General features: G+C 63.4%; 59 protein-coding genes (1 of these 59 running past the window's edge). 22 read left to right on the top strand and 37 right to left on the bottom strand.

Annotated elements, in window-relative coordinates:
- Both O7A05_RS28920 and O7A05_RS28915 read left to right on the top strand, forming a co-directional pair.
- On the top strand, nt 1-2,339 hold the 3' portion of the coding sequence (locus O7A05_RS28920; RefSeq protein WP_337096556.1) for a bifunctional diguanylate cyclase/phosphodiesterase. Its footprint begins 259 nt before the window's first position; only the last 2,339 of its 2,598 coding nucleotides appear in the window; its start codon lies beyond the left edge, outside the window; the stop codon is at nt 2,337-2,339.
- Nucleotides 2,340-2,548: 209 nt separating this feature from the next.
- Nucleotides 2,549-3,544 (top strand): transporter, encoded by a 996-nt coding sequence (locus O7A05_RS28915; RefSeq protein WP_337096537.1) that lies wholly within the window; start codon nt 2,549-2,551, stop codon nt 3,542-3,544.
- Between the two features lie 4 nt (nt 3,545-3,548).
- Here O7A05_RS28915 and O7A05_RS28910 read toward each other — a convergent pair whose 3' ends face one another.
- From O7A05_RS28910 to cysS, 9 genes are all read right to left on the bottom strand, one after another.
- Nucleotides 3,549-4,235: a glutathione S-transferase gene (locus O7A05_RS28910; protein WP_337096536.1), complete on the bottom strand. Its 687-nt coding sequence runs from the start codon at nt 4,233-4,235 to the stop codon at nt 3,549-3,551.
- A 55-nt stretch (nt 4,236-4,290) separates the two neighbouring features.
- Nucleotides 4,291-5,220, bottom strand: a complete 930-nt coding sequence (gene rarD / locus O7A05_RS28905) for an EamA family transporter RarD (RefSeq protein ID WP_337096535.1) — start codon at nt 5,218-5,220, stop codon at nt 4,291-4,293.
- A 304-nt stretch (nt 5,221-5,524) separates the two neighbouring features.
- Nucleotides 5,525-7,141 (bottom strand): citramalate synthase, encoded by a 1,617-nt coding sequence (gene cimA, locus O7A05_RS28900; RefSeq protein ID WP_337096534.1) that lies wholly within the window; start codon nt 7,139-7,141, stop codon nt 5,525-5,527.
- Nucleotides 7,142-7,193: 52 nt separating this feature from the next.
- Nucleotides 7,194-8,159, bottom strand: coding sequence for a prolyl aminopeptidase (gene pip, locus O7A05_RS28895; RefSeq protein WP_337096533.1), 966 nt, complete (start codon nt 8,157-8,159; stop codon nt 7,194-7,196).
- Nucleotides 8,156-8,632: a GFA family protein gene (locus O7A05_RS28890; RefSeq protein ID WP_224512493.1), complete on the bottom strand. Its 477-nt coding sequence runs from the start codon at nt 8,630-8,632 to the stop codon at nt 8,156-8,158. The genes pip and O7A05_RS28890 overlap by 4 nt, the downstream gene beginning before the upstream one ends.
- Nucleotides 8,629-9,120, bottom strand: coding sequence for a GFA family protein (locus tag O7A05_RS28885; RefSeq protein ID WP_337096531.1), 492 nt, complete (start codon nt 9,118-9,120; stop codon nt 8,629-8,631). Before O7A05_RS28885 ends, O7A05_RS28890 begins: the two co-directional genes overlap by 4 nt.
- A 21-nt stretch (nt 9,121-9,141) precedes the next feature.
- Nucleotides 9,142-9,528 carry a VOC family protein gene (locus O7A05_RS28880; RefSeq protein ID WP_337096530.1) on the bottom strand — a complete coding sequence of 129 codons (387 nt, stop codon included), beginning with the start codon at nt 9,526-9,528 and terminating at the stop codon, nt 9,142-9,144.
- The gene (locus O7A05_RS28875) at nt 9,525-9,923 is read right to left on the bottom strand and encodes an endonuclease domain-containing protein (protein ID WP_337096528.1); all 399 of its coding nucleotides are present in this window, start codon (nt 9,921-9,923) and stop codon (nt 9,525-9,527) included. The genes O7A05_RS28880 and O7A05_RS28875 overlap by 4 nt, the downstream gene beginning before the upstream one ends.
- A gap of 64 nt (nt 9,924-9,987) precedes the next feature.
- Nucleotides 9,988-11,439, bottom strand: coding sequence for a cysteine--tRNA ligase (gene cysS / locus O7A05_RS28870; protein ID WP_337096527.1), 1,452 nt, complete (start codon nt 11,437-11,439; stop codon nt 9,988-9,990).
- Between the two features lie 392 nt (nt 11,440-11,831).
- On the opposite strand from cysS, the gene O7A05_RS28865 reads away from it, so the two are divergent.
- A complete protein-coding gene (locus O7A05_RS28865) occupies nt 11,832-11,987 on the top strand; it encodes a hypothetical protein (RefSeq protein WP_224512488.1) in 156 nt (51 codons plus the stop codon).
- A 130-nt stretch (nt 11,988-12,117) separates the two neighbouring features.
- On the opposite strand, the gene O7A05_RS28860 is transcribed toward O7A05_RS28865, so the two are convergent.
- Nucleotides 12,118-12,879 (bottom strand): SOS response-associated peptidase, encoded by a 762-nt coding sequence (locus tag O7A05_RS28860; protein WP_337096525.1) that lies wholly within the window; start codon nt 12,877-12,879, stop codon nt 12,118-12,120.
- 117 nt (nt 12,880-12,996) lie between these two features.
- Between O7A05_RS28860 and O7A05_RS28855 the strand changes: the two genes are divergently transcribed.
- From O7A05_RS28855 to O7A05_RS28840, 4 genes are all read left to right on the top strand, one after another.
- Entirely contained in the window at nt 12,997-13,422 is a 426-nt protein-coding gene (locus O7A05_RS28855; protein ID WP_337096524.1) for an NUDIX hydrolase, read from the top strand.
- A 71-nt stretch (nt 13,423-13,493) separates the two neighbouring features.
- Nucleotides 13,494-13,871, top strand: a complete 378-nt coding sequence (locus O7A05_RS28850; protein ID WP_337096555.1) for a TIGR02301 family protein — start codon at nt 13,494-13,496, stop codon at nt 13,869-13,871.
- A gap of 345 nt (nt 13,872-14,216) precedes the next feature.
- Nucleotides 14,217-14,474: a hypothetical protein gene (locus O7A05_RS28845; protein WP_040984202.1), complete on the top strand. Its 258-nt coding sequence runs from the start codon at nt 14,217-14,219 to the stop codon at nt 14,472-14,474.
- A gap of 129 nt (nt 14,475-14,603) precedes the next feature.
- On the top strand, nt 14,604-15,392 hold the full coding sequence (locus O7A05_RS28840; RefSeq protein ID WP_337096518.1) for a hypothetical protein: 789 nt from the start codon (nt 14,604-14,606) through the stop codon (nt 15,390-15,392).
- 10 nt (nt 15,393-15,402) lie between these two features.
- Here the strand turns inward: O7A05_RS28840 and O7A05_RS28835 are convergent, their stop codons facing one another.
- From O7A05_RS28835 to O7A05_RS28825, 3 genes are all read right to left on the bottom strand, one after another.
- Nucleotides 15,403-16,116, bottom strand: coding sequence for a nucleotidyl transferase AbiEii/AbiGii toxin family protein (locus O7A05_RS28835; protein ID WP_337096516.1), 714 nt, complete (start codon nt 16,114-16,116; stop codon nt 15,403-15,405).
- Between the two features lie 67 nt (nt 16,117-16,183).
- The gene (locus tag O7A05_RS28830) at nt 16,184-16,408 is read right to left on the bottom strand and encodes a hypothetical protein (RefSeq protein ID WP_112095792.1); all 225 of its coding nucleotides are present in this window, start codon (nt 16,406-16,408) and stop codon (nt 16,184-16,186) included.
- 51 nt (nt 16,409-16,459) lie between these two features.
- Nucleotides 16,460-17,791 carry a dihydroorotase gene (locus tag O7A05_RS28825; RefSeq protein ID WP_337096513.1) on the bottom strand — a complete coding sequence of 444 codons (1,332 nt, stop codon included), beginning with the start codon at nt 17,789-17,791 and terminating at the stop codon, nt 16,460-16,462.
- 85 nt (nt 17,792-17,876) lie between these two features.
- Between O7A05_RS28825 and ygfZ the strand changes: the two genes are divergently transcribed.
- From ygfZ to O7A05_RS28810, 3 genes are all read left to right on the top strand, one after another.
- Nucleotides 17,877-18,740 (top strand): CAF17-like 4Fe-4S cluster assembly/insertion protein YgfZ, encoded by an 864-nt coding sequence (ygfZ, locus tag O7A05_RS28820; protein WP_337096512.1) that lies wholly within the window; start codon nt 17,877-17,879, stop codon nt 18,738-18,740.
- Entirely contained in the window at nt 18,740-19,378 is a 639-nt protein-coding gene (locus tag O7A05_RS28815) for a YfbR-like 5'-deoxynucleotidase (protein ID WP_224512480.1), read from the top strand. The genes ygfZ and O7A05_RS28815 overlap by 1 nt, the downstream gene beginning before the upstream one ends.
- Nucleotides 19,379-19,442: 64 nt before the next feature.
- Nucleotides 19,443-21,584, top strand: a complete 2,142-nt coding sequence (locus tag O7A05_RS28810; protein WP_337096510.1) for a putative bifunctional diguanylate cyclase/phosphodiesterase — start codon at nt 19,443-19,445, stop codon at nt 21,582-21,584.
- A gap of 30 nt (nt 21,585-21,614) precedes the next feature.
- Here O7A05_RS28810 and O7A05_RS28805 read toward each other — a convergent pair whose 3' ends face one another.
- Nucleotides 21,615-22,532: a fatty acid desaturase family protein gene (locus O7A05_RS28805; protein WP_337096508.1), complete on the bottom strand. Its 918-nt coding sequence runs from the start codon at nt 22,530-22,532 to the stop codon at nt 21,615-21,617.
- An 83-nt stretch (nt 22,533-22,615) separates the two neighbouring features.
- Between O7A05_RS28805 and O7A05_RS28800 the strand changes: the two genes are divergently transcribed.
- Nucleotides 22,616-23,551 carry a LysR substrate-binding domain-containing protein gene (locus tag O7A05_RS28800; RefSeq protein WP_337096507.1) on the top strand — a complete coding sequence of 312 codons (936 nt, stop codon included), beginning with the start codon at nt 22,616-22,618 and terminating at the stop codon, nt 23,549-23,551.
- 77 nt (nt 23,552-23,628) lie between these two features.
- Entirely contained in the window at nt 23,629-24,021 is a 393-nt protein-coding gene (locus O7A05_RS28795; protein WP_337096506.1) for a RidA family protein, read from the top strand.
- A gap of 34 nt (nt 24,022-24,055) precedes the next feature.
- Here O7A05_RS28795 and O7A05_RS28790 read toward each other — a convergent pair whose 3' ends face one another.
- From O7A05_RS28790 to O7A05_RS28770, 5 genes are all read right to left on the bottom strand, one after another.
- Entirely contained in the window at nt 24,056-24,328 is a 273-nt protein-coding gene (locus O7A05_RS28790) for a DUF3303 domain-containing protein (protein WP_337096505.1), read from the bottom strand.
- Between the two features lie 149 nt (nt 24,329-24,477).
- On the bottom strand, nt 24,478-25,941 hold the full coding sequence (locus tag O7A05_RS28785) for a RimK family protein (protein WP_337096502.1): 1,464 nt from the start codon (nt 25,939-25,941) through the stop codon (nt 24,478-24,480).
- A 4-nt stretch (nt 25,942-25,945) separates the two neighbouring features.
- A complete protein-coding gene (locus O7A05_RS28780; RefSeq protein WP_337096500.1) occupies nt 25,946-27,043 on the bottom strand; it encodes a GNAT family N-acetyltransferase/peptidase C39 family protein in 1,098 nt (365 codons plus the stop codon).
- A gap of 206 nt (nt 27,044-27,249) precedes the next feature.
- On the bottom strand, nt 27,250-28,041 hold the full coding sequence (locus tag O7A05_RS28775; protein WP_337096499.1) for an anti-sigma factor family protein: 792 nt from the start codon (nt 28,039-28,041) through the stop codon (nt 27,250-27,252).
- Entirely contained in the window at nt 28,038-28,556 is a 519-nt protein-coding gene (locus O7A05_RS28770; protein ID WP_337096498.1) for an RNA polymerase sigma factor, read from the bottom strand. Before O7A05_RS28770 ends, O7A05_RS28775 begins: the two co-directional genes overlap by 4 nt.
- Before the next feature lie 215 nt (nt 28,557-28,771).
- Between O7A05_RS28770 and O7A05_RS28765 the strand changes: the two genes are divergently transcribed.
- Both O7A05_RS28765 and O7A05_RS28760 read left to right on the top strand, forming a co-directional pair.
- The gene (locus O7A05_RS28765) at nt 28,772-29,023 is read left to right on the top strand and encodes a type II toxin-antitoxin system Phd/YefM family antitoxin (RefSeq protein WP_337096496.1); all 252 of its coding nucleotides are present in this window, start codon (nt 28,772-28,774) and stop codon (nt 29,021-29,023) included.
- Nucleotides 29,016-29,411 (top strand): hypothetical protein, encoded by a 396-nt coding sequence (locus O7A05_RS28760; RefSeq protein WP_337096494.1) that lies wholly within the window; start codon nt 29,016-29,018, stop codon nt 29,409-29,411. Before O7A05_RS28765 ends, O7A05_RS28760 begins: the two co-directional genes overlap by 8 nt.
- A 27-nt stretch (nt 29,412-29,438) precedes the next feature.
- Here the strand turns inward: O7A05_RS28760 and O7A05_RS28755 are convergent, their stop codons facing one another.
- Nucleotides 29,439-32,216, bottom strand: a complete 2,778-nt coding sequence (locus O7A05_RS28755) for a DUF2339 domain-containing protein (RefSeq protein ID WP_337096493.1) — start codon at nt 32,214-32,216, stop codon at nt 29,439-29,441.
- On the opposite strand from O7A05_RS28755, the gene O7A05_RS28750 reads away from it, so the two are divergent.
- Together O7A05_RS28750 and O7A05_RS28745 are read left to right on the top strand one after the other, a co-directional pair.
- Nucleotides 32,194-32,487 (top strand): hypothetical protein, encoded by a 294-nt coding sequence (locus O7A05_RS28750; protein ID WP_337096492.1) that lies wholly within the window; start codon nt 32,194-32,196, stop codon nt 32,485-32,487. The two genes, O7A05_RS28755 and O7A05_RS28750, sit on opposite strands and share 23 nt — an antisense overlap.
- Nucleotides 32,453-32,917, top strand: coding sequence for an NUDIX hydrolase (locus tag O7A05_RS28745; protein WP_337096491.1), 465 nt, complete (start codon nt 32,453-32,455; stop codon nt 32,915-32,917). The genes O7A05_RS28750 and O7A05_RS28745 overlap by 35 nt, the downstream gene beginning before the upstream one ends.
- Nucleotides 32,918-32,931: 14 nt before the next feature.
- Here O7A05_RS28745 and recO read toward each other — a convergent pair whose 3' ends face one another.
- From recO to O7A05_RS28710, 7 genes are all read right to left on the bottom strand, one after another.
- Nucleotides 32,932-33,690, bottom strand: a complete 759-nt coding sequence (gene recO / locus O7A05_RS28740; RefSeq protein WP_337096490.1) for a DNA repair protein RecO — start codon at nt 33,688-33,690, stop codon at nt 32,932-32,934.
- 85 nt (nt 33,691-33,775) lie between these two features.
- Nucleotides 33,776-34,669 (bottom strand): aminoglycoside phosphotransferase family protein, encoded by an 894-nt coding sequence (locus tag O7A05_RS28735; RefSeq protein ID WP_337096489.1) that lies wholly within the window; start codon nt 34,667-34,669, stop codon nt 33,776-33,778.
- 42 nt (nt 34,670-34,711) lie between these two features.
- On the bottom strand, nt 34,712-35,644 hold the full coding sequence (gene era, locus O7A05_RS28730; RefSeq protein WP_337096487.1) for a GTPase Era: 933 nt from the start codon (nt 35,642-35,644) through the stop codon (nt 34,712-34,714).
- Nucleotides 35,629-36,345: a ribonuclease III gene (rnc, locus tag O7A05_RS28725; RefSeq protein ID WP_337096553.1), complete on the bottom strand. Its 717-nt coding sequence runs from the start codon at nt 36,343-36,345 to the stop codon at nt 35,629-35,631. Before rnc ends, era begins: the two co-directional genes overlap by 16 nt.
- A 4-nt stretch (nt 36,346-36,349) precedes the next feature.
- Nucleotides 36,350-37,099 carry a signal peptidase I gene (gene lepB, locus O7A05_RS28720; RefSeq protein WP_337096486.1) on the bottom strand — a complete coding sequence of 250 codons (750 nt, stop codon included), beginning with the start codon at nt 37,097-37,099 and terminating at the stop codon, nt 36,350-36,352.
- Nucleotides 37,100-37,178: 79 nt separating this feature from the next.
- Nucleotides 37,179-37,592, bottom strand: a complete 414-nt coding sequence (acpS, locus tag O7A05_RS28715; RefSeq protein WP_337096484.1) for a holo-ACP synthase — start codon at nt 37,590-37,592, stop codon at nt 37,179-37,181.
- A complete protein-coding gene (locus O7A05_RS28710; protein ID WP_337096483.1) occupies nt 37,589-38,176 on the bottom strand; it encodes a DUF2062 domain-containing protein in 588 nt (195 codons plus the stop codon). Before O7A05_RS28710 ends, acpS begins: the two co-directional genes overlap by 4 nt.
- Before the next feature lie 215 nt (nt 38,177-38,391).
- Here O7A05_RS28710 and O7A05_RS28705 point away from each other — a divergent pair, with 215 nt between their 5' ends.
- Entirely contained in the window at nt 38,392-38,907 is a 516-nt protein-coding gene (locus O7A05_RS28705; RefSeq protein WP_337096482.1) for a GNAT family N-acetyltransferase, read from the top strand.
- Here O7A05_RS28705 and O7A05_RS28700 read toward each other — a convergent pair.
- The 4 genes from O7A05_RS28700 to rpoZ form a co-directional block, all read right to left on the bottom strand.
- On the bottom strand, nt 38,900-39,283 hold the full coding sequence (locus tag O7A05_RS28700) for a VOC family protein (RefSeq protein ID WP_337096481.1): 384 nt from the start codon (nt 39,281-39,283) through the stop codon (nt 38,900-38,902). The genes O7A05_RS28705 and O7A05_RS28700 overlap by 8 nt on opposite strands.
- Nucleotides 39,284-39,358: 75 nt before the next feature.
- A complete protein-coding gene (pyrE, locus tag O7A05_RS28695) occupies nt 39,359-39,937 on the bottom strand; it encodes an orotate phosphoribosyltransferase (protein WP_337096479.1) in 579 nt (192 codons plus the stop codon).
- A gap of 182 nt (nt 39,938-40,119) precedes the next feature.
- A complete protein-coding gene (locus O7A05_RS28690) occupies nt 40,120-42,354 on the bottom strand; it encodes a RelA/SpoT family protein (protein WP_337096478.1) in 2,235 nt (744 codons plus the stop codon).
- A gap of 170 nt (nt 42,355-42,524) precedes the next feature.
- Nucleotides 42,525-42,926 carry a DNA-directed RNA polymerase subunit omega gene (gene rpoZ / locus O7A05_RS28685; protein ID WP_337096477.1) on the bottom strand — a complete coding sequence of 134 codons (402 nt, stop codon included), beginning with the start codon at nt 42,924-42,926 and terminating at the stop codon, nt 42,525-42,527.
- A gap of 302 nt (nt 42,927-43,228) precedes the next feature.
- Between rpoZ and O7A05_RS28680 the strand changes: the two genes are divergently transcribed.
- Nucleotides 43,229-43,810, top strand: coding sequence for a LabA-like NYN domain-containing protein (locus O7A05_RS28680; RefSeq protein ID WP_337096475.1), 582 nt, complete (start codon nt 43,229-43,231; stop codon nt 43,808-43,810).
- Nucleotides 43,811-43,822: 12 nt separating this feature from the next.
- Complete coding sequence (locus O7A05_RS28675; RefSeq protein WP_337096473.1) at nt 43,823-44,482, top strand: uracil-DNA glycosylase; 660 nt, start codon at nt 43,823-43,825, stop codon at nt 44,480-44,482.
- Nucleotides 44,483-44,509: 27 nt separating this feature from the next.
- Here the strand turns inward: O7A05_RS28675 and O7A05_RS28670 are convergent, their stop codons facing one another.
- Nucleotides 44,510-44,983, bottom strand: a complete 474-nt coding sequence (locus tag O7A05_RS28670; RefSeq protein ID WP_337096472.1) for an Lrp/AsnC ligand binding domain-containing protein — start codon at nt 44,981-44,983, stop codon at nt 44,510-44,512.
- Between the two features lie 144 nt (nt 44,984-45,127).
- On the opposite strand from O7A05_RS28670, the gene O7A05_RS28665 reads away from it, so the two are divergent.
- Nucleotides 45,128-45,946, top strand: a complete 819-nt coding sequence (locus tag O7A05_RS28665; protein ID WP_337096470.1) for a DMT family transporter — start codon at nt 45,128-45,130, stop codon at nt 45,944-45,946.
- Nucleotides 45,947-46,095: 149 nt separating this feature from the next.
- On the opposite strand, the gene O7A05_RS28660 is transcribed toward O7A05_RS28665, so the two are convergent.
- The 3 genes from O7A05_RS28660 to dapA all read right to left on the bottom strand — a co-directional run bounded on the left by O7A05_RS28660 (nt 46,096) and on the right by dapA (nt 48,282).
- Complete coding sequence (locus O7A05_RS28660) at nt 46,096-46,806, bottom strand: glycoside hydrolase family 25 protein (RefSeq protein ID WP_337096468.1); 711 nt, start codon at nt 46,804-46,806, stop codon at nt 46,096-46,098.
- A gap of 89 nt (nt 46,807-46,895) precedes the next feature.
- Nucleotides 46,896-47,375 (bottom strand): SsrA-binding protein SmpB, encoded by a 480-nt coding sequence (smpB, locus tag O7A05_RS28655; RefSeq protein ID WP_127877696.1) that lies wholly within the window; start codon nt 47,373-47,375, stop codon nt 46,896-46,898.
- 25 nt (nt 47,376-47,400) lie between these two features.
- Nucleotides 47,401-48,282, bottom strand: coding sequence for a 4-hydroxy-tetrahydrodipicolinate synthase (gene dapA / locus O7A05_RS28650; protein WP_337096465.1), 882 nt, complete (start codon nt 48,280-48,282; stop codon nt 47,401-47,403).
- A 453-nt stretch (nt 48,283-48,735) separates the two neighbouring features.
- On the opposite strand from dapA, the gene O7A05_RS28645 reads away from it, so the two are divergent.
- Both O7A05_RS28645 and O7A05_RS28640 read left to right on the top strand, forming a co-directional pair.
- Complete coding sequence (locus tag O7A05_RS28645) at nt 48,736-50,769, top strand: lytic transglycosylase domain-containing protein (protein WP_337096463.1); 2,034 nt, start codon at nt 48,736-48,738, stop codon at nt 50,767-50,769.
- Nucleotides 50,770-51,012: 243 nt separating this feature from the next.
- Complete coding sequence (locus O7A05_RS28640; protein WP_337096462.1) at nt 51,013-51,906, top strand: alpha/beta fold hydrolase; 894 nt, start codon at nt 51,013-51,015, stop codon at nt 51,904-51,906.
- A gap of 72 nt (nt 51,907-51,978) precedes the next feature.
- Here O7A05_RS28640 and O7A05_RS28635 read toward each other — a convergent pair whose 3' ends face one another.
- Complete coding sequence (locus O7A05_RS28635) at nt 51,979-53,052, bottom strand: tyrosine-type recombinase/integrase (RefSeq protein WP_337096461.1); 1,074 nt, start codon at nt 53,050-53,052, stop codon at nt 51,979-51,981.
- A 232-nt stretch (nt 53,053-53,284) separates the two neighbouring features.
- Nucleotides 53,285-54,451 (bottom strand): porin, encoded by a 1,167-nt coding sequence (locus tag O7A05_RS28630; RefSeq protein WP_337096460.1) that lies wholly within the window; start codon nt 54,449-54,451, stop codon nt 53,285-53,287.
- Nucleotides 54,452-54,536: the final 85 nt, after the last annotated feature.

Raw genomic sequence — 54,536 nt, 5'->3', positions numbered from 1 at the left:
CTGCCAATCTCTTCAAGCAGAAATCGCAGTTGCGCAACATTGGCGGCGCGCCCGATCTCGTCATTTCGCTGATGTATCCGATGGAGGGCAACGAGAAGGCGATCGGGCTCGACTACCGCAAGAACGAGGCGCAACGCTTGGCGGCGCTTAGGGCGCGCGACCAGCGCATATCGGTGCTTGCCGGTCCGGTCGACCTCAGGCAGGGCGGGCGCGCCTTCATCGGCCGGATCCCTGTCTTCGTGCCGACAGCGGGGGGCGGCGATCGCTTCTGGGGCCTTGTCTCGGCGGCTATCGACATCGATCGGCTCTACGCCGCAAGCGGCCTCACCGACCCCGATCTCGACATAGACGTGGCGCTTGTCGGAAAGGATGCGCTTGGTGGTGGCGGCCAGCGCTTCTTCGGTGGCGCCGACATCGTCAACAACAATCCGGTGACGGCAGAAGTGCAGCTGCCATTCGGGTCCTGGCAGATATCGGCAATTCCCAAGGGCGGTTGGCCGACCGTGCCGAAGAACGAGCGGGTCTTGCAAGCGCTCATGGCGCTCGCCGCTGTGCTGGTGGTGCTGCCCATCCTCGTGGCCGGACGGCTGTTCGGAGAAAGACAGAAAAACTATGCCGAATTGAGGCGCCTGTCCGGGAGACTGGAACTGGCTCTAGAGGCTTCGGGCATCGGCGTGTGGGAGCAAGACCTCATCACCGACGAGCTGCTGTGGGACGATCGCGTCAATGAGATCTACAGCAAGCCCGCCGACGGGAAGCCGCGCGGCTATGATGACTGGGCACTGGCGATCCACCCCGAGGATATCGCGCGGGCACAGCGCGAGTTCGACCTTGCCGTGGCTGCAAAAGGTCCCTACTCGTCGCAGTATCGACTGCTTCGCCCAGACGGCACCGTCCGCCATGTGCGCGCGCGCGCAAGCTACTTCCAGGACAGCGACGGCACGCCGAAAATGGTCGGGGCCGAATGGGACGTGACCAGCGACGTTCTGCTCAACGAGAATCTGGTGCGTGAACGGCAATTGTCGGAATCGAAGAATGCCGAACTCAAGACCGCCAAGGCGCGAATCGAGCATGTGGCGCTGCACGATTCGCTAACAGGCCTGCCCAATCGCCGTTACCTCGACGAGATGCTGGCCAATTCGCCCGAGGATCGCACAGCGCTGCTGCATCTCGACCTCGACCGCTTCAAGCACATCAACGACACGCTCGGCCATGCGGCGGGCGACGCCATGCTCATGCATGCCTCGAAGGTCATCAAAGCCAACGTCCGGGCAGGCGACTTCGTGGCGCGCATCGGCGGAGACGAGTTCGTTGTGGTGTGCCAGGGGCGTAATGACAATGAACTCGCCGCGCTAGCGGACCGTATCATCGAAGAAATGCGCCAGCCCGTCGACTATAAAGGCCACCAATGCCGGTTTGGGGTCAGCATCGGCATTGCGGCGCTTAGCGGAGTCGATGCGAAGCAGTTGCTGGTCTACGCCGACCTCGCGCTCTATCGAGCCAAGAGCCGCGGTCGCAACCGTTATGAGTTCTTCAACGAAGAGCTGCAGAGCGAGATCGTCAGGACCAAGCAGACCGCGGACGAGATCCTCGGCGGGCTGGAGCGCAACGAATTCATCGCCTACTACCAACCGCAGTTCGATGCCAAGACGCTCGAGATCGTCGGCGTCGAGGCGCTGTCGCGCTGGCGCCATCCACGGCGCGGCATCCTCGCCCCCGATATCTTCCTCAAAGTGGCCGAGGAATTGAATGTGGTCTCGCTGATCGACCGCACGATCCTCGAACAAACGCTCGAGAATTTCCAGCGCTGGTCGCGCGACGGCCTCAACATCCCGCGCTTTTCCGTCAACGTCTCAGCACGAAGGCTGGAGGACAAAGACCTGATCAACGGCCTGCGCATGCTGGCGATCAAGGAGGGAACCGTTTCATTCGAGCTCGTGGAATCCATTTTCCTGGACGAAAATGACGAGCTTGTCGCCTGGAACATCGAGCACATCAAAGAGCTCGGGATCGACATCGAGATCGACGATTTCGGCACGGGCCATGCATCCGTCGTCAGCCTGCTCAAGCTGCAACCGCGCCGTCTCAAGATCGACCGGCAGCTCGTCACGCCGATAACGGGCTCGGCGGCGCAGCGGCGGCTGGTGTCGTCAATCATCGAGATCGGCAAATCGCTCGGCATCGGGGTCGTGGCGGAAGGCGTCGAGACGATGGAACATGCGCGCATCCTGAAAGAGCTTGGCTGCGACATCCTGCAAGGCTACGCATTCGGGCGCCCGATGGATGCAAAATCCTTCAGGACCTTCGCGATGTCGCGCAAATGGCTGGCTACGGCATAGGCGGACGAAGTGAGCTTCCGTTGACCGCACCGCTACCGGCTGCGCAACCCGTTCGGCAAACGAGCAAATGATAGGACAGCCCTGTCGAGAGTGACGCAGCTGCAGTCATAAGTCACCAAACTGTCACACCAGGCGGCAACCGCCATGGTAGGTTTGCCGTGGCCGCCCTCCGCGACCCCTGACCGCACCCAAGAGCCGGCGCAGCCGCCATGAACATCGCCCTCCCCGCCGAAGGCACCGATCTCTCGCCCTATTTGCCGGACGAGCACGGGTTGTTCTTCATCTACCATTTCAAGGCCGACGGTAGCCGCACCAAGGATCCGGCCGAGGCGCACTGGAGCTGGCGCAGCTACCAGATCAACGACATGCGCGCCCGCCAGGAGATCGGCGCCGAGCAGGCCTTGCCGGCGGCGGTGCGCGATGCTTTCCTGTCGCCCAGCCATGGCTGCCAGATCGATTTCGAGGACGACTTCCTCTATGGCGACCTGCCCGACCTCAGGCACGATTTCGCCGAGGCGCGCGGGCTCACGCATTTCCGTTTCGCTTTCAACGACAGGGTGCTGGTCGGCGCCCGCAAGCAGCCGCTGGAATCGGTCGACAAGGTCCGCAAGCTGGTCGAGAGCGGCACGCGAAAATTCCGCACGCCGGCCGAGCTGATCGAGGCGGTGATGGGCCAGTCGCTCGACGGCATGGCGGCCGAACTCGACAAGATGGGCGACACGCTCGACGGCATCGAGGACCGCATCGTGTGCGATGCATGGCACAATGAGCGCCAGGCGCTGGTCGACGCGCGCCGGCAACTGGTGCTGATCCACCGGCAGATGGCGACGCTCACCAGCCTCTTCCGCCATCTCGATCATTCGCATCGCAACGAACTGCCCGACCCGATCAACGACATGGCGACCCGGCTTTCGCACCGGGCTCACACTCTGCATCACGACGGCGAGCAGTTGCAGGCGCGCACACGCCTGTTGCAGGACGAGCTGATGGCCAAGCTGACCGAGCAGTCGAACCAGCTGCTCTATATCCTCTCCGTCATGACGGCGGTGCTGTTGCCGATGACCATCATCTCCGGCCTGTTCGGCATGAATGTCGGCGGGCTGCCGCTGGTCGGCACGCCGCTGGGATTCTGGGTGGTGACGGCGATCTCGGTCGTCATCGCCGGCATCATCTATATGATCGTGCGGCGGCTGGGGCGCGTGTAGCGCTTCAGGCGGTTGCCCGCAAATCCTCGACGATCGCGCCGGCGGCCTGGACTTCGGCTTCGTGGCCGGGTTCGCGCCACCTCTCGGCAAGTCCGGCCGCGTACCATTCACGCATGGCCGGCAGGTCGAGCAGCCGCCGCGGATATTTGGCCGCTTCGCCTTCGAAAGTCAGGCCATAGGACTGCGCCCTGAACGCGATGGGAGCAAAGAAGGCATCGACGGCACCAAAACGGTCGCCGGCCAGGAACGGCCCGCCGAAACGCGCAAGGCCGTCGTTCCACAAATCTCCCATGCGGAAGATGTCGTGCTTCAGCGCGCCGAACACGGGCGAAAGCTCGACGCGCACGCCGCAGCTCATCGGGCAGTCATTGCGCATCGCGGTGAAGCTCGAATGCATCTCGGCGGCGGCCGAGCGCGCCCAGGCGCGCGCCTTCGCCTCCGCCGGCCAGACGCCCTGGTGGCGTTCGGCAAGGTATTCCACGATCGAGAGCGAATCCCAGACCGCCCAGCCGTCATCGACCAGGCAGGGCACCCGGCCATTAGGCGAGAATTGTCGGTAGACGTCGAAACTCGATCCGGTCGGGAACGGCGTCAGCCGCTCCTCGAAGGGAATGTCGAGGACGCGCATCAGCAGCCATGGCCGCAGCGACCAGGACGAATAGTTCTTGTTGCCGATATGCAGAACGTACATCTGACGCCCCTTCCCGCGGTCAACGCAATTTCAGACGGAGAACCATTGCGCTTGCCTATCTTGTTGCGGGCGCCGGCGGGCGGACCTCGCGGCCCCTGAACATCGACCACGAATACATCGCCAGCGCCGTCCAGATCAGTGCGAAGGCGATGGCCTGCGTGGTGCCGAACGGTTCATCGAAGATCAGCACGGCGATCAGGAACACCATGGTCGGCGCGATATATTGCATGATGCCGATGGTGGAGAGGCGCAGCAGCCTGGCGCCGAAGGCAAACAGCAGCAACGGCACCGCGGTGACCGGACCGCAGCCGATCAGCAATGCTGTGTCGGAACCGGTGCTGGAGATGAAATGATCCTGGCCGGTGGTGATCAGGTAGACGATGTAGCAAAGCGCCGGCACCGACAGCAAAAGCACCTCGAGCAGAAAACCCTGGCTCGGGCCGATCGGCAGCGTCTTGCGGAAGAAGCCGTAGGCGGCAAAGGAGAAGGCGAGCGCCAGCGATACCCAGGGCAATTTTCCGGCCTCGACTGTGAGCACGGTCACCGCGATCATGGCGAGCGCCACCGCGGCGATCTGCAGCCTGTCGAGCCGCTCGCCGAGCAGCACAGCACCGACGACGACGCTGACCAGCGGGTTGATGTAATAGCCGAGCGCGGTCTCGACAGTGCGGTCGACCGCGATCGCCCAGACATAGATGCCCCAGTTGATCGAGATCAGCACCGCCGTCAGCGCCGCCATGGCAAGGCTTTTCGGCGAGCGGATCGCCGCCTTGAAGTCGGCGGTGCGGCCGGCCCAGATGAGCACCGCCGCGGCGATCGGCACCGACCAGACGACGCGGTTGGCGATCACCTCGGCAAGCGGCAGATGCGCCACCGCCTTCATGTAGAAGGGCAAGAGCCCCCAGAGGAAATAGGCGCCGAGCGCCAAGAGAAAGCCGCGCCGGGCCTTGGCATCCTGATCGAGATCGGCTGTAGCGGTGACCATGGCCTAACGCTATGGCCCAGAGGGCCGGCCAAGACCATCACAAAATTATGATGGATCAACGGACTTTTTGTGATGGTTCGCAGTTCCTCGCCCCACGGAGTGGGGAGAGGTGGCCCGGCGAAGCCGGGACGGAGAGGGGTCGGCGCGGCGGCTGACAATCACCGCTTCGGGATAAGTATTCTGGTGACCAGCCTCGCGCCCTCTCTTGCATCCACCCTGGCTTCGCGGGGGCGTCCCCCTCTCCGTCCCGGCTTCGCCGGGCCACCTCTCCCCCACTTTGTGGGGGCGAGGAAAGGGCGGCGACCTACTCCGCGGCCACCAGTCCCGCCATGTCGCGGTTCTTCATCAGCTTGTAGACGATCGAATCCATCAGCGCCTGGAAGGACGCGTCGATGATGTTTTCCGAGACCCCGACCGTCCACCAGCGGGCTCCAGTGGAATCATGCGATTCGATCAGAACGCGAGTGATGGCCTCGGTGCCGCCGTTGAGGATGCGCACCTTGAAGTCGGCGAGCTCGAGGTCGACGATCTCGCTCTGGTACTTGCCGAGATCCTTGCGTAACGCGATGTCGAGCGCATTGACCGGGCCGTGGCCTTCGGCCACCGACATCTTCTCCTCGCCGTCGACCTCCACCTTCACGATTGCCTCGGAGACGGTCTTCAGATTGCCGTTGGCGTCGAAGCGGCGCTCGACCATGCAGCGGAAGGACGTGACATTGAAGAATTCCGGCAGGCCGTGCAGCATCTTGCGGGCAAGCAGCTCGAACGAGGCGTCGGCGCCCTCATAGGCATAGCCTTCCGCCTCGCGCTCCTTGACGACGGCGATCAGGGAGTCGAGCCGATGATCGTCTTTCGGCACATCGATGCCGCGCCGCTTCAGCTCGGCGAGGAAATTGGCCTTGCCGCCCTGGTCGGAGACCATGACGCGGCGGCGGTTGCCGACGGCTTCCGGCGGCACATGCTCATAGGTCGCCGGCTCCTTGGCCAAAGCGGAGGCATGGATGCCGGCCTTGGTGGCGAAGGCGGAGGAGCCGACATAGGGCGCCTGGGCTTCCGGCGCGCGGTTGAGCAATTCGTCGAAGGCGCGGGAGAGCCTGGAGATTCCGGTCAGCGCCTCGGTCGAAATGCCGGTTTCGAAACGATCGGCGAAGGCGGGCTTCAGCGAAAGCGTCGGGATGATGGAGATGAGATTGGCGTTGCCGCAGCGTTCGCCGATGCCGTTCAGCGTGCCCTGGATCTGGCGCACGCCGGCTTCGACGGCGGCGAGTGAATTCGCCACCGCCTGGCCGGTATCGTCATGGGCATGGATGCCGAGATGATCGCCCGGGATGCCGTGCGCGATCACCTTGCCGACGATTTCGCGCACTTCCGAAGGCTGCGTGCCGCCATTGGTGTCGCACAGCACCACCCAGCGCGCGCCGGCGTCATAGGCTGTTTTGGCGCAGGCCAGCGCGTAATCAGGATTGGCCTTGAAGCCGTCGAAGAAATGCTCGCAGTCGACCATGGCCTCCTTGGCCGAAGCGACCGCCGCCTCGACCGAGGTCTTGATCGATTCCAGATTCTCCTCGTTGGTGCAGCCGAGCGCAACGCGCACATGATAGTCCCAACTCTTGGCGACGAAGCAGATGGCGTCGGACTTCGACTGCACCAACGCCGCCAACCCCGGGTCGTTGGAAGCCGAGACACCTGCCCGCTTGGTCATGCCGAAGGCGACGAATTTCGCGCTCTCCGTCCGCTTCTTCTGAAAGAAGGTCGTGTCGGTCGGGTTGGCGCCCGGATAGCCGCCCTCGACATAGTCGATGCCGAAGTCGTCGAGCAGCTTGGCGATCGCGATCTTGTCCTCGACGGAAAAGTCGATGCCCGGTGTCTGCTGGCCATCGCGGAGGGTCGTGTCGAAGAGATAGAGGCGTTGCTTTGTCATGGCTGTAGCTCGAAAGGCTGCGATCCCTCACCGTGGAGAGCGACGTGCATCACTATTTCCCCGCGAACCGATCCGTCGCCCGGATCAGCCGGTCCAGAATCCCGGGCTCCGAATAGGCGTGACCGGCCCCCTCGATGAGGTGGAAATCGGCCTTCGGCCAGGCCTTGTGCAGCGCCCAGGCATATTTCGCCGGGCAGGGCATGTCGTAGCGACCGTGGACGATGGTGCCGGGGATGTCCTTCAGCTTCCAGGCGTCGCGCAAAAGCTGCCCCTCCTCCAGCCAGCCGGCATGGACGAAATAGTGGTTCTCGATGCGGGCGAAGGCGATCGCATAGTCGTCCTGGGCGAACGGGTCGCTGGTCTCGGGCTCAGGAAGCAGCGTGATCGTCTCGCCTTCCCAGATGCTCCAGGCGCGGGCGGCCTGAATTTGAGCCTTGCGGTCGGAGCCGACCAGCCGCTTGCGATAGGCGGCCATCATGTCGCCGTGCTCGGCCTCGGGGATCGGCGCCAGGAAGCGCTCCCATTTGTCGGGAAACATCTCGGAGACGCCGAACTGATAATACCATTCGAGCTCGGCGCGGGTCAGCGTGTAGATGCCGCGCAAAACGAGCTCGCTGACGCGCTCCGGATGCGTCTCGGCATAAGCGAGCGCCAGCGTCGAACCCCAGGAACCGCCGAACACCAACCATTTGTCGAAGCCCGCCATCTCGCGCAGGCGCTCGATATCGGCGACGAGATGCCAGGTGGTGTTGGCCTCGAGCGAGGCGTTGGGCATTGACTTGCCGCAGCCGCGCTGGTCGAACAGGATGACGTCGTAAAGTTTCGGGTCGAACAGGCGCCGGTGCTTCGGCGAGATCGTTCCGCCCGGGCCCCCATGCAGGAACACGGCGGGCTTGCCGCCCTTGCTGCCGCAGCGCTCCCAATAGACGGTGTGACCGTCGCCGACATCGAGCATGCCGGACTCGAACGGCTCGATCTCAGGATAGAGCGTGCGCAAGGTACTGCCATGGATCGTCATAGTTTCAAGCCGTGCTGCGGCCAGTTGGCCGTCTCGTGGTCGGGATGCTGGAAGGAGATGATCTGCTCCTGCCGCCGATAGAAATCGGGGTCGTCAAGGATCGGAGCCTCGAAGATCTTTTCCACCCAGGGCAATCGAACCGCATAATTCACCTGGATCTGCGGCGCGAGGTCGGAGCGGTCGTCGAAAGCGCCGATGGCGATCTCCAGCGAGCCGGGCTGGCGGTAGGTCAGCGGCGTGCCGCAGCGAGCGCAGAAGCCGCGGTCGATGTTGACCGAGGACTGGAAATAGCTCGGCTCCTCATGGGTCCACTCGACGCCGTCCTTCGGCACCGTCACCAGCGCGCCGAAGAAATTGCCGAACTGTTTCTGGCACATGCGGCAATGGCAGATGGACGGGCGCCCAAGCTTGCCGTGCACGCGGAAGCGCACGGCGCCGCACTGGCATCCGCCGGTTCGAACTTGGTCGGTCATGGTCTTTCCTCCGGCGGCCATTGCTCGGTGTCGTGATCGGGATGCTGATAGGAGACGAGCTCGGCGAGGTAAGGCGCGGACGTGACATCGCCCATCGTCTCCTCGGACGGCAGTTTGGGGATGCCGTCGACATAAGGAAGTTTTGCTTCGACCCCCCACTGGATGGCGGGCGCGATGCCGGTCGGGTCGTCGAAGGCGGCGATCGCAAGCGCGATGCCGTCAGGTGCCTCGAAGGTCAGCGGCGTGCCGCATTCGGCGCAGAAGCCGCGCCAGGCGGCATTGGACGAGCGGAAGCGTTTCGGCTCGCCGCGCGTCCAGTCAAGCGTGGCGCCGCGCACCGACACCAGCGGCAGATAGAAATTGCCGCTCGCCTTCTGGCACATGCGGCAATGGCAGACCGAGGCGTCCCCCAGCGCGCCTTCGACGCGGAAGCGCACGGCGCCGCACTGGCAGCCGCCTGTATAGACCGGCCGGTTGTCGAGGCTCATCGCTCACTCCTGGTCAAGGGTTTACTCCGGGTCATGGCATACCGCTTCGACATTGTTGCCGTCGGGATCGAAGACGAAGGCGCCGTAATAGTTGGGGTGATAGTGCGGCCGCAGACCCGGTCCGCCATTGTCCTTGCCCCCGGCGGCAAGCGCCGCCGCATGGAAGGCATCGACCTCGGCGCGGCTGCGCGCGGTGAAGGCGACGTGCTGGGTGGATCTCGGCTTGTCCGTGCTGTCGCTCAGCCAGAACACCGGCCGGTCGCGACCATAGCCGCCAACTTTGGCGCCGCCGGTATATTGCTCAGGCACCATATAGAGCAGCGAAGCCCCCAGCGGCGCCATCGCCTCGTCGTAGAAGGACTTGGATTTCTCGAAGTCGGTTACATTGATGCCGAGATGATCGATCACGGGACGAGCTCCTCCGTTTGTGGCGCGGGCGTATCGGCCAGGCCGGCCACGATGACGATGTACTGGCAGACATTGTCGATATCGCGGATCACGTCGTCGTTCCAGAAACGCAGGGTGGTCCAGCCGCTGGCGGCTAGATAGGCACTTCTTGCCTCGTCATATCGTGAGTGTTCCGCATCGGCATGCGGGCTGCCTTCTACATCGACTATGAGTCGATGCGCTGAACATGCGAAGTCAACAATGTAAGGTCCGATCGGCACCTGCCGTCGAAAGCTCATGCCCATCAAGCGATGCGCGCGCAACTCGTTCCAGAGCTTCAGCTCGGCATCGGTCATTGCGCGCCGCATCGACTTGGCGTTCTTGCGCTGACCAAGGGGAACGCGGTCGTGGCCCATGTTCAGACCGCCTTCCGCTGGAGATTAGCGAAACCGGACGCGCCGGCCAATCGCCAAGGAATTCTCATCGCTTGATCTCCCAGGTCGTCACGCGTTCGCCCGTGGCGGGGTCCTTGCCGTCCTTCAGCTGTACGCCCTGCGCCAGCAGCTCGTTGCGGATTCGATCACCCTCGGCCCAGTTCTTGGCAGCGATAAACTCCAGACGATGGGCGATCGCCTTGGCGACCGCCGCCTCGTCCACCTTGGCCGCGCCGGTATCGAAGCCGAGAAAGGCCAGCGCTGCCTTTAGGGAGGCGGCTGCGCCATTCCCGACGTCGCCGCCGGCATCGACCGCCTCGCCGGCGAGCTGCGTCAGCCGCTGGAAGGCAGTGTAGGTGGCGAGATCGTCCGACAGCGCTTCCACCACCTCGGCCGGCAATTCTTTTGCCGCCACAGGCGCGAGGTCGGCGGCGCGCTTCCATTTGCGCAGCGTGTTTTCGGCTTCTTCCAGCTTGCGCACGGAGAAGTCGATCGGCTCGCGGTAATGCGTCATCAGCATCGCCAGCCTGAGCACCTCGCCCGGCCAGGCGCGGCCGCCGAAAGTCTCGGTCTCCAGCAGCTCGTGGATCGAGAAGAAGTTGCCGAGGCTCTTCGACATCTTCTGGCCCTCCACCTGCAGAAAGCCGTTGTGCATCCACACATTGGCCATGACCTTGGTGCCGTGGGCGCAGCGCGACTGGGCGATCTCGTTCTCGTGGTGCGGAAAGATCAGGTCCAGCCCGCCGCCATGGATATCGAAAACCTCGCCAAGATAGGCCGCCGACATGGCCGAGCATTCGATGTGCCAGCCGGGCCGACCCCTGCCCCACGGGCTTTCCCAGCCGGGCTCTTCGGGCGAAGACAATTTCCACAGGACGAAATCGCCGGGATTCTTCTTGTGCGCGTCGACCGCGATGCGCGCTCCCGCCTGCTGCTCGTCGAGATTGCGCTTCGAGAGCTCGCCATAGTCCGGCATCGAGGCGGTGTCGAACAGCACCTCGCCGCCGGCGACATAGGCGTGACCGCGCTCGATCAGTTGCGCAATCAGCGACAGCATGTCGGCCTTGCCGTCGGCGCGGGGTGCCACGAACTCCGTGGCCCGCGGCTCGAAGGTCGGCTCAAGGCAGCCAAGCGCAGCGACATCCTTGTGATATTGGTCGGCGGTCTTTTCGGTGACCTTGCGGATGGCATCGTTGAGCGAGAGCTTACCGGCCGCGATGTCGCCGCCGAAGTCGCGGAGCGCCCTGGCATTTATCTTGTCGTCGACATCCGTGATGTTGCGCACATACGTGACATGGGTTTCGCCGTAGAGATGGCGCAACAGACGGAAGAGCACGTCGAAGACGATCGCCGGGCGCGCATTGCCGATATGGGCAAAGTCGTAGACGGTCGGGCCGCAGACATACATGCGCACATTTTGCGGATCGATCGGGACGAAAGGTCCCTTGGTCCGCGTTAGCGTGTTGTAGAGGCTGAGGCCCTTCGATGCGTCAGACATGCGGTCCCGGTCCTTAATTTGGGTTCACTGGAACCAGCTCTGCGCCGTTGGCGCAAATCAGGCTCCAGCCTGCTGGCCGGGGCGTTTTTTCCGATCTGGGGAAAGATGAGGCGAAAACGTCCGGACCAGCGCGAGGCTAGCCAATAATGCAAATGCCACAAATGGCGAAAGACGTTTTCATGGGCGGCTTTATCGCGCCCGCGGGTGTTGCCGTCAAGTCGCTCCGCTCAGGAAAGATGTCGTTGGATCACAGGTAAAGACAGGGCGAAACATTTTATTAAACATGTCGGCACAGTAATGAAACATTCGCCGGCTAGACCCGCCAAGTGTCACGATTTGGTCCGAATCGGCCGCCAACGCTGAACACGAAGCCGTTACCAGGGAAGAGAACAATGCCTCGCAACAAGCAGGAACAGAACCGACAAGCGCAGCCGGCTCTCGCCAGCCACTACCGCGCGATCGGCCCGGCGGCGATCGTCGCGGCCCTTCTCCACACCGCGAAGAAGAAGAAGCCCGCGCAGAAGATCGTTTCGCCGCGCGCCGCTTGAAAAGGCACAATCCGCACGGTGCCCAACGACGGGACGCCGGCGACGAGGGCGCCAAAGAGCGCCTTGGAGATGAAGGCCTTAAAGCAGCCTTTCGAGGCTAGCAGCCTTCGCTAGAATCAAGCAGCTTTCGCTAAAATAAAGTCATCTGGTTTTCGTCCGCGCCGGGTTTCTGGCGCCTGGGCTTTTCGGCCTGTGGCGAAACGATGCCGTGCTGCTGGATCTCCGGCCCGGTGTTGGCGACCTTGTTGACCTGGTCGGAAACCGGAATCGCCTCGAAGAAATCGGGCTCGGCGGGCTTCAACAGGTCGAGCACCTCGCGCGGCTCCTGCGTGCGGCAATCGAGCCAGCGGGCGAAGTCGCGTTCCTCGATGACCACGGGCATGCGATCATGGATATGGGCGATGCCGGCGTTGGCCTCGGTCGTGATGATCGCGCCGGTGTCCATCTCCGAGCCGCCTGATTCGGCATAGGTCTCAATCAGCCCGGCGAAGGCAATCACCCCACCTCGCTTCGGCCGGATCCAGTAGGGCTGGCCCTTGGCCGAGCCCGACTGCTGCCATTCGTAAAAGCCGGAGGCCGGCACCAAAGCGCGGCGGTGGCGCATCGCGGTCTTGAACGAGGCTTTTTGCAGCACACCTTCGGAGCGGGCGTTGATGAGCAGCGGAAACGCCTTGGTGTCCTCGACCCAGGCCGGGATCAGGCCCCAGCGCACCAGCATCGCCTGACGGTCCGGCAGGTTCGAACCAGGTTCCCGCTGCGGACCGGCAAGCGCCATCAGCACCGGCTGTGTCGGCGCGATGTTGTAGCGCGCCGGAAATTCCTCCAGCTCGGCCAGGCCAAGGAAGGCGGCGGTCTGGTCCGGCGTAGCGCTCAAGGCAAAGCGTCCGCACATGGATCTGGGCTCGTCAGTTGATGCGCCATGAAAGTGGCGATGGAACCGCCGGGCCGCAACGGCTAAAGCTGGATTCGTCCAATCGGTCCACAAAAGGCTGCAGAAAGATCGCCACGCATGGAACAGCGCAAGATCATACCGGCCGTTTCCGTTGCGGTCGTGCGCGACGGCACCGTGCTTCTGGTCAAGCGCGGGCGGGCGCCGTCGCAAGGGCTCTACGCCTATCCCGGCGGCAAGGTCGAGCCGGGCGAAACGCTGGCCGAGGCCGCAGCGCGCGAATTGCTGGAAGAGACCGGGCTCGAGGCGACAGGCTATCGCCCACTGCGCGACATCCATATCGACGGCAGCGGCGAGAATCACGCCGTTGACTACCTGCTGACCGTGTTCGGCGCTGCCTATTCCGGCGGCGAGCCCGTTGCCAGCGACGATGCCGAGACCGCTGCGTTCTACACGCTGGCGCAAATGGCAGGGATGCCCCTTGCCGGCGATGTGTTCTCGGTCGCCGAGGAGTTGCTCGGTACCGCGCAAGGCGCCAGGCGGTGAGCATCCAGAATGGCCTTGCAGGCGACAAAATGTTTCGCCACAAAGCCCTGCCCTTTCATCGCAAGGCTTTGATGACCCGCGCTTCCGCTTTTCTCGCCGCGTGCCTCGCTGTCAGCGTCGCTGTAGCGGCACCCCCGGCGCGCGCCGCCGAGGCGCCTTTCGAGCCCGGGCTGATGCGGCTGGCCGAAGTGCTCGGATCGCTGCATTTCCTGCGCAATCTCTGTGGCGAAAAAGGCGACCAGTGGCGGGTCGAGATGGAAAAGCTGCTCGAGTCGGAAAATCCCGATCCCGACCGGCGCGCCCGTTTCATCGCCTCGTTCAATCGGGGCTACCGCTCCTTCAGCGGCACCTACACGCGATGCACGCCTTCGGCGACCGAGGCCATCGCGCGCTACATGAAGGAAGGCGAGACGCTGTCGCGCGACATCGCCTCCCGCTACGGGAATTGAACCCGGCTCGTCCGGCGGCAACGTTTTACGCGGATTTCGGCGGCAACCGGCGCCAGTATGGCGTGTGTTATTGTGTCCTGTCCCGCTCTGGTGCAATCTGTGTTGCACTTACGCAACAGCGTTAATGAAACGTTAGTGGACAAATCCGGAATTAACTCAAACTGAAGGTTTTGATGCCGCAAGCTGGGCTAATCGGCTAAGCTCAATATCAATTGAAAGCAGCCTTGTTCGAGACGTAGATCGCGACCGTAAAAATGTCGTATTTACAGATACTTATTCTAGGCTGCCGATAAAGGTCAAGCTCGATCCTCCTCGGATCGCCGCTTGCGAAGGGTGGACATCGCAATGGAACATGGTGTCAGCGACATCGACGCGTTGGTCAGGGAAGAAAAGCGCCTGACCGCCGTGGAGAGCCACAGCGAAGCCTGGGCCGAGGGCCTGTCGGCTGGCATCGAACCGGAAATCATCGCCGAAGCGGCGCTGGAGACGGCATTCGGCGAGATGTTGCGCGCCAATGGCGAGACCTCGGCGCTGGCGCTGCTTGACCGCATGCGCGAGAAAGTGATCGCCGGGGCGTTCGAGCCGGAACGGCTTAAGCATTAGTCCCCTTTTTGATAGCGACTTTTTGAGCGTGACTTTTGACGGGGACGCGCCGTTCTGGGCATCATGCCCGTGCGCTGGACATTCAAAGCGCCGGCCGGGACCGAACCGGAAACCACGGAGAGGCAAGCGGTGAGATTTTCGATCTCAGGCCGGCCACACGGGCTGGCCCTCAGCATCCTGATCGCCGCTTCCTGCCTAGCGCTGTTGTTGTGCCTCGGCAGCACCCCTTCCTATGCGCTGAGCGAGATCCAGCGCGAGGACCTGCCTTCGCCGGTGACCCCGCCCGCCAATGGCGACAGCGCCGCGCCCGGCACCACCGTGCCGATGCCGGAGGCGCCCGGCACCAAACCCTTGGACGGCCAGCCGGCCGACGACACCGACAAGTCAGAGCCGGAAAGGCCGCCCGCCAATGGTGGCATCACCAGCCCGCGCGTTGATCCGGACGCGCCGCCGCCCGCGGTCGTCTACGACCTCAATACGCTACCCGAGCCGGTCAAGCGCATGCATGGGCTGATCATCGAGGCCTGTAAAAGCGGCGACATCGAGAAGCTGAGGCCGCTGATCGGCAAAGGCGATTCCATGACGCAACTATCGCTCGGCGACATCGACGGCGACCCAGTCACCTTCCTCAAGGGCCTCTCGGGCGACGGCGACGGCCAGGAGATCCTCGCCATTCTGGAAGAGGTGCTTTCGGCCGGCTATGTGCATGTCGACACCGGCACGCCGCAGGAACTCTATGTCTGGCCGTATTTCTTCGCGCTGCCGCTCGACAAGCTCGATCCCAGGCAGCGCGTCGAATTGTTCAAGCTGGTCACGGCCAGCGACTATGACGACATGAAGCAGTTCGGCGCCTACATCTTCTACCGCGTCGGCATTGCGCCGACGGGACAGTGGCTGTTCTTCGTGGCAGGGGATTGAGGCGGGAAACTTATCTCTTCCCGGCCTCCGGCCAGATGCGAGCCGCTTCCTCTCGCAAGGCCGAAATGGCGTCGGCACCCACCGCAGGGTCCATTTGCAAGACCTCGGCTGCGTCGCGCAGTTCACCTTTGTCCCGGAGCTTACCCACCACCCAGGCCACTTTGCGTTCGATGTCGGGTCCATAAGCAGTTTGCGCCTTGTCGAGGGCTTCGGTTGGGATTTGCCCATACGCTTTAACCAGCATCCCGAGATCGAAGGCATCTCGATATGCGACGGCACGATCCTGGCATCGATCGGCATTCGCCAGCAGCTTCTCGGCAAACATGTCTGCAGGAACAAGGGCCGGTATCCCCAGATCGTCGTCAAAATGACCACGCAAATCGATGCGGCCCTCCCGGACGACTTCGAACCGGATCGGTTGATCCGTCAGGCGAACCAGCGTCCTCAGGCCATATTGGTCGATCTGAAAGTCCCGAACAGCTTCGACGGGCTCCGGAAAAAAGGCTCGAACGCCGAATTCCGATGCTCGTGTCCGCAGCTCGCGGTAGCCGCCGGCGTCGGCGCAAAGAAAATCCAGATCCAGTGACCGGCGATACTCGCCCAGCTTCATAACAATGGCTGTGCCGCCGCCAAACCAGCATTGGTTGGCGGTCAGAAAGTCTCGATCCATCAGCCCGATGGCTTTGGCAATGACCCTATGTTCCGGTTTTTCGAACGCCTTCATGATTTCTACCCGCAATATTCCTGTCGGGCGCGGTGATCGCGCGTATCGAGGACAACAAGATGGGTTATCACGATGTGGTCAGAAGGATGCCGTGGCCGAATTCGTCGGCCAATTTCATGATAAGCAGCTTCTCACGCGCCGTAAGGCGCTTTTGGTCGACAAAGCGCCAGTTGCGTTCGTAAAGCGCAAAGGCCTCTTTAGCGGGGATAGGACGCGCGACATCGCGGTTCCAGGCGAGCGCCTGGAGCTCAGGAAACTCCGCAGGAATGATCGGCGCAATATTCGCGGTCATAGTGCATTCAAGATAATGCAGAGCGCTTAACAAATCCAATTCTTGGCAGGGCTAGGCCGGCAGCGCCTCGGAAAACTCCACCGCCCTGCCCTGACCGGGCGTGACGATCTCGCCCTCCCACATGACGCGCGTACCGCGCACTATGGTGCCGATCGGCCAGCCGGTGACCTCTTTGCCGTCATAGGGCGTCCAGCCGGCCCTGGAGCCTGCCTGTGCGTTGGTGATGGTCTCGCGCCGCTTCAGATCGACGATCGTGAAATCGGCATCGTAGCCGGCGGCGATGCGGCCTTTCCTGGCCATGCCGAAAATGCGCTGCGGACCATGGCTGGAAAGGTCGACGAAGCGCTGCAAAGTGAGCCGGCCGGCATTGACGTGGTCCAGCATGATCGGCACCAGGGTCTGCACCCCTGTCATGCCCGACGGCGAAGCCGGATAGGTCTTTGCCTTCTCGGCCAGCGTGTGCGGCGCGTGGTCGGAGCCAAGAACATCGACGATGCCTTCTGAAATGCCATGCCAGACGCCGTCGCGGTGGCGGGCGGCGCGCACCGGCGGGTTCATCTGGATCAGCGTGCCCAGTCTGGCGTAGTCGTCAGCCGTCAGCGTCAGGTGATGCGGCGTCGCCTCGCAGGTCGCGACATCCTTGTGCTGTTCGAGGAAGACGATCTCCTCGGCCGTCGAGATGTGCAGCACATGGATGCGCGCGCGTGTCTGCCTGGCGATGCGCACCAGCCGCTCCGTGCAGCGCAGCGCGGCAATTTCGTCGCGCCAGACGGGATGCGACGACGGATCTCCCTCGACGCGCTCGCCGAGCCGTTCGCGCAGGCGGAACTCGTCCTCGGAATGAAAGGCGGAGCGGCGGCGGGTGTTGCGCAGGATCGAAGCGACGCCTTCGTCGTCCTCGACCAGAAGATCGCCGGTGGACGAGCCCATGAACACTTTTATGCCGGCCGCTCCCGGCAGCCGTTCCAGTTCGCCGACATCACGAGCATTGTCGCGCGTGCCGCCGACCCAGAAAGCGAAGTCGCAATGCATGCGGTTCGTGGCGCGCCGCACCTTGTCGGCCAGCGCGGCCTCGCTGGTGGTGAGCGGATTGGTGTTCGGCATTTCGAAGACGGCGGTGACGCCGCCCAGCGCCGCGGCGCGGGAGCCGCTCTCCAGGTCCTCCTTGTGCTCCAGTCCTGGCTCGCGGAAATGCACCTGACTGTCGACGACGCCCGGCAGGATGTGCAGGCCCGTGCAGTCGACGGTTTCGCCGGCCGAAGCCTGGCCGAGATTGCCGATCCGCGCGATGCGGCCGGCCTTCACACCGATGTCGCGCCGGCCCTCGCCGTCATGGTTGACCACCGTGCCGCCTGTCAGGATGAGGTCGAAGGTGGTCGCCATGGACAGGTCCAGTCTCTTGCGGGTGGAGTGTGGCCGGCTTACGTAATGGCCGACCATTTTGCAAGATCAGGCCGACTTTACGCTCATGCCCTTTGCCCGCCTCAAAGACCGCGCGCTCGTTTCCGTGTCAGGCCCCGATGCCGAGCATTTCCTGCAGAACATCCTCACCACCGATCTCGATACGCTGAAGCCCGGCGAGGCAAAGCCCGGCGCGCTGCTTTCACCGCAGGGCAAGATCCTGTTCGATTTTCTGATCTCGCGCACCGGCGACAGCGGCTTCCAACTGGAAAGCCGGGCCGACATCGCCGACGATTTCGTGCGCCGGCTGATGCTTTACCGGCTACGGGCGAAGGCCGATATTGCCAAGCAGGATCAGGTGCTTGTGACGGTCGCATGGGGTGATGATTCAACCGCCTCAGTTTCTGATTCAACAGCGCTCGCCGATGTACGCTTTCACGATGTCGCGGTCAGGCGCACGTATGGAGGCGAGGCAAGGGACAGCGGCGATCCTGGCGCCTGGCTGGCGCTGCGCATCGGCCATGGCATTGCGGAGAGCGGTTCCGACTACCAGCTCGGCGACGCCTTCCCGCATGACGTGCTGCTCGACGAAACCGGCGGTGTCGGCTTCAAGAAGGGCTGCTATATCGGCCAGGAAGTGGTTTCGCGCATGCAGCATCGCGGCACCGCGCGGCGCCGCGTGCTGATCGCGTCGGCCGATCGCCCGCTGCCCGTTTCGGGTACCGAGCTCACCGTCGCCGGTCGGCCGGTAGGCACGCTCGGGTCTGTTGGCGGCCAAACCGGTCTTGCGATTGCCCGCATCGACCGCGTCAAGGCGGCGGTCGATGCCGGTGACGCGATCATGGCGGGCGACATCCCTGTGACACTTGCCATCCCCATCTGGGCGAAATTCACCTTCCCTGAAGGTGCGGTCAGCGCGGAGGAGGCCTGATGGCGGCCGACCGGGCCGGGGCGCCGCCGCGCGCCTGGCAACGCATGCTGTCCGGCCGGCGGCTCGACCTGCTCGATCCCTCGCCGCTGGACATCGAGATCGCTGACATCGCGCACGGCCTTGCCCGCGTCGCCCGCTGGAACGGCCAGACCAGCGGCGACCATGCCTTTTCCGTCGCGCAGCATTCGCTGCTGGTCGAAGCGCTTTACGGCGAACTGGCGCCCGAGGCCACTGCCGAGGCGCGGCTCGCCGCGCTGCTGCACGATGCGCCGGAATATGTTATCGGCGACATGATCTCGCCGTTCAAATCGGTGATGGGCGGCTCCTACAAGGACTGCGAGTTGCGCCTGCAGCGCGCCATCCATCTGCGTTTCTCGCTGCCGGCGGAGCTTAACGCGGCTTTGCGCAAGGACATCAAGCGCGCCGACCAGATCGCCGCCTATTACGAGGCCACGCTGCTGGCCGGCTTCTCGACGGCGGAGGCGACCGAGTATTTCGGCCGGCCGCGCGGCTTCTCCGCCGACCGCTTCGACTTCACGCCAAAATCCGTGACCTGGGCGCAAACAGCTTTTCTGAAGCGTTTCAAGACGCTGGAAACCAGGCGCCAGTCTTCGCTCGCGGTGAATTCCACCCCTTAAAGAACGCTAAATTAACCGGCGAGCAGGACAGTATTGCGTTCGGTCACGGTCCGAAGGCGTGCTCATGCCTGGCGCACATGTCAAGACTGGTTCGGTCGCCGGCAAGCGAAGAGCGGCCAGTATTGGCCCGGCACGGCGGATCGCGGAAGAACTTCGCGCCCAGAACGAGCGCTTCGCGGCGGCTGTCGAGAACATGTCGCATGGGCTGTGCATGTTCGACGCAGACGAGCGGATGATCATCTGCAACCGCAACTACATCGACATCTTCCGCCTGGACGCCAAAGTGGTGAAGCCCGGCATTCGTTTCTTCGATATCCTGCAGCACAGCGCCGACATCGGCATCGCCGGGCAGAGCGCCGACGAGCTTTACGCCATCCGCAAGCCTTACATCGACGGCGCCAAGCCTTCGACCTACGAGGAAATTCTGTCGGACGGGCGCATCATCGTCATTTCGCACCGGCCGATCGCCGTCGGCGGCTGGGTGTCGATCTACGAGGATGTAACGGAGCAGCGACGGGCCGAGCAGGAGCTGAAGGAGCAGCACCGCCGTTTCGACGCCGCGCTCGCCAACATGTCGCAAGGCCTGCTGATGTACGACGCCAACGGCAGGATGATCGTGCGCAACAAACGTTTTCTGGAGCTGTTTAACATCACTGCAGCGGATTTCCCGCTCGGGACCACCCATGGCGATGCGCTCGAGCGACTGCTGGAACTTGGCATCTACACCGAGCTTGACGTCGACAGCGAGGTCGCCAAGGCGGAGGCCAGCCTGAAGGCGACAAAAATGCATTCGACGTATCGCCAGCTTACCGACGGCAGGACGGTCCTGGTCGTGCGCCAGACGATGCGAGGCGGCGGCTGGGTGGCGACGTTCGAGGATGTCACCGAGCGCCGGCGCGCCGAAGAGCGCATGACGCATCTTGCGCATCACGACACGCTGACCAACCTGCCCAACCGCTCGATGTTTCGCGAAAAGCTGGATCTGGCGCTCGGCAAGGCCAAGGCCAAGCCGCTGGCGATCCTCTCGCTCGACCTCGACCGCTTCAAGGCCGTCAACGACACATTCGGCCACCCGACCGGAGACTGGCTGCTGAAATGCGTCGCCAAGCGGCTGCAGCATGCCGTGCGCGGCAGCAAGGACGTGGTGGCGCGCTTCGGCGGCGACGAGTTCGCCATCATCCAGTCGGGCATCAAGAGCGCCGCCGACGCCGAAAAGCTCGCCAAGCGCATCGTCGAGATCGTCGGCAAGCCCTATCGCGACAAGGGGCGCGAAATGCATGTGGGCGTGAGCCTCGGCATCGCGCTCTATCCCGGCGACGGACACGATGCCGACACGCTGCTCACCAACGCCGACATGGCGCTCTACCGGGGCAAGAGCGAAGGGCGCAACGTCTATCGCTTCTTCGAGCCGGGCATGGATGCGCTGATGCGGGAGCGTCGGGCGCTCGAGGCCGATCTCGAAGCAGCGCTCTCCAAGCGCGAATTCGAGCTGGATTTCCAGCCGATCCTCGATATCGGCTCCGGCAGAATCGTCGGCGCGGAAGCCCTGATGCGCTGGCGTTCGCCGTCGCGCGGCCTGGTATCGCCGGAAAACTTCATCGCCGCCGCCGAGGAGACCGGATTGATCGTGCAACTCGGCGACTGGGCGCTGCGCAAAGCGTGCAACGTCGCCGCCAATTGGCCGCGGGACATGCGCATGGCCGTCAATGTCTCGGCGGCGCAGATCAAGAGCGGCGGCTTCGCCCGCAGCGTGATCTCGGCGCTCGCCTTTTCCGGCCTGCCGGCCGACCGCCTAGAGCTCGAAATCACCGAAACGGTGATGATGGACGAAAGCGACGCGGTGCTGAAGACGCTGAGCCAGTTGCGCGGCCTCGGCGTGCGCATCGCGCTCGACGATTTCGGCACCGGCTATTCCTCGCTCGGCTATCTGCGGCGATTCCCCGTCGACAAGATCAAGATCGACCGCTCCTTCATCCGCGACCTCGACAAGCGCGACACGGCGGCGATCGTGCGCACGGTGATCGGGCTCGGCGCCGAGCTCGGCATCGTCGTCACCGCCGAAGGGGTCGAGACCGAAGCGCAACTCGACATGCTTCGCAAAGCCGGTTGCGGCGAAGCGCAAGGTTTTCTGATCGGCGTGCCGGCCAAGGCGCCCGACATTGGCAGGCTGCTGCGCTCGCAGGCGCTGCTGCGCCAGTCAGGCTGATATCCGCTGTTTCTCTAACGCGTCGGTCACCTACCGCAGCGCCCCGATATATTTCTCGTGGAAGCTGACATAGCCGGGCTCAACCACTTTGAGGTGCCGCTCGATCAGCCGGTGGAATTCCGGCAGCTGGTGGAACGGCACGCCGGGATAGGCATGGTGCTCGGCATGATAAGGCATGTTCCAGGCGAGCTTGCGCACGAACCAGTTTGTCAGTGTGGTCCTGGTGTTTTCCAGCATGTTGGCGACGAAGGGACAGCGGCCGTGCTCGGCCAGCAGATAAAGCCTCAGGAACGGCTGGCCGAGCAGCACCGGCACGATCCAGACATAGAGCACCACAGACGCCTTGAACCAGACCGCAAGCGCCAGCAGGGCGACATAGAAGGCGATCATCGCCCGCGCCTCGGCCTTTACTTTCGGCAGCCCCTTGGGCGGCACGTAGCTGTCGCGGCAGCGCCCCATCGCATTGGTGTAGAGCGTCCTGAAATGCCCCCACCACACCGGCAGGCCGGAGACGTGGACGATGTATTGCCGCACCGTCTCGGGCTTCGGGAAAGCCAGCTCCGGATCGTTTTCGGGATCCTGGGTGAAGCGGTGATGGGCGAAATGGAAATAGCGGAACCAGTCGGCCGGCAGCGCGATTGCCAGGCTGCAGAAGCGCGCGACGGTATCATTCAACCACTGCGTTTCGAACGCCGTCCGGTGCACCGTTTCATGCAGCAGCGTGAACAGGAAGACGATCAGAATGCCCTGCGGCAGCATGAGGACCGGCCAGAACGGCACCTTGGCCGCGATCAGCGCGCCAAGGACGACGGTCGCGCCGAGATGGAGCGCGAACTGGACAAGGCCCGGCCCATCCGATTTGCCGGTCAGCCGGCTGCGCTCCTCATTCGTCAGCGAGGCCATCACGGACCGATGGTCGACGGCTGCGTCGTGGTCGATTGCGTTCATCAGGCCACGATACCCAGAAAGAAACCTTTCGAAAAACGAGGATTTCTGCGAAATAGATAAGGTCACCTTATCTTTGGATTGCCATGGTCGCCCTTCCCTCCTTGCGCGGACTTCAGGCCTTCGAAGCGGCGGCGCGGACGGGCAGCTTTGCCGCCGCGGCGGAGGAATTGTCGATTTCGGCCGCGGCGGTCAGCCAGCTTATCCGCACCGTCGAGGAGCAGATGGGGCGCAAGCTGTTCCACCGGATCAACCGGCGCGCCGTGCTGACCGAGGCCGGGGTGGAGATGCTGCCGAGGCTCAGCATGGCCTTCCGGGAAATCGGCAGCGTCGCGCGCGATGTCGGGGGCGATGCGTTCCGGCCACGGCTCGTCGTTTCGGTGCCGCCTTCCATGGCGATGGGCTGGCTTTCGGAGCGGCTCGCCGGCTTTGTCGCTGGGCATGGCGCCGCCGACATATCGCTCAGAGGCGACGACGATCCGGTGCCGTTCGATCATGAATTGATCGACATCCGCCTCTCCTACGGTCCGCACTACCGCGAGCATCCGACGGAGGAGATCGTCAAGGACGCCGTCTATCCCGTCTGCGCGCCGACGCTGGCCGGAGCGACCGGATCCGAACGCCTTGCCGGCCTGCCGCTGATCCATACCGACTGGGGACCGAGCGGCGCGTCGTTTCCGTCCTGGCGCAACTGGTTCGAAGCGGCGGGAAGCGAGCCGGGCCGTGCGGCACAACGCGGCCTCTCCGCGAACTCGTCGCGAGCAGCGCTCGATCTCGCCATTTCAGGGCTGGGTGTGGCGCTGGCGCAGGGCATCTATTGCGCCCAGGCGCTGGAGGATGGCAAGCTGGTGCGGGCCGCCGCGCAACCCTTGGAACTGCGCCAGCCCTATTGCCTGACGATCCCCGAACGCAGCGCAAGACGGGATGTCGTGGCCGCGTTCCGGAAGTGGCTGATCGGGGAATGTATGCGCGCGGTCAAATCACCAGCGCTCGGTTCTCCAGTTATCCGAGAACTCGTTTAGGGAATTACGGTGACGGAGCACTCGTTTCCATCGCCGCCCGCACCGCATATCAGCCGAACGAAGTAGGAGATTTTTCAATGTCGCTCGAACTCATCAACCCGAACGATCTGCCGGTTCCGGAGATGTACACGCAGGTTGTCGTCGCGACGGGATCCAAGCTGGTGTTCATCTCGGGTCAGCAGCCCGAGGACATACAGGGCAAGCTCGTCGGGCATGGCGATTTTGCGGCGCAAGCGCGCCTGGCATTCGGCAATCTCGGCCGAGCGCTCAGCGCGGCAGGCGCACGACCCGACCAAGTCTGCAAAGTCACAGTCTACGTTGTCGACTACAACCGCGATGAGCACGTTCCGATCATCGAAGACGCGCAGATTTCGCTGTTCGGAGATCATAAGCCAGCGAATGTGATTGTCGGCGTGGCGATAATGTCTCCAGGCTACCTCATAGAGGTCGACGCGATAGCGGTCATTTGATGAGGAGACTGGAATTTACACGTCCTGAAGCCTTTCAAAGATGCTCGGCCAGAGCCGCGACCATGTCCTTGCTCGTCGCCACTGGAATGATCTCGAACTCGACGAGGTCGTTCCACTCGATGGCCCAGCGTTGCAGGATCGTGACGTCATCGGCCTCCACCAACAGGAAGCAGCGGCTCATGTCGCCGGCGATCCAGCTGTGATGCACGACAAGCTCGTCGGGCTTCAGCCGGCCCTTATCCCGAAAGCGGCGATAGATTTCCTTGCGGTCCGTGCCGTGAAAGTCCTCGATCACGAAAAACAGCATTCTTGTTCCCTCAGTTCGAATGATCGGGAATGGGGGAATTGAAGAACTGAAGAACTGAAGCATTTAGAGAAGCTATTAGCCTGACTTCATCAATTCCTCAATTCTCCAGTTCCTCAATTCCCCAGTCCTCCATTCCGCTTCTCCGGCCGCTACTTCTCCGGTCTCTCCAGGCGCTCCAGGAACCACTGCGTCAGCCGCACCCAGAGCTCGTCCTTCTCGCCTGAATCCTCCCAGCCATGGTCCAGATTGGGATTGTCGTTGACCTCGATGACGAAGACCCCGTCCTTGGTCTCCTTGAGGTCGACGCCATAGAGCCCGTCGCCGATGCATTTTGCCGCCCGCACCGCCGTTTCGACGACATGCGGCGGCGTCTGCTTCAGCGTGAACGTCTTGATGCCGCCCTGGTCGGGCTTGCCGCTGGCCTTGTGGTTGACGATCTGCCAGTGCTTTTTCGCCATCAGATAATGCACGGCAAACAGCGGTTGGCCGCCGAGCACGCCGACGCGCCAGTCATATTCGGTGGGGATGAATTTCTGCGCGATCAGCAGGTCGGAATCTTCCAGCCACTCGGTCGCGAGCTTGGTGAGCTCCGCCATGTTCTCGCATTTCTTGACGCCGCGCGAAAAAGACGAATCCGGGATTTTCAGCACCAGCGGAAAGCCCAGTGTCTGCGCCGCCACTTCGAAGTCGGAGGTGCCGGCGATCATCACCGTCGGCGGCACCGGCACTTTGTTGTAGGTCATCAGCTCGTTGAGATAGACCTTGTTGGTGCAGCGGATCATCGACAGCGGATCGTCGATCACCGGCATGCCTTCCTGCTGGGCGCGGCGCGCGAAGCGGTAGGTGTGGTTGGAGATCGACGTGGTCTCGCGGATGAACAGCGCGTCGTAATTGGCGAGCTTGGCGAGATCCTTCCTGGTGATCGGCTCGACTTCGACGCCCATCTTCTCGGCAATCCGCGCCCAATAGCGCAGCGAGGAGATTTCCGACGGCGGCAGTTCCTCATGCGGGTCGACCAGCGTCGCGAACGTGTAGCGCGCCGGCGTGCGGCCTTTGGTGTCGCGCCATTCGCGGTTGGTGTAGGTGTCCAGGCACTGCAGGAAGAACTCTTCCTCATCCTCGGTCATGCGGGCAAGCGGCAGGAAGCCGATCTTGCGGATCGAGGCCCATTCGGCGCTGTCCTTGATGTGGACCTCGAGCGCCGGCGCGCGGAACCAGTCGAACAACAGCTTGGCGAAACGGTCCCATATTTTCGACGGACCGATGCCGAAGAAGATTGCGACCTTGGCCGGAAACGCCCCGCCGAGATCCTTGCGGCATTTGTTCAAGGCAAGCTCGAGCTCCGGCAGCGCGTGCTCGTAGAGCTTGCGCTCCGAAAGGTCGATCATGGTCTCGACGGTCGGTATCACCCTGTGGCCGCGCGAGCCGGCCAGCAGCGAGGCATAGTAGCCGCGGCTCTGATAGCCGTAATTGTTCGACAGGTTGATCACTTTCGGCCGCTGGCCGCGGAAGAGCGCCGGATGCGCGAGATAGTCGCGGTTGGTGATGATCTTGTGGGGTGTGGCCACCTGATCAATGTCGTTCTGCCTGCCTGTGAGGATAACCCAGGTCATTGTCTCAGCGTTTTCCCAGAGTGATGGCGGCGCGCAGGCCGTCGCGACCGAACTGCGCCATGTTCATGAAGATGTCGTAAGGCACCGGAATGTTCGCGGCATCGAGGATCGTTTCCTGCCTCTCATCCTCGACCCATGGGTCGTGGATCAGGATATGGTCGCCATCGTCGCCGATGGCCAGCACCCAATGCGGCACCTTCTTGCCGAACATCAGGAAGCCGCTGACCAGCACCACCACCAGCTTACCCCCGGCCAGGGCGTCACGGATGTCGCCGATGCCGAACGGACGGTAATTGACAGGGATACCATAAAGCTCGGCACGGCGGCGGAAATCGACCTGGGCGAGCTCCATCACCCGGCGCTTTTCCTCGCTCCTCACCGACTGCAGGAACAGGGCACCGTAGAAGGATACGAATATCTCGGCGCCGAGCCCGCTCTCGTAGCCGGCGACGGCCAGACCGAAGGGCTCGCAGCCGCCGGGGCCGGACATCATGAAGACTGTGGTGGCCTCGCGCCACAGGCGAATCTCCATGACCGGGTCTGGCACGAAGCCACCGTCGAAATTGGCCATCGCCATCATCAGGCAGCAAGGGCCGCAGGTGAACTCGCAGGTCTGCTGGTAAAACGGCACCTTAGTCGCGGTCGGCGTGTCGCCGCGCAGCGTCTTTTCATAGCGCAGCGCGGTCTCGCCATCCTCGTAATAGTCGGGTTCGCGGCCCAATTTCCGATAGCCGGCCTCTTCGTAGATACGGATGGCGCGCTGATTGTCCTCGCGCACTTCGAGGCGCAGCAACAGCCGGTCATGCTCGAAGGCCGCTTCCTCGGCGGCCGCCAGCAGAAGCCGGCCGATGCCGAGGCGGCCGAAGAAGGGTCCGACGGCGATGGAATAGAGCCGCGCGACGCCGCTGCCCTTGCGAAACAGCACCACCGCATAGCCGGCGACGCGGCCCTCGTTCTCGGCCACCAGCATCTCGGCGGTGTCGCGTTCGATGAACTGACGGAAGGAGCGGCGCGAGAGCCTGTCGCCCGGAAAAACAGCCTTCTCGATGGCGGCGAGGTCATCGACGTCTGACGCGCGGGCCTTGCGGATCTCGGCAGGCATGCGGGCTAAGGAGAACCTCGATTGTTTAAGAAACGGCCCCGGTGGATGCGTCGCGAATACTGGCCGAAGCGCCAGTATTCATCAAGCGCTATCGCTCCTTGATTAGGGCTGAATTGTGACAGTTTCCGCGGCGGCGGCAAAGGGCCAAGCGTTTGAACAGAATTGCCGTTCAAAGGAACTGCCGGCCGACGAAAAACGCAGCCGATTCAGCTTGATATGCCGGCCAGCAGCTGGCCATAGGCACTCTTTGCGACGTCCGACAGGCGCTCCGGCGGCAACGAGCCGACGACAGCGCAGGCATAGCCCTTGTCCAGCCAGTAGATAGCCTCCGGCCCGCCGGTCTCAGCCGTGTAGGTGCCCTTGGACGTCTCCGCCGATTCGGCGGTGACGTAGAGCGAGATGCGCTCGCCCTTGGCGTCCTCATAAAGCAGCATCGCCGCCTTGCCCTGGTCACCGGCAGGCAGCAGCCGGCCGCCGACGAGATCGAAGCCTTCCGCCGCAAGATCGGGCGCGACCAGCTTCAGCCCGACACGGTTCGACAGCCAGGTCTGGAGATGATCCCTGTCGCTCGCCGGGACTTCGACGGCGTGGCGCTTCTCGGCGGCGTAGGTGACGTGGGCGGCGATCGCCTGCTCGGCGAGCTGGTCGTCGCCGTCGCCACGAGCGACGCTGTCGATGCCGGCGACATAGCCGCCGAGCCCGCCGACCGCGAGCATTACGGCAGCGGCAGCCGACAACCACCAGCGTGAGCGCCAGGCCGATGCTTTTGCAGGCGCCTCGCCAAGCACGACCTGCCGCAGCCTCGCCGGCACCGGCTCGTCCATCACGCCTGCGAAAGCGGCGCGCATGGCGGCGCGGTCGGCAATGTAGCGCGCGGACTTCGCCTTCATCTCGGGATTGGACTCGAGCCAGGCGTCGTAAGCCATGCGCTCCTCGCCCGGCAGTTCGCCGTCGAGGGCCATATGGATATCGCGTTCGGAAAAATCGCTGCGGGTCATTTCTCGACGATCCTTATCGAGCGGCGGCGCGATGTGTCGTCGAGCAATCCTCGCAATTCCTCGCGGCCGCGCGCGATGCGCGACATCAGCGTGCCGGCCGGCACGCCAAGGATGTTGGCGGCCTCGGCATAGGAAAAGCCCTCGATGGCGACCATCACCAATGCCGCGCGGCGATCGGGGCTGATCGCCTGCAAGGCATCCATGATCTCGCGCGAGGCGATGGTCTCGACCTGATCGGCGGGCGCGGCTTGGGCCTCACCGGCTTCGAGAGGCAGCATCGCCGCCTCGCCGCGCCGGTTGACCTTGCGCATCTGGTCGATGAACAAGTGATGCATGATCGTAAACAGCCACCTCCGGGGGCTCTCTCCAGTCTGCCAGTTGTCGAGCCGCACGAGCGCCCGCTCTAGGCAATCCTGGACCAGGTCGTCAGCGGAATCGCGCTCGCGCAGCAGCGAGCGCGCATAGCGCCGCAGCCGCGGTATTTCGCCCAGGATCGCTGCCTTCTTGTCGTCCATGACCGCTTGTTTCGAGGTCGCTTTCCATCCGGATAGAACGCGCCTTTCCGGCGCGGTGCAAGCGGTCAGCGCGAAGCGGCCCAACCGCTGCGGCTACCCAAGCATATTTAAAAACGATGGCGCAGGCCGGTTTATTCCCGACTCAAAGTCGCGCAGAACGGATTGTTTAATTACGTAATATAGGTATACTAGGTATATCACGTATGAGGTGACCAATGAAGCAATTCACCTTTTCAGATATGAACCGCGCGTCGGGCGAAATCCTCGAAACGGCGATGATTGAGCCCGTCGCTCTCACAAAACGCGGCAAGGAGAAGCTGATCATCCTATCGGCCAGACAATACCGGCAACTCGTCGGTTCGTCTCATGCCGCCGCTTACACGCTGGAGGGCGCACCGGACGAGGTCCACGACGAACTGATGTCGGGGTTGGAAGCCATCATAGTTGGTGATGAGTCGGATGTTTAAACCCGGCGACCTGCTTCGATACTACTATTTGTGGGCGCGGCAGGCTGATGCCGGTGAGGAATCCGGCCGCAAGGCGCGCCCAGTCTGCATCGTGGTCAGAGCGCCGACCGCGCCGGCCACGCTGTTCCTGTTCCCGCTCACCTCGCGGCAACCCGATGCGACCCGCACGTATATTGCCATCAGTGAGATCGAGTGCCGCAGGGGCGGCCTCGATTTTCCGTCATGGCTGATTCTCGACGAATACAACCGGGTGCGGACTGACGAAGCTTACGACTTAGTCTCGACCAAGCCGATCGGTTCTTTCAGTCCGGCGTTCGTGCGCAAGATTGCTGGCCTCATCAAAGAGGCAGCCAACCAGCGTCGGCTGCGTGGCGTTGTCCGGAAATAGAGGCAGCGATCTCCGGAAAGCAGGCCTTCACCCTTGCCTCGCCGCCCTGGTCAACAGCCGCTGGTAGAACAGCCCTATGCCGATCAGCACGGCACCGAGACCGATGAAGGACAGCGCACGCAGCACGCCTTCCAGCTCCGACATGTCGAAGAGGAAGACCTTCACGACCGCCACCGCGATCAGCACCGCGGAGGCGATGCGCAGCACTTGCGATTTCAGCCAGACGCCGGCAGTGAGCAGCGCGACGCCGATGACCAGCCAGAGCGCGGAGTAGGTATAAGTCTCGAGCTGGCCGAGCCCGCTCCACAAGGCGATGAACTCGCCCTTGAACAGGCGGCGCACCGAGAGCGTGGCATAGGCGAAGGCAAGCAGCGCGGCGATCAGCGCCAGCATCGCCGCATACCATCGCGGGCGCTTGTCGCGGACATAGAGTGCCAGCGCGCCGGCGGCGATGGCCGGCAGCAGATAGGCGAGGAACAACAGGTTGAAGACCGGGATCGTACCGGTCGACTCGTCCGTCAGCAGCGGGTTCAGCACAACGAAATGCTGGACCGCGATCAAGCCTGCCGAGACCACGCCGGCAACCATCGAGCCATAGCGCAGAACCGAGCTCGGCGAGCGCATGTCGATGGCGACCAGTATGGCGCCGGCACCGAGCGCAATCAGCGTGTAGATCGCCTGTTCGGCGAGCGTCACGGTGCCGGTGTCGATGACGCCACCATGCATGACGTGGCGCACCAGCATGGCAATGGTGAGCAGCGCAAACAGCGCCGAGACCGCCTCCATCGCAAGGCGCGGTCGGCCGTTGGTGGTGCGGGCGAGCTGCCAGGCGGCGAAGCCGAAGGCGAGCGCCGGCACGCCATAGCCCGGCAGCAGCCAGTTGAAGACCGGCGTCCTGGACAGAAACGCCGCGCCAACGATGGTCGGATCAAAGGCGACGCGGCCGAGCACGGCGACCGCCGCGCCGACCGCGATCCAACCCAGCACGGGGTAAGAGCGCCAGCGCGTGGCCAGCGCCGGGACGATCGCGGCGGCTCCAAGCAGCACAGTCGTCCAGCCCGAGCCGAAGGCCATGTGCAGCATCAACAGGCCGGCGACACCGGCGCCGCCGAGCGCGAATGAGACGGCCGGGCCGCCGCTGAGCGGCGGCGCTTCGGCGCGCGCGATCCATTCGCCGCCGGCGGCAAAGGCGAGCGCCAGCAACAGTGCCGGCAGCGCGTAGCCGAAGTCGCGGTCGATATCGCCGAAGGTCAGCCACAGCGCGGTGAGCACCACCAGCGGGACGATGACACCCCAGGCCGCCCAGCAGGCCGCGCGCCGCGGAGCGGTGGCGGCGAAGCGGCGCGCGGCCCAGAAGCCGGCGGCGAGGAAGACCAGGCCAAGCGCGATGCCGATGCGGAAAGTCAGGGCGTCGGACGACGCCAGGGGCTGGGCGTCCAACCCGACATCGAGCGCATTTGCGCCGATCGTGGCGGGCGGAATGATGCCGAGATAGATCAGCGCGGTCGCAATGCCGGCGGCAAAGACCAGCGGCAGCGCGCGCGGCCGATAGAGCGCCGCCGCGACCAGCGCGGCCAAAAGGACCGCGCCGTGCAAGGCATCGCCGGCGCTGGCAAAAGCCGGATCGACGGACAGGGCCAGCGCGCTCAGGGCGATGAAGAAGCCGGGCACGCCCGATGGCCAGTCGAAGCCACGTTCGGCGGTGTCGCGGCCAGTAACCAAGAAAGGGCCGAGCCAGACGAAGACAAGCACGGCGAGCGTCGCCAAGCTGATGAACAGCACGGCGGCAAGGTTCACCTCCGGCGCGTCAACCATGTAAAGAATGGTCCAGATGCCGGCGCCGGCGAAAGCAGCGGCCACCAGCGCCTTCCAGTCGCGGATGCGAGCGATCGCGGCGGTCGCCGCAAGCACGATCGCCAGATAGACGAACAGCGCCCAGGGATTGGGTGCCTGTGAGGCGACCAGCGCCGGCGTAACCATGGCGCCGACGAGGCCGATGCCGGCCAGCGCCAGGCCATGCAGGAGCGAAGCGCCAATGGTCGTGACGCCGATGACGCCAAGCAGCGCGAAGGCGCTCGCCGGGCCGATGAAGCCATAGATGGCGTGCGCCGCGTAGACCGTGCCGAACAGGATGAAGGCGCCAGCCGCCGTCAGGATCGAGGGAATATAGGCTCCCGTTGCGCCCCGCACCGGCACCCTGAAGCCGGTGCGGCGGATGAATTCGGCGCCGGCAGCGAGCGCCAGGCCGAGGACGCCGGCCATGGTGAGGCGCACGCCGGGGCGGAATATACCGGCCTCGATGGTATAGCGGATCAGGAACAGGCCGCCCAACGCCAGCGCGATGCCGCCGACCCAGACCGCCCAGCGCGTGCCCAGCGCTGTTTCGACATCGGTTTGGCGCGCTGCCCTGGGGGCCGCGGGCGATCCGGTTGCGGGCGTTTCGATCACGGAAGCAGCTTGCGCCGGTTCGGCCGGCCCCGCGGATTGTGCGGGAACCGTCCTGCCCTTCGTCCAGGGCCCGGCCACGGCCTCGCCTTCGGCGGTCTCTGGCGTTGTGACGACCTCCTCGGCCACGGTCATGCCGTCGGCCAGCGGCGTGACAGGCGCCGCGGCTGCCTTGGCCCCCTCAGGAAGACCTTCCTGCGCGGCGTCCGCCGCCTTGGGCGCGGACAGCGAGACTCCCGATTGCACCAGGCCGCGCAGGACGCCGAGCTCGCGCTCAACCAGCGCGATGCGGCTCTGCTGTCGTGACACGATGACGAAAAGAGCTATGACGGCGGCAATGGCGATCATGCTGAAAAACATGGCGGTTTCCCTCAAAACCAGGCCGGTCGTGGCCAATAAATGCGGCAATGAGACGGCTGGTGCAAATCAGCGTCTTTCGAGCGAACAAGCTCGAGCATGTTTCGTCGCCGATTGCCAGCAACTTGCCGGCTTGTTCAACACCAAGCCGCCGAGGCCGCTGGCGGGAGTCTGCGAACGCGGCCGTGAAATACTCGTGCTATTCTCGGGCGATCGAAGAAAATACCGTGAGGTGACCGATGCCGCAACGAAGCGCCGGCCTGCTGATCCATAGGCGCGCCTCAGGTGTGTTCGAATTTCTGCTCATTCATCCGGGCGGACCGTTCTGGGCCAGAAAGGATGAAGGCGCATGGTCAATCCCGAAGGGACTGATCGGCGACGACGAAAATGAGTTCGAAGCCGCCAAGCGGGAAGCCGAAGAGGAGCTCGGCGTCGCCATCGAAGGCGATTTCCAGCCACTCGGCAGCTACAAACAGCCCGGCGGCAAGATCGTCATCACCTGGAGCGTCGAGGCGGACATCGATGCGGAGGCCGTCAGAAGCAACATGTTCACCATGGAATGGCCGCCGAAATCGGGCGCAATGAAGGAGTTCCCCGAAGTCGACAAGGCCGGCTGGTTTTCGCTGCCCGAAGCCGGCATCAAGATTCTCAAGGGCCAGCGCCCCATGCTCGATGATTTCCTGGTGCGGCGGGGCGCGGATTAAAGCGGTTGTCTCTGCTATCGGGCCTCGCCGGCAATCGCCTTCACCGCCGCATGGTGTCGGCGCAGCGCGGCGAGGAAGCCGGCGCGGGCATCGGGCGGCTCGAGGCCGCGCGGCTCGTAGACATGGCGGGTGAAGAAGAAGCCGCTCAGCCGGAAGGCGTCCTCGAGTGCTGCCGCATCGGCGCGCAGGCCGGAGCCGCGCTGCAGGAAGGCGGGCAGCGCCAGCATCTTGTCGTGCCAAGGCGCGCCGGCGCTGCGCGAGACGGCGCGTCCGGATTTCGGCGAGACATAGGCGAGATCCTGCCTTGAGCCGGTCGCCGCGCATTGGCTGAGATCGAGGCCGAAGCCCAATTCGTCAAGGATGAGCAGTTCGAAGCGCGCCACCAACTCGCCAGCCGCATCGGCATCGCCGAGATGGGAGATCATCACGGCAAGGGCCTCGTAAAGGCCGCCATGGGCATCGCGCTCTGGCAGGAGCCTGAGATGCGCGGCCATGGTCTGCAGGCCGTAGACCGCGACCGCGCTGTCCATCAGCCGCGCGGCGTTCATCTCGATCGCCTCGGCCTGGAAGATGCCCAGATGCTCGTCGAGCCGCGCCCGCCACAAAAGGTCGACGCGGTTGCCGGGCTGCAGCACCGGCTGCTGCTTGCGCGAGCGCCCTCCCCGTACAAGGCCGAGATGACGGCCATGCGCGCGCGTCATCACCTCGAGGATGGCGCTGGTTTCGCCATGCCTGCGAGTGCCGAGAACGATTCCCTCGTCGCGCCATTCCATGAGACGAGCTTTTCACCCGTTGGGTGGCGAAATCAAGATTTCGGCACGCCGGGCTCGATCCGTGCTGACATTCGATGGTGCCGTTTCAGACCCAGCGCCGATGATCGGAAAGCACCTCGTCGATCACGCGGCGCTGCCTTTCGGCCTCTGCCTGGTTGGCGTCGTGGCCGGCGACGGTGATCAGCGCCTTCCACAGCGCCCAGCCGCGGCCGCGCGCCCAAGTGGCGTCATCGACGGCGATGCGGGTGCGAAAAGCCTCGCGGCTGGCGCCTTCGAAGAAGATCCAGGCGATCGCCAGATCGCAAGACGGATCGCCGACACCGGAGGTGCCGAAATCGATGACGGCGCTTAAGCTGCCGTCCTCGACCAGCAGATTGCCCGAGGCGACATCGCCATGGAACCAGACCGGGGAGCCAAACCGGGTGGCGGCAAGCGCGGCTTCCCAGACGGTCGTCGCGGCTTGGGTGTCGATCCGGCCTTCAAGCGCGGCGATGGCCTGCCTTGCCTCGTCGTCATAGACCGTCAGCGGCCCGCCACGGTGGAAATTGTGCTGGCCGGGTGCAGGCCCATCCGTCACATCGATGCCTCGCAGCGCGACGAGGAAATCGGCGAGCGAGACTGCGAAGGCGTTGAGATCGTCGATGCGCGCACTCCTGGCCGTCTCGCCGTCGATCCAGCGATAGACCGACCAATGCCAGGGATAGCCCTCGGCCGGCTCGCCCATGGCCAGCGGCGTCGGAATGGGCAGAGGCAAGAGCGGCGCGAGTCTTGGCAGCCAGCGATGCTCCTTCTCGACCTGCGGCGAATAGGCGGCAGCGCTCGGCAGCCTGACCGTCATTTCGTCGCCAAGATGGAAGGTGCGGTTGTCCCAGCCGCCGAAAGCGACCGGGCTGACCGGCAGATGCCGCCATCCAGGGAACTGAGCATCGACCAGCCGGCGCACGAGATCAGCATCGATGGTCGGTTGCGGATCATCCATGCTTTCGTTCCAAAGCCGCTTCGCGCCTTCGGGCGACAGGCATCAATGGGGAAACTCCAGCCCCATCTCGCGGTAGCGCTCTGGATCGTCGCCCCAGTTCTCGCGCACCTTCACGAACAGGAAGAGGTGCACCTTCTGCTCCAGAATGGCAGCAATCTCCATCCGCGCGGCTTGCCCGATGGCGCGGATTGTCTCGCCCTTATGGCCGAGCACGATCTTCTTCTGGCTGTCGCGCTCGACATAGATGACCTGCTCGATGCGCACCGAGCCGTCCTTCTTCTCTTCCCATTTCTCGGTTTCGATGTGCGAGGAATAGGGAAGCTCCTGATGCAGCCTCAGATAAAGTTTTTCGCGCGTGATCTCGGCCGCGAGCTGGCGCATCGGCAGGTCGGAGATCTGGTCTTCCGGATAGTACCAGGGGCCGGCGGGCAACGTCTCGGCGAGATAATCGAGCAGGTCCTTGCAGCCGGAGCCGGTGAGCGCGGAGACCATGAAAGTGCGCTTGAACGGCACGCGTTCGTTCGCGGTCGCGGCCAAGGCGAGAAGCGTCTCCGGCTTGACGCGATCGACCTTGTTGAGGACGAGCAGCATCGGCTGCCGGACATCCTTGAGTCGGTCGAGAATGGCATCGGCATCGCCCTTGATGCCGCGCTCGGCGTCGATCAGAAGCACCACGACATCGGCATCCTTGGCGCCGCCCCAGGCGGTCGTCACCATCGCGGTGTCCAGCCGCCGCTTCGGCTTGAAGATGCCGGGCGTGTCGACGAAGACGATCTGCGCGTTGTCATGCGTGGCGATGCCGCGCACGATGGCGCGGGTGGTCTGCACCTTGTGGGTGACGATCGACACCTTGGCGCCGACCAATTGGTTGACCAGCGTCGACTTGCCGGCATTGGGCGCGCCGATCAGCGCAACGAAACCGGAGCGCGTCGCGGGGGCTTCAGGGGTTTCCGTATCGCTCATGCCGCGCTCCATACGCCTTCGCGCAGCAAAAGAGTAGCCGCGGCGGCCTGCTCGGCCTCGCGCTTGGATCGGCCGCTGCCGATCGCCGGCGCAAAGGAGCCGACCTTGACACTGACGGTGAACAGCGGATCGTGATCCGGACCCTCGCGGCCGTCGACGCGGTAGGCCGGCACAGCGCCGGCGGCCGCCTGGTGCGCCCATTCCTGCAATTCGGTCTTGGCGTCGCGCCGTGCGGCGCCTATCGCTTGCGAGCGCGGCTGCCAATAGCGATGGATGAACGCGCGGGCAGCCTCAAGGCCACCATCGAGGTAAAGCACGGCAATCAGCGATTCCAGCGCATCGGCGCGCAGATTGGTGCGCTTGCGCCCGTCGAGATTGCGCACGTCGGAGCCGGCGCGGATCAGCTCCGGCAGGCCGATCTCCTCGGCGATCTCGGACAGCGCCTCGGCATTGACCAGCGCATTGAGCCGCAGCGACAGCTCGCCCTCGGCGGCATCGGGAAAGGTCGCGAGCAGCATGTCGGCGACGACTAGGCCGAGAACCCGGTCGCCCAGGAATTCGAAGCGCTCGTAATCGACGCCGGCATGGGTCGAACGGGCGCTGGCATGGGTCAGCGCCCGCTGCAGGCGCTGGCGGTCGGCGAAGGCATGGCCGGTACGCTCGACAAGCGCTTCGGCCAGGGCATCGGCGGTCAAACGCTTGCCGGCCGCCATCGCTCTAATGGACAAAATGGAAAAGGCGCCCGGCGCGCATCAGCGACGGCCACTTCCATATCTCGAGCGGGCTCGCCTTGCCGGCGATCGAGAAGAAGATGAGGTTGGCGCGACCGACAAGGTTCTCGGCCGGCACAAAGCCGACGGCGAAGCGGCTGTCGGAGGAATTGTCGCGATTGTCGCCCATCATGAAATAGTGCCCGGCCGGCACGACGAATTCGCGCGTGTTGTCGCCGATCGAATCGGAATTGATGTCGAGCGTGTCGTAGCTGACGCCGTTCGGCAGCGTTTCACGATAGACATCGATCGGCCGGTTTTCCTCGGTGACGTCGGGATTGTCGATCTGGCCGGTCTTCACGCGCGGCACGCCGACGTCGTTGATGAAAAGCTGGCCGTCCTTCACCTGGATTTTGTCGCCGGGCAGGCCGACGACACGCTTGATGTAGTCGACCGACGGATCCGGCGGGAACTTGAACACAACCACGTCGCCGCGCTTGGGTTCCGAGCTCCAGATGCGGCCCGAGAAGAGATCGGGACCGAACGGCAGCGAGTAACGCGAATAGCCATAGGCCCATTTGGTGACGAAGAGATAGTCGCCTTCGAGCAGCGTCGGCCGCATCGAGCCGGACGGAATGGAGAAGGGCTGGAAAAGCAGCGTGCGGATGATGAGCGCGAGCAGCAGAGCCTGGATGATGACGGAGAAGGTTTCACCAAGCCCGCCGGATTTCTTCTGCGATTTTTCAGCCACGCTCATGTCGTCCTCGATTGTGCGATGTTGGTATAGAGTCTCGGCGCGCGCTGGGCAACGTCATGCCGCTCGTGGTCAGATGGAATCAATGTGGCGCTTGTTCGGCGAGCACTCCCTCGATGATCACAAAGGCTTGAGCAAGCGGGAAATCGTCGGTGATGGTGAGATGGATGAGGGCGCGGTGGCCTTTCGGCAGGATTTTCTCCAGCCTGGCCGCGGCGCCGCCGGTCAGCGCCATGGTCGGCGCGCCGCTCGGCAGGTTGACCACGCCCATGTCGCGCCAGAACACGCCCTCGGCCATGCCGGTGCCCAACGCCTTGGCGCAGGCCTCCTTGGCGGCAAAGCGCTTGGCATAGGAGGCCGCGCGTGCCGCCCGCTTTTCCGACTTGGCCTGCTCGACCTCGGTGTAGATGCGCTGGATAAAGCGCTGGCCGTGCCGCTCCAGCGATTTCTCGATCCGTCTGATGTCGATCAGGTCGCTGCCGATGCCGATGATCATTCCGCCGGCACTTCCCGTCCGCCCTGCCGCGCCTTCTTCTCGGCCCGCTCAGCCATGCGCTTCCGGCGCTGCTCGCGAAACACGGTCATGCCCCAGCGCGTGATGCCGTAAAAAACCAACCCGAAGACCAGGCCGAGCGGCACCGCGCCGATCAGCATCGGCTCCAGAACGGGATGCCAGAGCTTGGCGAAGGAGAGCTTGTGCATCATTTCGCCCAGATGCTCGGGCGGCCCGTGCTTGGGCAGGTGCTCATGCAGGAGGAGTTTGCCGGTTTCCCAGGATGCCCCCCACAAAAGCGGGAAGGTCAGCGGATTGCCGAAAAACACGGCGCCAAGTGCTGCCGCGACCAGATTGCCGCCGATGATCCAGCACAGCACGGCGGCAACGATGAAGTGGAAGCCAAGCGGGAAGAAGGAAGCGAAAACGCCAGCGGCGACGCCGGCGGCAACGGAATGCGGAGTCGCCTTCAGCCGCAGGATGCGTTTGGAAAAATACTGCACGGAACGCGAGAACGAGCGGCGCGGCCATAGATAAGTACGCACCCGCTCCAGGAGGCCATCAGGCTCTCGGCGTCGAAAAAGCACTCTGTTCCAGTTCCCGGTCCAACATGCGCTGCCCCTGCCACCACCGGGTCGCGCCACACATATCTTGCGCTTCGATGGCGCAGAAAGGCAACAAGCTTTGATATAGCGACGACTGGGCCGCGCAACAATGAACGCCGCCGCGATGGTCTGCCGCAGGCTGTAATAAGAGCGTCATTCTGGCGAAACTGAGGAAGACAACCGGGAGGCGGAGCCAAATGATCATCATTCGACCGGCGCGGGCCGAGGACGCCGAGGCACTGCCGGCTCTCGAACAGTCCGCCGGGCTGGCGTTCCGCGCCATCGCGGAACTGGCGTGGCTCGCCGACGGCGACAATGTCGGTGTCGAGCGACACCGCGCGCTCATCGCCGCGGGCGCATGCTGGGCTGCCGCAGACGAGAAGGACCGGCCGGTCGGCTTCCTGAGCGCCGGGATCGAGGGCGATGCGCTGCATATCTGGGAGCTGGACGTGCACCTCGACCGGCAGGGCCAGGGCATCGGCCGCGCGCTGCTCGAACGGGCGGTCGCGGACGCCAGGCGGCGCGGCCTGGCCGCGGTGACGCTGACCACGTTTCGCGCCGTCGTCTGGAACGCGCCCTTCTATCGCAAGTTCGGATTTCGCATTCTGGAAAATGCCGAGATCGACGGACGGCTGGCCAGCCTGCTCAGCGATGAGGCCGAGCACGGCATGGTTTTGGATCAGCGCTGCGCCATGCGGCTCGATCTCAGGTGAACGGATACTCGCTGACTTCGACCAGATTGCCGTCCGGATCGCGGAAATAGACCGACATCATCGGGCCGCGCGCGCCGGTGCGCTCGACTGGGCCGACCTCGACCGCCACGCCATTGGCTTCGAGGCTCGCCTGGACTTCGGCAAGCGGCACCGCCGCCACAAGACAGAAGTCGCCGGAGCCCGGCGTCGGCGCCTTCGCCTTCGGCTCGAACGTGCGGCCGATTTCGTGCAGGTTGATCTTCTGCGAGCCGAACAGAAGCGCGGTCGGCCGGTTCGGTTCATCGAGCCGCCGCATGCCGAGCACACGCTGATAGAACGCGCAGGTCGCTTCGACCGAGCGGACCGTCAGCACGAAATGGTCAATACCGGCGATCATGGCGACCCCGGCGCGGGCGGCGGCCTGAGAGATTCAAGCGACGCGCCCAAGTGCTTGTTTTCATACATTGCGGAGTCAGATGTTGCGGCTTCCGGGCTTAACGGCTGGAATAGCGGCAAGTTCCGGCGGCAGGCGGTCGGCGGGATAGGCCGGCACTTCATATTCGGCAAGCGCGATCAACGGCACGCCGACATCGGTCTTGCCGGCCGAGCGGTCGATGATGCAGGCGGCTGCCACGACGTCGGCGCCAAGCTCGCGCAGGCAATCGATGGTCTCGCGGATCGACAGGCCCGTGGTGACGATGTCCTCGACAATGACGACGCGCGCGCCCTTGGCGATCTCGAAGCGGCGCAGCCTGAATTCGCCCCCTTCCCGCTCGACCCAGATCGCCGGGGCGCCGAGATGACGCGAGGTTTCATAGGCCGGGATCAGGCCGCCGATGGCCGGGCCGACGACATAATCAATCCCACCCGGCACCGCCTTGAGTATCTTCTCCGCCAGCGCCTTGCACAGGCGCTCGGTCTTGTCGGCATGCATGAACACGCGGGCCTTCTGCAGGAAGACCGGACTGCGCAGGCCGGACGTCAAGATGAAATGACCTTCGAGAACGGCGCCGGCCTCGCGGAAAATGCCCAGCACTTCGTCGGTGTTCATTGTTCGCTCCATGCCCTTGGTGAGTGGTGAATAGTTATTAGTGAATAGTTAGTTAGTTAGTAGTTAGTAGTTAGTAGTTAGTAGTTAGAGCACCTTCTATTTCGAATACACTATACTATTCACTATCCACTATTCACTATTCACTAATAACTATTCACTATTCACTACCAACTATTCACTGCTCACCCATTCACGCGCCGCGCATCGCTGACGCTCGAATTGTCCTTTAGCTGCGACAGCAGCCGGTTGAGGTGCTTGAGATCCCAGACCTCGAGATCGATCAGCATCTCGGTGAAATCGGGCGCGGTGCGTATCATCGACAGCGTGTGGATGTTGGCGTCATTGGACGCCACCACCTGGGCGATATCGGCCAATGAACCCGGCGCATTGATGGCGGTGACCGAGATACGCGCCGGGAAACGCTCCTTGGTGCGCTCGTCGATATCCCAGCGCACGTCGATCCAGCGCTCGGGCTGGTCGTCGAAGGCCTGCAGCGCCGGCGACTGGATCGGGTAGATGGTGATGCCGGTCCCCGGCTGGATGATGCCGACGATGCGGTCGCCGGGCACGGCGCCTTCCGGCGCGAAGCGCACCGGCAGGTCGCCGCGCACGCCGCGGATCGGGACCGCGCCGTCGCGTTGCTGGTTCTTGCTGTCCTTGCGCGCGGCGCGGGTGCCGGGCATCTGGAACAGCATGCCGGCGGCGTTGCGGATCTTCGACCAGCCTTCTTCGCGCTGCTTGGGCGGAGCGACGGTGACGCGCTCGTCCTTATAGTCGGGGAAGACCGCTTTCATGACGTCGGTCGAGCTCAGTTCGCCGCGGCCGACGGAAGCCAGCACGTCCTCGATATCCTTGCGAGCCAGCCGGTGCAGCACCGGTTTCAGGCTATCCTTGGTAAAAGTCTTGCCGGCGCGCTCGAAGGCGCGCTCCAGGATGCGGGCGCCGAGGCCGGAATATTGCTTACGGATCGCGTTCTTGGTGGCGCGGCGGATGGCGGCGCGCGCCTTGCCGGTGACCACGACCGACTCCCAGGCGGCGGGGGGCACCTGCGCCTTGGAGCGGATGATCTCGACCTCGTCGCCATTCTTCAATTCCGTCATCAGCGGCATGATGCGGCCGTTGACCTTGGCGCCGACGCAGGTGTCGCCGACATCGGTGTGGACGGCATAGGCGAAATCGATCGGGGTGGCGCCGCGCGGCAGCGCGATCAACATGCCCTTGGGCGTGAAGCAGAACACCTGGTCCTGGAACAGCTCCAGCTTGGTGTTCTCGAGGAAATCCTCCGGATTGTCGCCTTCGGCCAGTTGCTCGATGGTGCGCCGCAGCCAGGCATAGGCGTTGGTCTCCCTGGAGATCGCATGGCCCGTGCCGTTCATCTTGCCGCCGGTATCCTTGTAAATCGAATGCGCGGCGACGCCATATTCGGCTATCTTGTTCATCTCCTTGGTGCGGATCTGCAATTCGACGCGCTGGCGCGACGGGCCGACGATGGTGGTGTGGATCGAGCGATAGTCGTTCTGCTTCGGCGTCGAGATGTAGTCCTTGAAGCGGCCGGGCACCATCGACCAGGTGGTGTGGATGGCGCCAAGCGCGCGGTAGCAGTCGTCGACCGTATCGACGACGACACGGAAGCCGAAAATGTCGGAGAGCTGCTCGAAGGACAGCGCCTTGGCCTCCATCTTGCGGAACACCGACCACGGCTTCTTCTGCCGGCTCTTCACGCTCGCCTTGATGGCGTGTTTTTCGAACAGGCCCGACAGCGCCGTTTCGATCTCCTGCAGGACGCCCTTGTTGCGCTCGAAAATCTCGGCAAGCCTTGCGGTGACTGCGCGATAAGCCTCCGGATTGATGTAGCGGAAGGCGATTTCCTCCAGCTCCTCGCGCATGCCTTGCATACCCATGCGCCCGGCCAGCGGCGCATAGATTTCCATCGTCTCCTCGGCGATGCGCAGGCGCTTGGACTCGGGCATATGGTCGAGCGTGCGCATGTTGTGCAGGCGATCGGCGAGCTTGACCAGAAGAACGCGAATATCCTCCGAGATCGCGAGCAGAAGCTTGCGCAGGTTCTCGGCCTGCTCGGCCTTCTTGGAGACCAGATCGAGCTTCTTCAGCTTGGTGAGGCCCTCGACCAGCTTGCCCATTTCAGGGCCGAAGAGCTCGTCGATCTCGGCGCGGGTCGCGGTGGTATCCTCGATCGTGTCGTGCAGCAGGGCAACGGCGATGGTCGCCTCGTCCATGTGCATGTCGGTGAGGATGGCGGCGACTTCGAGGGGATGCGAGAAATAAGGATCGCCCGAGGCGCGTTTCTGGTGGCCATGCTTCTGCATGGCATAGACGTAAGCCTTGTTGAGCAGCGCCTCGTTGACGTCAGGCTTGTAGCGCTGGACGCGCTCGACAAGCTCATACTGACGCATCATGGCGGGATCTCACGGTGCTGAAATGATTGATGCGCCGCACTGGCGTGCGACGCATCCCATAGATAGCCACGAAACTTACGAGACGGAAGTGCCGGATGCTTGATCCAGGCCAACTCGGAAGCTTTTCAGAATCCGCTCAGCAACCAGCTGAGCAGAATTATCATAAGCCCTTAGTAGTCGTCGCTCTTTTCCGGCGGCACCAGACCTTCGATGCCGGCGAGCAGGTCTTCTTCGCTCATGCGGTCGAAGGTAATGTTTTCCTCGGCCTCGTCGGTGTCGGCTGCGACAGCGGTCTCGCCGGTCTGGTCGGTGATCGCCTCGCCCTCGGCCTCCGGCTCGTCGACCTCGACATGCTTCTGCAGCGAATGGATCAGGTCTTCCTTGAGGTCGTCGGGCGACAGCGTCTCGTCGGCGATCTCGCGCAGCGCGATGACCGGGTTCTTGTCGTTGTCGCGCGGAACGGTGATCTGCGCGCCCTGGCTGATCTGGCGGGCGCGATGGCCGGCGAGCAGCACGAGTTCAAAACGGTTGTCGACCTTGTCGATGCAATCTTCAACGGTTACGCGGGCCATGGACTGCCCCTTTCATGCGATGGATTTGATGGAAAGCTGGCGCGCTCCATAACGCGGGCGCGGGCGAAATACAAGCTTTAAGGCGCCGGCGCCAACTTTGCGACCCTTGCCGGCTCATCATCGGGGGCGCGCCATGATGGCGCTTAGATAGTCGCGATCACAATTGCTTGCAATGCCGGCCGTGCCCTTGGATATCCACAAATTGCGCGTTATCTCGGATGTGACGGTACCGAGGTCCATTTGCCGGACCTATTCGTCAAACGCTTTTAGACGACAGAAATTTTCGAAAGGGATGTTTTTCAATGTTCGATCCCCGTGAAAAGATCGCTCTTTTCATCGACGGTGCCAATCTCTACGCCACGTCCCGCGCGCTGGGCTTCGACATCGACTACCGCAAGCTCCTGTCGAGCTTCCAGAAGCGCGGCTACCTGCTGCGCGCCTACTACTACACCGCGCTGGTCGAGGATCAGGAATATTCCTCTATCCGGCCGCTGATCGACTGGCTCGACTATAATGGCTTCAAGGTGGTGACGAAGCCCGCCAAGGAATTCACCGACTCGACCGGCCGCCGCAAGATCAAGGGCAATATGGACATCGAGCTGACCGTCGATGCGCTGGAGCTCGCCGATGTCGTCGACCATTATGTGATCTTTTCCGGCGACGGCGACTTCCGCACGCTGGTCGAGGCGCTGCAGCGACGCGGCCGCAAGGTATCGATCATTTCGACCATGGCCTCGCAGCCGCCGATGATCTCCGACGATCTGCGCCGCCAGGCCGACCATTTCATCGACCTGATGACGCTGAAGAGCGAAGTCGGCCGCGATCCGTCCGAGCGGCCCGTGCGCCGGTCGGAACCCGCCGAAGTCGACGAGGACGACTATTGACGGACTGCGGCCTTGAGCGCCGCGCCCTCCCCCGAACCCGGCCGTGACTGCCCGCTTTGCCCGCGGCTCCATGATTTCATCGCCGCCTGGCGCGAGCGTGAGCCGGGCTGGTTCAACGCGCCGGTGCCGACCTTCCTGCCACCGGAAGGCGAGAATTCGGTCAAACTCCTGATCGTCGGGCTGGCCCCCGGCCTGCGCGGCGCCAACCGCACAGGACGCCCCTTCACCGGCGACTATGCCGGCGACCTGCTCTACGGCACGATGATCGCGCACGGCCTGGCGCGCGGGGAGTTCAAGGCAAGGCCGGATGACGGGCTCGAGCTTGTCGGCACGGCCATCACCAATGCGGTGCGCTGCGTGCCGCCGGAGAACAAGCCGGTGGGCGCCGAGATCGCCACCTGCCGGATTTTTTTGAAACCCACCATCGCGCGCTTCCCCAACCTTCGCGCTATCCTGACGCTGGGTTCGATCGCGCATCAGTCGACGGTGCGGGCGCTGGGTGAGCGCGTCGCAGCCTTTCCGTTCCGCCATGGCGGGCGGCAGGAAGCCGGCAGCGGCATCGCCTTGTTTTCCAGCTATCACTGCTCGCGCTACAACACCAATACGGGCGTGCTGACGGAGGAGATGTTCGTCAATGTGTTCAAGGAGATTGCGGCATTCCTGAAGAACTAGATTCAGAGTGCCCCGGTGGTCCGGCGACTATACCGGCAGCAGTGCATGCGGCTTCACGTCGCCTATCGAGGCATAGGTGTGCGTCTCCTTCACTCCCGGCAGCGCGAGAATGACCCGCGTCAGAAAATCCTGATAGGCGGCCATTTCCGAAATTCGCGCCTTGACCAGATAGTCGAAGCCACCGACGACCATGTGGCACTCGAGAACCTCGGGCGCCTGGGTCACCGCTTCGGCGAAGCGCTCGAAAATATGAGGCGCGGTGTGATCGAGGCGAACCTCGATGAAGACGAGCGTGCCGCGCCCGATCTTGGCGGGATCCAGCACGGCCCTAACCGCGGTGATGTAGCCTTCCCGAAATAGCCGCTTCACCCGCATGCTGGTGCCGGTCGGCGACAGGCCGACACGCGCCGCCAGATCAAGCGTGGTGCGACGCCCATCTTCTTGCAGCAATCGCAGGAGATTGCGGTCGACGCCGTCGAGGTCGCTTGCTTCAGCATTCACGCTACATCTGCCTCTAATCTGTGAGTTTCACTCGAATTTCGAGAAAAGAGCGTATTTTGCCACGGGCTTTTCGGCAATAGCCTGCGCTTTCATCGCTTTGTGCGGAGATGATCTTCGATGGTGATGTCACGACGGCGGCGGAACATGGCGGACGCGCGAGACTCAGGAAACTCCAGGCTGGCGATCATCGCGGGCCTCATTATGATCGGCATCTACGCCATCCAATTCGTCGCCGCCCGCTTCAGCCTCAGGGAGCATCTGACGGCGACGGATCTGGCCGCCTTGCGCTTCGGCGGCGCGGGGGTGGTCTTTCTGCCGATCGTCTGGCGCGGCGGCTTTGTAAGCATGAGGGCGCTTGGCTGGCGACGGGCCCTGGCATTGGCGGCGCTGGCCGGGTTGCCTTATCCGCTGATCATCAATTGGGGCCTGACCTATGCCCCTGCCGCCCATGCGGCGGCGCTTTGTCCAGCGTCGATCGTCTTCTTTTCGTTCCTGCTGTCACGCATCGTCTTCAACGAGAGCGCTCCGCAGCAACGGACCATCGGTGTCGTCGCGATCATCGCCGGCCTGTTGCTGTTCATTGCGCCGGCGCGCGACGGCACCGGCGGCGTTCTCGTCGGCGATATGCTTTTCATTGGATCGGGGCTGATGTTTTCGGCCTATGCCGTTCTTGTCAGGCGGTGGCGTGCCGATCCCGTCACGGCCACGGCCGCGGTAGTGCTCCTGTCCTGCCTGCCGCTGCCGGTTCTCTACTTCGTCGCACCAAGCCATATCCATGCCGCGGCCGCCACGGAAATCATCAGCCAGATCGTGATCCAGGGGATTCTGGCCGGCGCGGCAGCCATGTTCCTCTATACCTATGTCGTCGGGCAGTTGGGGCCGCAGACGGCATCGCTGTTTCTGCCCGGCATACCCATCGCCACGTGGCTGTCGGCATTGCGGTACTCGGCGAAACGCCGATGACGATCCAGTTCGCAGCCATTACCATCATGGCCGCCGGGATGGGCTTGTCAGCGATCGGAGGGCGGATTGCCAATAGACGCCTTAATGCACCGGCGCCGGGAGGATCGTAAGCCTTCAGCGGTGCGGCAAGCGATTCAAGGACCGGCAATTCAAGGCGTCGGCGCAAACAACTTCGCCAGCGTCTCGCGGCCGCCCTTCAGGACATTGAGATCGACATCGCCTTCGATGCCGTCGACGCGGCCCATATTGTGATACTGCCAGTAGATCCAGTCGTTCTCGCGCGGCCTCATCGCCAGCGAACGCAACCAGCGCCGGCGGTTAAGAATGCTGCCGGAATAGGCGTCTGCCGCCTCGTCGGTCAGATAGAAAATCGCCTGCTTGCCGAATGCCGTCTCGACCGGGCCGAGGAAAGCGGCAAGCTCGGCGTTCAACTGCTCGGGCGATGGGCGCTGCGGACAATTGCCGCCGAACTCGATGTCGACCACCGGCGGCAAAAGCGGCTCACCGCGCGGCACTACCGAGATGAAGTTCTTCGCCTGGTCGGCGCCTGGCCGGCAGAAGGTGAAGAAGTGATAGGCGCCGACCGCCAGGCCGGCCGCGCGGGCCTCGCGCAGGTTGATGGAGAATTGCGTATCGACATGGGTGCCGCCTTCGGTCGCCTTGATGATGGCGAAGGCGACATCGTCGGCGGCGACGCGGGGCCAGTCGATCTTTCCCTGATGATGCGAGACATCGACGCCACGGATCGGGAATTCCTCGCGATCCGGGGAAAAGCCGCGGAACCAGAAGAAGGCGCCTGCCACGACGGCACTGGCGACAACCGCGACGGCAAGGCCCCAGAACACAATCCGCTTGCCCAAGACATCCCCCGTCGGAAGGCAATACGCGCCGGACCAGAGAACCGGCCGGCGGCTTTTTTCAGGCGACCGGGTGCGGCCGGCCCGGGAGCTTAGCCGCGCTCCTTCAGCAACCGGCCCTTCTCGCGCGACCAGTCGCGCTGCTTTTCGGTCTCGCGCTTGTCGTGCAGTTTCTTGCCGCGGGCAACCGCGAGCAGCAGCTTGGCGCGGCCGCGATCGTTGAAATAGATTTTGAGCGGCACCAGCGTCATGCCCTCGCGCTCGACGCTCTGCGAGAGTTTCGCCATCTCGCGCTTGGAGACCAGCAATTTGCGGCGGCGGCGCGGTTCGTGGTTGAAGCGGTTGGCCTGCAGATATTCCGGAAGATAGGAATTGATCAGCCAGATCTCGCCGCCCTCGGCCGAGGCGTAGCTTTCCTGGATGTTGGCCTGGCCCTGGCGCAGCGACTTGACCTCGGTGCCGGTCAGCACCAAGCCGGTCTCGATCGTGTCGAGCACCTCGTAGGAAAAGCGCGCCTTGCGGTTTTCGGCGACCGTCCTGTTGTTGGGATCGGCTTTCTTCACTTGATTCATAATGCGGAGAGGTGGCGCCTCATCCCTAATTTATCAAGCCGGCGTGCTTCAGCGCCGCGTCGAGCTTCTCGGCGGTCGAGGACTCGACCGTCACCAGCGGTGAGCGGACCACGTTCTCGACCTTGCCCAGCTTCGACAGCGCGTATTTGGCGCCGGATACGCCGGGCTCGATGAAGATCGCCTTGTGCAGCGGCAAGAGCCGGTCCTGCAGCTCGAGCGCCCTGGCGCTGTCGCCGGAGAGCGTCGCTTCCTGGAATTCGGCGCAGAGCCGCGGCGCGACGTTGGACGTTACCGAGATGCAGCCGACGCCGCCATGGGCGTTGAAGCCGAGCGCGGAAGCATCCTCGCCGGAGAGCTGGATGAAATCCTTGCCGCAGGTCATGCGCTGCTCGGAGACACGCTCGACCTTGCCGGTGGCATCCTTGACGCCGGCAATGTTCTTGAAATCGTGGCGCAGCCTGCCCATCGTCTCCGGCGTCATGTCGATCACCGAGCGCGGCGGGATGTTGTAGATGATGATCGGCAGCTTGGTCGCGCGGGCAACGGCGGCGAAATGCTCATAAAGGCCGCGCTGCGTTGGCTTGTTGTAATAAGGCGTGACCACAAGGGCGGCATCGGCGCCGGCCTGTTCGGCATACTTCACCAGGCCGACAGCTTCCTCGGTGTTGTTGGAGCCCGCGCCGGCCACGACCGGCACCCTGCCCTTGGCCACCTCGATGGCGACCTTCACGACATGGCGGTGCTCCTCATGCGAGAGCGTCGGCGACTCGCCGGTGGTGCCGACGGGAACGAGGCCCTTGGTGCCCTCGGCGATCTGCCATTCGACGAAAGCGCGAAAGGCTTTCTCGTCGAAGCGCCCGCTCTTTTCGAACGGTGTCACGAGCGCGGTGAGCGAGCCTCTCAGCATATCGTCCAAACTCCTTGGAACTTTGTTCGTTTATGCATGTCATTACCCAAAACCCGGTTCCTGCTTTGGGCGACATGCATCGGCATCTTATTTGCGCGCCTTCTAACCGAAAGCGAAGCCGCGCACCATAGTCTCGACATGGTTCAGCGGCAAGCATCGGCGTAGTGCCAGTGTCGTGGTTTTCGATGTTCGCTAGAAGTCGATATCAGGGCTCGGGGCGAACATCGAAAACCAAACGACACTGGATTCGGCAGTTGGCTGGTGTCCTGCGATTCTGAAATTCGCGCCGAGCCGGATATCAAGGTCATGCGAATTTCAGAATCGGGACACCAGCAAGCGCCATTCGAACGGCCTCGATAACCTTTTGTTTACGAGCCCTTCACGACCTAAGTTTAGGCTTCGTGTCGGGGTCTCAAGTGCCCGCGCCTGCTGACCATGTGCTAGGATCGCAAAATGCCGACGAGGCGGCCTCATCTCTTCGCGCTTTTGGGCGCGATCGTCGCGTTGATGCCAGGCATGGCGATCGGCGGCAGCGTCGACGCGCGCATGACAGCCTCGATCCCGGCTCCCGATACACCGCAGGCGACCGGCCCTACATCGCAGTCTGACGACATAGCGCATCTGAAGAGCGGCCTCGACGCGCTTGCCGCCAACAACATTGCCGGCGCGCGCAATGCCCGCGACACGCTGCCTGCCACCTCGCTCGACAGGCATATCCTCGCCTGGGCGATCGCGCTCTATGGCGGCGACCAGGTGCCGAGCGGCGAGATTGCCGATGCCGCCAAGATGCTACCGGGCTGGCCAGGAACGATCGCGCTGCGCAAGAACAGCGAGCGTGCGCTCTATCGCGAAAACCCGCCGCCGCAAGTGGTGGTTCAAGCCTTCGGCCGCAGCCAGCCGCTGACGCCCGAGGGCGTCATCATCCTTGCCCGTTCGCAGGTGGCGCTTGGCAACCAGGCCGCCGCCCGCGCGATGCTGGTGCCGTTCTGGCGCAGCGTAAAACTGGAAGCCAAGGATGAGAACGCCATCATCAAGGAGTTCGGCACGCTGATTCCGGCGGCCGACCATCGCTACCGCATGGAGCGCATGTTCTATGCCGACCGGCCGTCCTCGGCGCTGCGGGTCGCCGGCCTCGCCGGCGCACAGCCGCTGGCGGATGCGTGGGCGGCCGCCGACAAGGGCGACAAGAACGCCGCCAAGCTGTTGAAGGCGGTGCCCGCGGCGCAGCGCTCGGCAGGCTATTTCTTCGCCGAGGCCGAATATCTGCGCAAGCAGCAGAAATTCACCGACGCCGCTGCTGTCGTGATGAAGGCACCGACCGATCGCGATTCGCTGGTCGACCCCGATGCCTGGTGGGTCGAGCGCCGCGTGCTGTCGCGCGAGCTGGTCGACCAGGGCGACATGAAGACCGCCTACAAAATCGTCTCAATGCATGCGGCCGAAAGCCCGGCCAATGCCGCCGAGGCCGAATTCCACGCCGGCTGGTATGCGCTGCGCGGCCTCAACGATCCGGCGACCGCCGCCACCCACTTCAAGCGCATCACCGAGCTCGCCCAGGGACCCGTGTCGCTGTCGCGCGCCTATTACTGGCTCGGCCGCGCGGCGGAAGTCGGCGGCCCGGGCAGCGCCAAGGATTATTTCACGCACGCTGCCAGCTACGGCACGACCTTCTACGGCCAGCTCGCGGGTGAGCGCGTGGGCCTGAGGACCCTCAGTATCGTCTATCCGAAACCGAGCGCCGCCGACCGCCAGAGCTTTGACGGCCGCGAGGCGGTGAGCGCGATCAAGCGGCTGCAGGAGGCGGGCTATGACCGCTACGCCGAAACGCTCTACCGCGATCTTGCCGGGCAGCTGACCAGTCCGGGCGAACTGGCGCTGCTTGCGGTGCTGGCCGAAAAGCAGGGCAACCATTTCATGGCGCTGAAGGTCGGCAAGATCGCCGCCCAGCGCGGCATCGATGTCGGCGCGCTGTCGCATCCGCTGGGTGTCATTCCCGATACGGCCAACATTTCCGGGTCGGGCAAGGCGCTCGCCTATGCCATTGCTCGCCAGGAAAGCGAGTTCAACATCGGCGCCGTCTCCAGCGCCGGCGCCCGCGGCCTGCTCCAGTTGATGCCGGGCACCGCCAAGCAGCTGGCGAAGAAGGCCGGTATGAGTTTCTCGCAGGCCAGGCTGACGAACGATGCCGGCTACAACGCAACGCTGGGCTCAGCCTTTCTCGGCGAGCAGCTTGACCGCTTCGGCGGCTCCTATGTGCTGACCTTCGCCGGCTACAATGCAGGCCCCAACCGCGCCGCCCAATGGGTGGCGAAATACGGCGACCCGCGCGGCAAGGACGTGGACGCCGTCGTCGACTGGATCGAGCGGATTCCTTACACGGAAACAAGAAGTTACGTGCAGCGCGTGATGGAAAATTACGAGGTCTACAAGATGCGTATTTCGGGCAAGTACGACATCGTGGGGGATCTTGTGAATGGGCGGAGTTGAGCGCTTTTCCTTCTCCCCTTGTGGGAGAAGGTGGCCGAGCGAAGCTCGGTCGGATGAGGGGTGTTCCAGCTTGGCGGTATGTTTGAAATCGCCGCGGTCTCATTCCTTCCAGCACCCCTCATCCGTCTCGGCACTATCGCGCCGATCCACCCTTCTCCCGCAAGGGGAGAAGGGAAGAGTGTTTGACGATCCCTGCCCTCGCCTGTAGCTGTCGGTCACCCCCCAACTGGGAGAGGCATTCCAATGGCGAGCGGCGAAGGTTTGTCCGACTTCTTCTATTCGGCGCCTGACGGCTTGAAACTCCACGCCCGGATCTATGGCGAAGAGGATGCGAAGGGCTGGCCGGCCGTCTGCCTGCCCGGTCTCACGCGCAATGCCCGCGACTTCCACGAACTGGCACTCCACCTTTCGAGCAAAGCCGAAAGGCCGCGAAAAGTCGTCGCATTCGACTATCGCGGTCGAGGGCAATCCGACAATGATCCCGATATCGGCCACTATAATGTCGGGGTCGAAGCCGGGGACGTGCTTGCGGGGCTGTCGGCGCTCGGCATCGAGCAGGCTGCTTTCATCGGCACCTCGCGCGGCGGCCTGATCATCCATGTGCTCGGGGCATTGAAGCCGGCCGTCCTGAAGGCCATCGTGCTGAACGACATCGGCCCGGTGATCGAGGTCGAGGGCCTTGCCCATATCCGCTCCTATCTCGACCGCGCGCCGAAGCCGAAGATACTCGCCGAGGCGGTGGATACCCAGCGGCGCGTGCATGGCGCCGATTTCCCGGCGCTCACCGACGCCGACTGGGCGCGGATGGTCCGGGCAATCTGCCGCGAAACGGAGGCCGGCTGGGTGGCGGATTTCGATCCGGCCCTGGTCGACACCTTTGCCGGCACCGACTTCAGCAAGCCGCTACCGGATCTCTGGCCACAGTTCGATGCTTTAGCCACCGTGCCGCTGCTTGCCATTCGCGGCGGCAATTCAAAACTGTTATCCGCTGCGACTGTCGAGGAGATGGGAAGGCGGCATCCCGGCATGGAGACGATCACCGTCGAAGGCCAGGGACACGCGCCGTTCCTGGAAACCGGAAGCCTGCCGGGGCGGATTGCGAATTTCCTCGATCGGGCAGAACGCAAATCAGAATAAAGTAAAGACCGAGACTAACTCAGTCTCAGGCCTTCTCGATGAAATATAGATTCGCCGACGCGCGGCGCTCGCCTATTTGCCCTTCGAGCTCTTGCGGCGTGCCTTCGCCGGCTCCGATCCGCTCTCGTTGCGAGCGGCTTTGGCGGATGACGGCGCGGTCAACGGAGACGGAAAAACCGAGCTCTCCGCCGGGCGCGGCGCCTCTTCGGCACGCGGTTTTTCCAGCACGACGACGCAGCCATCGAGGTCGTTGGTGGCGAGATGCGCGTAACGCATGGTCATCGACAGCGTCTGGTGGCCGAGCCACATCTGCACGCGCCTGATGTCGATACCGCCCTGGACAAGGCGCGAAGCGCAGGTGTGGCGCAGGATATGCGGTACCACCTGTTCATCGGCGCCAAGACCGACTTCCGCTTTCGCTTCGTTCCAGATGGCGCGGTACTGCGCCTGGCTGAGCTTGGTGAACGGACCCTTCGGCCGGCGACCCTCGGTGGTCGGCGGCAGCTTGATCACCTCCTTGACCCGTTCGGTCATCGGGATGGTGCGGCTGCGGCCGGATTTCGTGATCCAAAATGAGACGCGGTGCTCCTGGATGTCGTTCCAGATCAGGCCGAGCGCCTCGCCTAGACGGCAGCCGGTGTCGACCAGGAAAACGGAAAGTCTGTAAGCATCCTCGCTGCGGCTCTTGATGGCAGCGAACAGCCTTGTCTCTTCGTCCCTTTCGAGGAAACGAATCCGTCCCGCCCGCTCCTTCTGGCGGCGGAACTCGGGCAGGCTGTGGATATCTCCCATCTTATGAGCCTTGCGCAGCAGCTTACTGAGTGCAGCCATCTTGCGATTGATGGTTGCGTTGCTGTTCCCGCGCTGGCGCAAGGTACCGATAAGATTGTCCAGGGTGTTCTGGTCGAAGGTGCTGAAACGTTCTCCGAGAAGGATCTCGTCTATTTCACCGATGAAAGAGCTGACATTGTATTTATGCCGCCCATCATCCCAGAGTATATCCCGGTATGCTGCAAAGAGTTCCCCGATCCTGTACGATTTTACTTCCCGGATCTTGTTGTAAGTGTACCTAAACTTCGAATTCTGAGAAGAAAATACCGCAAAATGACCAGAGGGCTCCCCCTCTTGAATCGCTTCGTTCGACATTTTTAGCCACACCCCCTGCGGTTAAGCCTTCAGCCCTAACCGTTCGGAGATGTCCTTTCAAGAGTTTTCGAATCCGGTGGCCGACCACATCCGCCGTGGCGAATCCCACAAAGTCGCTCCACAGACCCGATCAGCTTACCGTTTCACCCCCATCCTTTCGTTTGGCCTATCGCGAAAACAAAACGGCCCGAGCGTACGCTCGGGCCGGATTTCACTTGTAGCAGTCCAGCCCTTAGAAGGAGCGCTGGAAGCGAAGCATGCCGCCGACGCTGTTCTTCTTGTCAGCGTTGGTCCAGTTGAGTCTGTCGGTACCGGTGCCGAAATCGTCGAACCTGCCAGCGTGCAAGTAGTCGACTTCGGCCGTAATCGTCAGGCCGGGCACGATGTCGTAAGCGACGTTCGCGGCGATACCGAGATTCTTCCACTCGTCATACGACGCCTGGAGGTTGAACGAGGTCTTCTCGTTGAACTTGTAGGTGCCGCCGCCCCAGACTGCCCAGTTGCCGCCCCACTGCTTGTAGAAGCCGCGGCCACCGGCCGGGATTGCCCAGGTCGCGTCGCTGAGGTTGTCGTCGGTGCCGTAGCCAGCCATGATGAACAGCGAGAGCGCGTCGGTGGCGTTCACGTCCAAGCGAACCTTGCCGGCCACTTCCTCGTAGTTGCTGTCGTAGGCCACGACGCCGGTGATGGCGCCCCAGCCCTGCGTCCACTTCACGCCGCCGACGACGTGCGGAACATAGCTGTCGATGGTGCCGATGAGGCCCTGGCCTTCTTCCAGCGAGACCACCGCCGAGAAGCCGTTGCCGGCGTCGAAGTAGTACTGGACGACGTTGGTGTCGAAATCGCCGTAGGGAACGAGCGTATCCTGGATGACGTTGCCGGCATAGCCGATGAACGTGTCGAAGGCCGATTCGTCCTTACCGACGCGGAGACCACCGAGCTGGATCCAGGCGAAGTTCAGCGAAACGCCCTTGTTGTGGGCGAAATTGGTGTCCCCATTGGTGCGGTAGCCGTAGTCGTTGTGATTGCCGAAGTTGAAGCGGGTCTCGGTGTAGGTCTTCAACGTGCCGAGCTCGGTCTCCTGGCCCGTCCAGGTCTTCAGCGTGAAGCGGGCCTGCTTGTAGAACGTGTCCTGCTGGTCGCCATCCTCATGATCGAACGCCTTCGCGCCGTCGAACGAGCCGACGTCGCCGATGCCGATGTCGTAACGGACATAGCCGCCGATGCGCAGGCAGGTCTCGGTGCCGGGGATATAGAAGTAGCCCGAGCCGTACACGTCGCAGATCTTGACGTATTCAGCCGGTTCCGGCTCGGCGACGGTCACCGCGTCGGCGGCGCGGGCGCCCGAAACTGCGATCAGGGCCGCAGCTGAGCCGAGAAGAAGGCTCTTGATGTTCATTTTCTGACCTCCAGTCAAAAGTTAAAAAACGGGTCTGGGTATTTTTTGCTGAAGGACAGCGTTCCCTGCCCCATCCCCACTTACC

The organism is Mesorhizobium argentiipisi (SeqCode) (assembly GCF_037179585.1).
In the GTDB taxonomy this organism is placed as follows: domain Bacteria; phylum Pseudomonadota; class Alphaproteobacteria; order Rhizobiales; family Rhizobiaceae; genus Mesorhizobium; species Mesorhizobium argentiipisi.
Note: the sequence above shows the minus strand (reverse complement) of the source record. Positions and strands in the feature narration are given on the sequence as shown.

Coding starts and splice junctions, on each gene's coding strand:
- O7A05_RS28915 (WP_337096537.1), top strand. CDS start 2,549: ATGAACATCGCCCTCCCCGCCGAAGGCACCGATCTCTCGCCCTATTTG.
- O7A05_RS28910 (WP_337096536.1), bottom strand. CDS start 4,235: ATGTACGTTCTGCATATCGGCAACAAGAACTATTCGTCCTGGTCGCTG.
- rarD (WP_337096535.1), bottom strand. CDS start 5,220: ATGGTCACCGCTACAGCCGATCTCGATCAGGATGCCAAGGCCCGGCGC.
- cimA (WP_337096534.1), bottom strand. CDS start 7,141: ATGACAAAGCAACGCCTCTATCTCTTCGACACGACCCTCCGCGATGGC.
- pip (WP_337096533.1), bottom strand. CDS start 8,159: ATGACGATCCATGGCAGTACCTTGCGCACGCTCTATCCTGAGATCGAG.
- O7A05_RS28890 (WP_224512493.1), bottom strand. CDS start 8,632: ATGACCGACCAAGTTCGAACCGGCGGATGCCAGTGCGGCGCCGTGCGC.
- O7A05_RS28885 (WP_337096531.1), bottom strand. CDS start 9,120: ATGAGCCTCGACAACCGGCCGGTCTATACAGGCGGCTGCCAGTGCGGC.
- O7A05_RS28875 (WP_337096528.1), bottom strand. CDS start 9,923: ATGGGCCACGACCGCGTTCCCCTTGGTCAGCGCAAGAACGCCAAGTCG.
- cysS (WP_337096527.1), bottom strand. CDS start 11,439: ATGTCTGACGCATCGAAGGGCCTCAGCCTCTACAACACGCTAACGCGG.
- O7A05_RS28865 (WP_224512488.1), top strand. CDS start 11,832: ATGCCTCGCAACAAGCAGGAACAGAACCGACAAGCGCAGCCGGCTCTC.
- O7A05_RS28860 (WP_337096525.1), bottom strand. CDS start 12,879: ATGTGCGGACGCTTTGCCTTGAGCGCTACGCCGGACCAGACCGCCGCC.
- O7A05_RS28855 (WP_337096524.1), top strand. CDS start 12,997: ATGGAACAGCGCAAGATCATACCGGCCGTTTCCGTTGCGGTCGTGCGC.
- O7A05_RS28850 (WP_337096555.1), top strand. CDS start 13,494: ATGACCCGCGCTTCCGCTTTTCTCGCCGCGTGCCTCGCTGTCAGCGTC.
- O7A05_RS28845 (WP_040984202.1), top strand. CDS start 14,217: ATGGAACATGGTGTCAGCGACATCGACGCGTTGGTCAGGGAAGAAAAG.
- O7A05_RS28835 (WP_337096516.1), bottom strand. CDS start 16,116: ATGAAGGCGTTCGAAAAACCGGAACATAGGGTCATTGCCAAAGCCATC.
- O7A05_RS28830 (WP_112095792.1), bottom strand. CDS start 16,408: ATGACCGCGAATATTGCGCCGATCATTCCTGCGGAGTTTCCTGAGCTC.
- O7A05_RS28825 (WP_337096513.1), bottom strand. CDS start 17,791: ATGGCGACCACCTTCGACCTCATCCTGACAGGCGGCACGGTGGTCAAC.
- ygfZ (WP_337096512.1), top strand. CDS start 17,877: ATGCCCTTTGCCCGCCTCAAAGACCGCGCGCTCGTTTCCGTGTCAGGC.
- O7A05_RS28815 (WP_224512480.1), top strand. CDS start 18,740: ATGGCGGCCGACCGGGCCGGGGCGCCGCCGCGCGCCTGGCAACGCATG.
- O7A05_RS28810 (WP_337096510.1), top strand. CDS start 19,443: ATGCCTGGCGCACATGTCAAGACTGGTTCGGTCGCCGGCAAGCGAAGA.
- O7A05_RS28805 (WP_337096508.1), bottom strand. CDS start 22,532: ATGAACGCAATCGACCACGACGCAGCCGTCGACCATCGGTCCGTGATG.
- O7A05_RS28800 (WP_337096507.1), top strand. CDS start 22,616: ATGGTCGCCCTTCCCTCCTTGCGCGGACTTCAGGCCTTCGAAGCGGCG.
- O7A05_RS28795 (WP_337096506.1), top strand. CDS start 23,629: ATGTCGCTCGAACTCATCAACCCGAACGATCTGCCGGTTCCGGAGATG.
- O7A05_RS28790 (WP_337096505.1), bottom strand. CDS start 24,328: ATGCTGTTTTTCGTGATCGAGGACTTTCACGGCACGGACCGCAAGGAA.
- O7A05_RS28785 (WP_337096502.1), bottom strand. CDS start 25,941: ATGACCTGGGTTATCCTCACAGGCAGGCAGAACGACATTGATCAGGTG.
- O7A05_RS28780 (WP_337096500.1), bottom strand. CDS start 27,043: ATGCCTGCCGAGATCCGCAAGGCCCGCGCGTCAGACGTCGATGACCTC.
- O7A05_RS28775 (WP_337096499.1), bottom strand. CDS start 28,041: ATGACCCGCAGCGATTTTTCCGAACGCGATATCCATATGGCCCTCGAC.
- O7A05_RS28770 (WP_337096498.1), bottom strand. CDS start 28,556: ATGGACGACAAGAAGGCAGCGATCCTGGGCGAAATACCGCGGCTGCGG.
- O7A05_RS28765 (WP_337096496.1), top strand. CDS start 28,772: ATGAAGCAATTCACCTTTTCAGATATGAACCGCGCGTCGGGCGAAATC.
- O7A05_RS28760 (WP_337096494.1), top strand. CDS start 29,016: ATGTTTAAACCCGGCGACCTGCTTCGATACTACTATTTGTGGGCGCGG.
- O7A05_RS28750 (WP_337096492.1), top strand. CDS start 32,194: ATGGCGATCATGCTGAAAAACATGGCGGTTTCCCTCAAAACCAGGCCG.
- O7A05_RS28755 (WP_337096493.1), bottom strand. CDS start 32,216: ATGTTTTTCAGCATGATCGCCATTGCCGCCGTCATAGCTCTTTTCGTC.
- O7A05_RS28745 (WP_337096491.1), top strand. CDS start 32,453: ATGCCGCAACGAAGCGCCGGCCTGCTGATCCATAGGCGCGCCTCAGGT.
- recO (WP_337096490.1), bottom strand. CDS start 33,690: ATGGAATGGCGCGACGAGGGAATCGTTCTCGGCACTCGCAGGCATGGC.
- O7A05_RS28735 (WP_337096489.1), bottom strand. CDS start 34,669: ATGGATGATCCGCAACCGACCATCGATGCTGATCTCGTGCGCCGGCTG.
- era (WP_337096487.1), bottom strand. CDS start 35,644: ATGGAGCGCGGCATGAGCGATACGGAAACCCCTGAAGCCCCCGCGACG.
- rnc (WP_337096553.1), bottom strand. CDS start 36,345: ATGGCGGCCGGCAAGCGTTTGACCGCCGATGCCCTGGCCGAAGCGCTT.
- lepB (WP_337096486.1), bottom strand. CDS start 37,099: ATGAGCGTGGCTGAAAAATCGCAGAAGAAATCCGGCGGGCTTGGTGAA.
- acpS (WP_337096484.1), bottom strand. CDS start 37,592: ATGATCATCGGCATCGGCAGCGACCTGATCGACATCAGACGGATCGAG.
- O7A05_RS28705 (WP_337096482.1), top strand. CDS start 38,392: ATGATCATCATTCGACCGGCGCGGGCCGAGGACGCCGAGGCACTGCCG.
- O7A05_RS28700 (WP_337096481.1), bottom strand. CDS start 39,283: ATGATCGCCGGTATTGACCATTTCGTGCTGACGGTCCGCTCGGTCGAA.
- pyrE (WP_337096479.1), bottom strand. CDS start 39,937: ATGAACACCGACGAAGTGCTGGGCATTTTCCGCGAGGCCGGCGCCGTT.
- O7A05_RS28690 (WP_337096478.1), bottom strand. CDS start 42,354: ATGATGCGTCAGTATGAGCTTGTCGAGCGCGTCCAGCGCTACAAGCCT.
- rpoZ (WP_337096477.1), bottom strand. CDS start 42,926: ATGGCCCGCGTAACCGTTGAAGATTGCATCGACAAGGTCGACAACCGT.
- O7A05_RS28680 (WP_337096475.1), top strand. CDS start 43,229: ATGTTCGATCCCCGTGAAAAGATCGCTCTTTTCATCGACGGTGCCAAT.
- O7A05_RS28665 (WP_337096470.1), top strand. CDS start 45,128: ATGGCGGACGCGCGAGACTCAGGAAACTCCAGGCTGGCGATCATCGCG.
- smpB (WP_127877696.1), bottom strand. CDS start 47,375: ATGAATCAAGTGAAGAAAGCCGATCCCAACAACAGGACGGTCGCCGAA.
- dapA (WP_337096465.1), bottom strand. CDS start 48,282: ATGCTGAGAGGCTCGCTCACCGCGCTCGTGACACCGTTCGAAAAGAGC.
- O7A05_RS28645 (WP_337096463.1), top strand. CDS start 48,736: ATGCCGACGAGGCGGCCTCATCTCTTCGCGCTTTTGGGCGCGATCGTC.
- O7A05_RS28640 (WP_337096462.1), top strand. CDS start 51,013: ATGGCGAGCGGCGAAGGTTTGTCCGACTTCTTCTATTCGGCGCCTGAC.
- O7A05_RS28635 (WP_337096461.1), bottom strand. CDS start 53,052: ATGTCGAACGAAGCGATTCAAGAGGGGGAGCCCTCTGGTCATTTTGCG.
- O7A05_RS28630 (WP_337096460.1), bottom strand. CDS start 54,451: ATGAACATCAAGAGCCTTCTTCTCGGCTCAGCTGCGGCCCTGATCGCA.